We start from the raw sequence: 57671 nt of genomic DNA, 5'->3' as shown, positions 1-57671 counted from the left end.
GGTTATGGGCGTGCTTTAATAAATACGGGGATATTTCATTTATTAATTGACGAGAGAGTTAGTGTTTCATAGTTTCATATATCTGGTCCGTGTCTTACTTATGGATACGATAAAAGTTCAATAACATAGAAAAATAAACAGAACTAAGGATTCCGCCGCATCTGAAGAACCGGAAAATATCGCAGCGGCCGTTCTTCATTTATGATGCTTTTTCTGCTTTTAGTACATTAGTTACAATCTCTTGGCTGATAGAAGTTACTGCCTTTTTATCTTCTTGCTCTTCAAAGTTCCCATGTTTATCTTGCGTATAACAACCCATTATCAGGTAGCCCTGTTGACAATTAGGACAATGACCAAATTTAAATCCATATTTAACATTAGTATCGGAAGCTACATCCTCACAAAGCGCCTTTTGTTCAGTGATATACTTTGTTAATCCTTCACCGTTGTTATTTTGTATGTACTGATTGATTTCACTTACTACAGTCTCTATCATCTCATCATTTACTTCCAAAAGTTTATGTTCCTGTAAATACGCTTTATTACACGAAGAACAATGTGTCTTACCACTTGTCACCAGCAATCCAGCACTTAGACCACCTATTAATAAACCAACACATTGTATAAGAAATTTGCTGACGTTTACCCACTTATTTGGTTCAATATCTATTGCATTGCTTACATGTCCTCTTGAAAATATGCTTAAACTGCTATTATTTAATTTATAATCATAATAATTCAATAGAGTTATAGGTTGATCTGATTCTCCAAACATATAATTGCTTATGTGCTCCCCCTCAAACTTATAATTAATTTCATTCGATGAAGAGACATATGCCATTTGATATTCTCCATACATAAACCCGCTAAACGAAAGTACTATGAAAATAAGCGATATTAAGTAGTTGTTTTTATTCGGCTTTAATCCCTGTCTCACAATTTTATAAAAATACCCGAAGGTGGCTATACCACCGAGAATAATCCCTCCGATTGGAATAATGAATAACATAGAAAAGCTAAAAAAGTTAAAACCCAAGATACTCAAGATAAGCAATTGCACAATTACTGATACTACCGCTGTTATTACTCCCCAAACCCATTTCATAAATTTTCCCTCCTATTTCTGAACGAGTTATATTTTAACATCAGATGAAAATTAATCCAACGATAAAAATTACAGCATCTTTCGACAGTTTAATCTTATATTCCTGCCTTGCTGGGCCAAAATGCAATAACCTTGCATTGGCCCAAGTCTTTAATTGCAACACAAGTACCTCCATCAACGGAATTTTCGCCCATATTCAAAGAGTCAATACCGGCACCAATAATCTGTTGATTCACACGAACATCCCACCAATGACAGGTACGTGTGGGTCAACAACTAGCTATACCCAATAGATATACTCTACAATAAAAAGAAAAACCCATGTCCATTTGGACATGAGCTTCTCCAGACCATATTGCGGGCCCCACGTGACTTCAGAGTAAAAAATCGTTATGATGTATTCATCGTTTTTTTGTTTATTGATCACATATTTACTGGCTGTTTAACTCCCCTGCCTCCTCATGATGAATAAGACATGCTGCTAGCAACCCAATGCACAGAATACATGCCAATAGAAGAAACGTAGTTAAATAACTTGCATTATTCATCAGCTGAAGCGAGATAATCGGACCGAAGCTTGTGCCTGTAAATAATACAAAAGTGTATACGGATACAGCTATCCCGCGCATCTTGCCGCCTACTTGCCCAACAAGCGAAACAAGTGAAGGAACGGCTAGTGCGATCCCACCCACAAAAAGGATGCTCATTACAATAAGAAGTGGCAAATTAGAAATCATCCCCATAGACGCCAAACCAATGATCGCTAGCAACAATCCACCGCGAAGCGTTATACCTACCCCGACATGCTTGGATATTCTTCCCGCAAATGGAGAAACGAGCATGCCTAATATACCGATAAAACGGACAGATAGAATTTCTTGCTTGCTTAACTCATATGGAGCTGAGCTTAGATAGTTACCCAGCACTGTATACATACTTACAAAAGACATAAGCAGAACGAATGCCACCAGATAACATAACACCAATTGTTTTTGAACAAACACTTTGCCAATTTGCTTAATAGGCTCCCAGATATTAGCGTGTGCCTGCTGGATACCCCCTTTGGGAAGGAAGAAGAACACTAATGTGGCGGTCACCGCATAAACAACGGCAAGAATATAAAAAGCAGCGTTCCAGCCATAATGCTCACTGAGCATACTACTAACCACTTGACCAACAATACCTGCAATCAGAAATCCTGTACAAACGGGCAATCAAATAAGCAATCGTTGACTTTCCTGATCCTGACGAACCAACCAAAGCCGTAGTTTGGTTACATGGAAGCCTCAATTGGAAGTTTTGTAGAATGGGATGTCCTTCTTCATATGCAAACTCAACATCATCAAATACAATTTGTCCTTTTACTGGCGGTAGAACAATCGCTCCTTCCTTATCGTAAACCTCTGGAACGGTTGCTAAGACTTCTTGAATGCGCTCGAATGCTGCTGCCGATTGCTGTACTTTGGTAATCATTCTGCTAAAGGAGCGGATGGGCGCTTGCAACAAACGCAAGTAAGCTAAGTAAGCTACGATATCACCAACGGACATGTTCCCCTGCATAGCCTGCCACGCTCCGAACAGGAGCACCGACGTCATACCTACATAATTCAGCCAATCGATAATTGGCGAGAAAGTCGCCGTCAACAGTGAAGCAGAGACTGTGGCGATCCGATGCTGTTCGCTCAAAGCCTCGAACTGCTTACCTTCCGCATCTTCACTTGCAAAAGATTTGATCATTCGTATGCCTGACAACGTATCTTGAAGTGAGTTGTTTAACTGAGCTGATATGTGACGTACCGCTCTGTAGGCACTCTTAATGCGTTGACTGAAATATCGTGATGTTACAAATAAGAAAGGCAAGGTAGTAAGTGTAATTAATGCAAGTTGCCAGTCCGTATATAATAAGTACCCCACGATCGCAGCGAAGGTTATGACATCCGCTATGATGGACAGGCTATCGGCTGAAGCCAGTTCCTGTAGTTGATTCACATCACTCGTTAACCTTGCCATCAGATCCCCGGTCCGATTACGGTCAAAAAATTTCAAATCCAAACTTAATGTGTGTTTGTGCAATTTGTTTCGCAACTGGAGAATTGCTTTCTGACTAACAATTGTCATGACATAACTGCTACTGAATTTAAATATCCCCAGCAGTAATGAAGCTAGCAGGATAAGACCTCCCGTTTCTAGTAGCGCGTAATACCTTTTTTCAGGGATGATCTGGTCTATGATCTCTTTCGTTAACTGAGGGATCATAAATTCAAGAATGGAAATGGCTATCACTGTGACGGCACCAAGCATAAGCAAGACCCATTGTGTCCTTGTGTGCAAGAACATCTCCTTAAACATGATGCGCAGCGATATAAAATGCAGTTCACGACTCTGCTGCTGGTCCCCGGAATGCTGAGTTTGTTTCATTTTGCATCACATACCTTCATGTTGTAATATCCATCACGGTTATCAAATCAGATTATATCCATCTCTGATTTCATGTAATTAGATCATCTAACTATATGACCAAAAAAATTATCTACCCGATCCAAGTCGTTTTTCTAAGCTTGCATTTAGTTTAACCAACACTTTTTGGAACACCGCTTGCTCCTCTTTATTTAATTCATCAACAAGGGATGCGCATGTAGACCAGAACGTAGGCAATATTTGATTTACAAGCGTACTGCCTTCAGCGCTAATACGAACGTGAGTCATGCGGCCATCCTTCGCATACGGTTCACGAACAATCAGATTTTTTTTCTCCAGCCATATTAACAAGGCCGTTACGGACGATCGACGAATCCCCAATCGGTCTGCTATGGATGAAGGTGTAACCAACTCCTGATCTGCGTGAAGGGATAATAGGAGTAATAGATCCAGCTTGCTCTCCGTGATGTCAAAAGCAGCTAAATCAATATCCACCATATCTAAAATGTTATCTCCCGTCCAGAGCATAATCAGTCCCAGATGCGCAGAATTTAAATTGGTATCGGATGAGGCTGTACGCTCCATCAACTTTAAATAAGGCGATGTTCCAAGTCTCGGTAATTGTTGCTCGGTCGTATATTCCTTGGCAGGTTTTCTTTTCAATTTGTATACCTCCTTACTCCTATAGTTAGATTATCTAATTACATTGAATATAACTGATTTCTTTTATTTTTGCAAACCATATTAAGAAACAAAGGTAACCCTAGAGGCAGAGTTACCTAACATCATGTATTCGAGATATGCATAGAACTCCGAAAAACTAATTTATGAATAATCTGGATCGGATTCTTCAAGGTCGAAACAAGTCTTGGCATAATTACTAGCTCTTTCGTATAACCCGGGACATTCATACTCTTGTTTCTCCAGAATCCCTCCGATCCTCCACTTCACCTGCGCATATACTCAAGCACTGAGTTTACGATGGAGCTCTGATAATAAACTATTGAAGTCCTTCATATAAAGGAAATTGAGACGTAATTTCACGCACACTTCCTAATATCTGATCTTTAACCGCCCGACTCTTGGGATTTTTAAAGGCAAGTCCAATAAGCTGAGCAATTTCTTTCATTTCCTTATATCCAAATCCTCTTGATGTCATAGCAGGGGTTCCGAAACGAATGCCGCTCGTTACTAATGGGCTTGCCGTATCATGAGGAATAGCGTTTTTATTAGCAGTAATCCCCACTTCATCGAGTATTATTTCAGCTTCTTTGCCCGTAAGTCCAATCGTGCGCAAATCAACCAAAACAATATGATTATCTGTACCTCCCGATACAACGGTTAACCCTTCATTCATTAATGTTTCCGCCAATACGTTAGCATTTTCAAGAGTTTTTTCCATATACGTTTTGAAGTCCGGTTGCAATGCCTCGCCTAGTGCAACCGCTTTTGCTGCGATGACATGCATAAGCGGGCCGCCCTGTGACCCAGGGAATATCGCTTTATCAATGGCTTGCGCCCATGGTTTACGGCACATGATGACACCGCCTCTTGGTCCTCGCAATGTTTTATGCGTTGTCGTCGTAACAAAGTGCGCGTGTGGTACTGGGTTAGGGTGCAAGCCTGCCGCAACAATTCCTGCAATATGTGCCATATCCACAAAAAAGAGGGCCCCAACTTCGGCTGCAATTTGGGCGAACAACTCAAATTCGATCGTTCGTGGATAGGCGCTGGCGCCAGCAACGATCATACGTGGAAGATGCTTATGAGCGAGTTTTCGTACTTGGTCAAAGTCAATGCGCCCTGTTTGTTCATCGACTCCATAAGGAACAAAATTGTAAAGTCTTCCGGAAAAATTCACCGGACTCCCGTGTGTAAGATGACCACCATGGGATAAATTCATGCCCAAAATTGTGTCACCAGGCTTAACTGAAGCAAAATAAACCGCCATATTCGCCTGTGCGCCGGAGTGAGGCTGCACATTGGCATGTTCAGCACCAAAAAGCTCTTTGATACGGTGAATGGCAAGCTCCTCGATCATATCGACATACTCACATCCGCCATAATATCTTCTCCCCGAGTATCCTTCAGCGTATTTATTCGTTAGTACCGTCCCTGTAGCCTCCATGACCGCCCGACTTACAAAATTCTCCGATGCAATCAGTTCTATTTTATCCCGCTGCCGTGAAAGTTCTTGCCGAATAGCGTTGGCCACTGCTCTGTCTTGTTGTTCTAAATATTTCATGAACATCTTCCTTTCTGTCTGCATATTTCGTTTTGAATTATTCTCGATCCCATCATCCCTTGGTTAGGTACAAAATCCGTTTGTCTAATTCCGTCGTGTTGCAAGTACAACTATTGTCATGATAGTATATCAATCAATGGATTGTTATTAAATATCCATATATTAATATTTAAGGCAATCCATAATTCCAATAAAACACTGGAAGTGAATGAATGCTAAAAGTAAATCGAGATGACGAACGTCCCATCTGGCAGCAACTGCTGGACCAAGCGATCCATAATATCACAACCGGAAATTGGCCGCCAGGCGAATTGCTGCTCCCATCCCGCGAACTTGCTCTATTGATTGGTGTTTCCCGTTCAACCATACAGATTGTTTACGAGGAGTTATTCAGCCGCGGGTACACCGTAACCTCACGTCGCGGCGGAACAAGAGTTAGTGAATGGACATATGCGACTCGTCCTTCAGAAGATGCTGCGCCCCAAGGACCCATTCCACCCGAATTGCCTTTATTAAACGCTGCAGTCGGCCATTTGCACAGTTGGTTCGGAGACAAAGAAAATCGAAAAGTAGAGATCGATTTCAGCCCCCATGAGCCTTATTTGGACGAACATTTTCAAAAGAATTGGAGACAATCATTTTTACATGCTTCCACAGAAACAGACCTGGACAGTTGGGCTTACGGCGACGCCTATGGATTCCTGCCACTACGAGAACAGATTCAACGTTATTTGTCACTAGAGCGGGGCGTTCATGTGGATATCGATCAAATCATATTAACCTCAGGCGCACAACATAGCATCGATTTGATCGCCCAAGCTCTTTTACATGAAGGAGAAACGGTTTCGGTTGAAGATCCTGGCTTCCCTGCTGCTTGGATGGCGATGAAGTACCGGCGTATGCAAGTTGTCTCTGTTCCGGTCGACGAGTACGGGCTATGCGTAGACCGCATTCATCCCGGGTCCAAACTTGTGTTTGTTACGCCATCGCACCAGTGTGCGGTTGGGGTTATTATGTCAGAACCTCGCAGGCAACAATTGTTACACATGGCTGCTCGGCAGCGGTTTTGGATTGTTGAGGATGATTATGACAGCGAATTTCGATATCGCGGTGACCCACTTCCAACCTTGTTCAGTCAGCAACCTCAGAATACGTTGTATATGATGAGTTTTTCCAAAATGGTTGCTCCTGGTATTCGGATATCAGCAATCATTGGTCCCAAAGAAGCCATTCGTCAGCTTGCCCAAGTCCATGAATTAACCTATCGTCATCTTCCGATTATGGAGCAATTAACGCTTACTCATTTTATCGAACATGGTCATTTCATGCGCCATATGAGACGAGTTCGAAATGTATATCGGCGCAGACATGAAGCCATGACGAAGGCCATCATCACAACAGGTCTGAGTGAACACTTCACACTAAGCGGCGTAGAAACGGGGTTACATATGCTTCTTGAGGCTGATAGATCGTTTGACGAAGAAGCCGTGACGAACTTAGCGCTCGAAAAAGGAATCCGTGTTTATCCGCTTAGCACGTATTGTTTGGAAAGCGATAGAAAAGGATGGGTATTGGGTTTTGCTAAAGTAGATGAAGCAGCCATTGAAGAAGGCATTCAGCGTCTGGCGGAGATGCTTTTATAGTACAAGCATCCCCGCCAGAGTTTGCTCTTTATTGCAGCTCAATTCGTGCTCCCATCCAGTTACTGGCCGCGGTCCTGCATCCGTTCATGCTCCCGCAGACTAGATATTTCAATCCCTTTCATAGGGGTTCCTAGATTTTGGGATACTCCTGCAATTAACGCGTAATCTTCATAATGTGTTGTGGCCTCAACAATTGCACGTGCAAACTTCTCGGGGCTGTCCGACTTGAAAATGCCTGATCCTACAAAGACGCCTTCTGCGCCCAGATGCATCATCAGAGCTGCGTCGGCTGGCGTAGCCACTCCGCCTCCCTCCTATTGTTTTTGTTCGGCTTGTTGTACTCCACTCGGCTTGTATTGCTCTTTATGAAAGTTCCCATGAATCAATAGATGTGCTGCCAATCCCGCGACAAGTCCCCAAAATGCGCCGCCGACGCCAAGCAAGGTCACATTCGCGGCTGTTGCTAAAAACGTAATCAATGCGGTCTCACGTCCCTTGGGATCCGTTAAAGCGCCCGCAAGACTACCGCCAATTGTGCCAAGCAATGCCAATCCCGCTAACGTTGCGATGAAGGTAGCAGGAAGAATCAAAAACAGAGCTGCCAACGTCACGCCAAAAATGCCAACAACTATGTAGAAAATGCCACAGGCAATACCTGCAATATAACGTTTTGTCGAATCCTCATGCGCGTCTTTCCCTGTACAAATCGCTGCTGTAATGGCTGCTACATTAAAAGCGTGCGAGCCGAATGGTGCTGCAAGGAGCGAACCCAAACCCGTTATGGTCAAAATCGGATTCGCGCTCGTCTTGAACCCGTCATTCCGCAATACTAGTATTCCAGGCATGTATTGTCCCGTCAAAGTAATAATAAACAGCGGCAATGCAACGCCCAATAAAGCATGTAACGAAAACTCCGGAACGACAAATACCGGTGATGCGATTGACAATTGGATCGTACTGAAATCTGCTTTCCCCATATAAATCAAATAAATCAGTCCGATTGCCAGTATGCCAACAATCGCATAGCGTGATGTAAACCGTCTTAGCACGATATAAGCGGTAAACAGTACAACGACAAGCAATGGGTCAACTTTTGCTCCTTCAAAGGCTGAAATGCCAAACTGCAATAAAATGCCTGCTAACAACCCGGAAGCGATGCCTGGAGGAATAAGCCGGACGAAACGTTCAAACATGCCCGATAATCCTAAAACAATAAATCCTATTGCAGAGATCATGTAAGCACCAATTGCTTCGGGATAAGGGGTTACCGCTAATGCCGAAACGAGAAAAGCTACGCCTGGTGTTGACCAAGCCGTAATAATCGGTTCCCGATATCGATAACTTAACCATATCCCGGTTACACCCACTCCAATAGAGATTGACCAAATCCATGAAGCGGTTATTTCGGGACTTAAACCTGCAACTTTTGCTGCCTGAAACACGAGAATAAAGGTACCCCCGTAGTTGACAATGACAGATATTAAAGCTGCAATGGTCGGCGATATCAAATCGCGTCCACGCAGCGAATGGGATGTTGTGTTCATAAACGTTCTCCTGCCTCTCTCCTAATCATCCTGGCGTGCGTTCTCGTTCCAGTAATAGCTGTCCGGTAAGTAACGTTGGCCGAATACACTTGTCCCTACGCGGATGATGGTGGCTCCTTCTTCGATGGCCACCTTGAAATCACCAGACATGCCCATCGAAAGGATATCCATTTCTACACGTGGAAACTTCTTCTCCCTAATTTTTGTTTGAATAGATTTTAATAATCGGAAGCAGTGCCGAGTCTCTTCGTTTGTAGCATTCAGTTTTCCAATCGTCATTAAGCCTTTCACGTTTAACGTTTCGAACTGGGACAATTGTTCCACCAATTCCAGTGCCGTTTCCGGAGGAGCACCAAATTTACTTTCTTCGTAGGACGTGTTGATTTGTACCAGAATATCCATAGTCTTGTTCTCTTTGACGAGCTGATGGTGCAGGGTCTGCCCCAATTTCAAGCGGTCCACAGAATGAATGAGCGTAACATATTTGACAACGTCCTTCACTTTATTCGTTTGTAGATGTCCGATAAAATGCCATTCGACCTGACTATACTGCTGCATAAGTGGAAATTTATCCCGAAGTTCTTGCGCTTTGTTTTCCCCAAATAGAGTCTCACCCGCTTGTATAGCCATTTGCAATTTTTCCAGCGGTACGGTTTTGGTCGCCAACAACAATTGCACATCCTCTATCTTGCGCCCCGAGGCTTGGCAAGCCAATTCCATCTGCTGCTTCACGGTTTTGAGATTCTCTTTAACTAGATGGCCCATGACTTCTACCCTCTTTCTGTTCCACGTTTATAAATGAAGTACGCTGATCATAATTATCTCTTTCTCCGCTGCACGTCTGGCCACTTCGATCCCGATACGACCAAGCCCGAGCACAACGAGTATCTTGTTTCGTAATTCGACGCCAAGGAATAATTTACGATCCTATCGCCCAGTAACGGTTTTTGCATAGGCTAGCGGAATATGCCGGGCCAATGCATGCCATCATCATCGCAAGGGCATGCTCGCACATCGTGACCGTATTGCCTTCGGTTGCATTGCCATGATAATCCCCCGGCTCGTTGCAACATTCAAATCAAATCAATGGGATCCGATACCAAAACTTTAAACATCGACCTTCCTCCTTCTTTATGTGAAGTTAGTGATTGATTTAGCCTGTACAACATTGCATCGATGAAGAACACCATGCTAGTATATCAATTGATGGATTGGTTACATATATCCAAAAACGATGTATTTGAACAATCCAAAAAAAACGCTAATTTCATTCCAATATATAAAAGGGGGAACTAATTTGATGAAATTAAATCGCGCCGACAAAATGTCCATTTGGCAGCAATTGCTCGATCAAGCCATCGATCATATTACGAATGGCGTTTGAAAGCCAGGTGAACTCCTGACGCCTTCTTGGGAACTCGCTCAGCAGCTAGGAGTGTCACGTTCCACCGTACAAATTGTGTATGAAGAACTGCTAGCCCGTGGTTATACAGTAACATCACGCCGCGGTGGAACACGCGTCAATAATTGGAATCAGTTCACGGGTAAACGGAAAGAAGATACTACCCCACTTGTTCTACAGATCCCTGAACTACCATTACTGGTTGATCAGTCACAACAGTGGTTTAGAAGTAAGGATAACCGGGAATCGGCCATCGATTTTAGTCCCTATCAGCCTTATGTGGATACGCAGTTTCAAGAAACATGGCGCAAATCATATTTGAATGCCTCTTCAGAACTAAACGTATCCTCTTGGTCATACGGTGATGCGTATGGTTTCGAGCCTTTACGGAGGCAGATCCAACGTTATTTATCGCTAGAACGCGGAATTCACGTTCAAACGAATCAAATCTTGTTGACATCCGGAGCCCAGCATAGTATTGATCTCATCGCACAAACGCTTTTGACCAAAGGAGATATCGTGACGGTCGAAGATCCCGGCTATCCCGTCGCTTGGATGACGATGAAATACCGACAAATGAAGATTGCTCCTGTTCCTGTTGATGAGTACGGCCTTGTCGTAAAGAAAGTACCGTCAAAAGCAAAACTAATTCTCGTTACCCCCGCTCACCAATGCGCCGTAGGTGTGATGTTATCGGAACCACGCAGGCAACAGCTTTTGCATAAAGCCGCGCAGCAACGTGCATGGATTATCGAAGATGATTACGACAGTGAATTTCGATACCGCGGAGATCCAATGCCTACTTTATTTAGCCAACTTCCACAAAATTGTTTCTATTTAATGAGTTTCTCGAAATTGACTGCGCCAGGCATTTGAAAGGATGATATTTCCCCTAAGGATCAATGAAAAGGAGTGATCAAACAAAAGCTCCTATCTAACATTACGCCGTAGGAATATATTAATCATTGATTCACGCGAACATCCCATCAATGACAGGTACGTGTGGGTCAATAACGTTAATTCTTATAATCTATTTTACCAGCCTTTATTTTTTCAGTATTTTCCCCAGAATCTGTTCCGTACATAATTGTTATATCCATATCTTTAGTTGCATTATATATGTCTGGATATAGTTCTTTAGTTTTTAATAAGTTTTTTGGAGTTCTATGATATTTATCTTCTGGTAATTCTGGATTCTTAGCATGAATAACAACCCAGTTTTTAACACCTATAGGATAGATTCCATCACTCTCATTATCTAACTTATTATAATTTAGTATTGCTTTTCTCTTGTTATCGGATAGTCTGTATTCAGTGGGAATTTGCTTATCTAAATAATCAACAAAGTCTTTAATGCTGAATTGCCCTTTACCACTTCCAATTCCAAAATATTCAATGAGAGCGTTATATTCTGCATTCCCGGTAATAGAAAAACGGTATCCTTTTTGAATCGGAACACATAGAACATTGCCACTTGCTCTTTTGATGAATGTTAGCTTCCACCCGCCTGAATCTCTAGTATCAAATATTGCATCTGATATAACATTATTGTATTTATGTTCGAAAGTTCCTATCTCCACATTAAGCTGACGCATAGAACTATAAAATGTTTTTAATCCATCTACCATGCCGCTATAAGAGTACCCCATATTTTCTACCTCCAATCCGTAGTTTTACTATTTTCTGGCGATCTGGCTTTTCAAAAAGTTAATGTACCCTTCAAACACCACTCCGTAACCAGCAACACACAGCAAGTTCACCGGGTTATGTGCGTGTTGCATCATATATGGTGACTTTTCCTTGGCTAATCTATTGGGGACTTTTTGAGTTGTCATGAGGCATCATCTCTTTTCTCATGGATTTAGTGTTAGTTTATCCAAAATGGGTGGGTAATGTCGCAAGGAATGAAAAAAGGTAACTCCAAAAATCAGAGTTACCCTAACAAATGAGTCTTTAACTTTAGAGAAAGGTCTAGGAATTCCTCTCTCTATTTAAAGTTTTATATTATACAGGATTCATTTACATTGTTACAATTAGTGTTTTGGGCATAGATCAAGATAAATGACAATTTTATTTTTAGCTACTAACTAAACTCTAGGGGTAGCATTATTTATAAAACCAATTTCAAAGCCCTTTCTTTCGTCTACACTAAACTTCTTAACAATATATTTTTCTAATTGAGACTCCATTGACTCAGGAAGGTCATTATCTACTACAATCACTTGGAAATCATAGTTTTCAACCAACTCATCACTTAAAGAACTCAAATAACTATAAATATTTTTATACTTTTTAGGATCGTTAATACCTTCTAATGTATCTTCTGATTGATTAGTATTCTCCAAATACTTAGCTTTAGTTTTTCCAATATATTTACCTACAGTATCAATCATAAGTAGACTAGGAAAATTAGTATCTGTATCCAAACTGTTCCTCAACAAGCTAAACAAATAGCCTATAGATACTAAGGTTCTCAAACCACCAGAAGTTAGTTTTGAGTAGTCTCTATCTCTAACGACTGGCAAGAATGTTTTATCACTAATTTTTATTCCATACGGGTTGCGTATTGGTATAAAAGTTAGGAATTCATTTAACCAATCCGCAATACTTTCCAAAACACCATCGACAGATGGTGCCCCCTCAACAAGGGTTATCATTCTGCTGTTCGATTGTGAAATCTGTTCGGTTAATACATCCGTTCTTTTAGTTAATTCATTCAGCTGATTTCGAAGTTTAAGCAAATAATCAGTACGTTTAATTTCCTCGTTTATCTCACCTCTCCTTGTGTTAAGCAAATCTCGTTGAGACATAAATGGTGAAACAAATTCACGCGTTTTTAAATCTAACATATCCTTTGCTTTTTTAATTTCAGCACTAAGTGAAGTTGTTTCTTCAATTATATCCAAGATACTCCCCCTATCTCTATCGATCAATAGGGAAATTTCTTTGAAACGATTTTTCAAACTCTTTACTTCCAATTCTATGGAACTAGAATCATACTGACTAAATAGTTCATTGAATTTAGATGCCTGCAGTTCATTGTCACAAACAGGACAATTAACATGATGACCTTCATGATTTGGGAGCTTCTTTATCACCTCAACAGAAGCCAATAATTTATCTATGTCTTGTTGATAATCCCTCTTTAAACGTAAATTCTGATCAAGTTGTGTTTCTTTATACATTTTATTTAATGTTAGACTATCGAGATGACTCTGTTTAGTAACAATAATCTCTCTAAGTTCATTATCATGATCCGAATTTGATTTCATATTATTTGTTAGCTGTAGTATTTCATTATCGAGTACTTTCAATTCCTCGGTTAATTTCTGTGATTTCCCCTCTAAGGATTCAGTAGTTTCAAGACGAGCTTCTCTCAGGAAAGATGATACAATAGTGAATTGTTGGATAATTCCATTTTTAATTCTAGTCTTTTCTGCAATATCCTCTTGTAATTCAGTAATTTGACTATCCAATAGATTATGCAAAAATTTAAAAGTCTCTTTATTTTTCACGAAAACAACAGGGTTTTTTTGGTCTAATATATCTTTATTCCCCACATCATCTTGATCTAAAAAACAAAATTTAAAAATGTCACGAAAACTTAATGAAGACATTTTCGAATCTGCTTTGGAAGGAGCTTGTTTAAGTTTCACTAATGAGATGTTCAAAGCTTCTAACATAAAATCTGAAAAGTAACCCTCTGGACCTTCCTTTACAAAACTTGAGCCATATTCTTTTGGGAAAACACTTTCCATTTTATCAATAGTTGAATGGTAAACCTCTATATGAGACTTTGGATTGAAAATATCCCTTTTAATTGTAAATATATCATTATTTAATTCCAGTTCCAACAATCCATACTTCCCATGAATTTCTATTTCATCATATAAGAAAACCTCGCTTGAACCAAGAAGGTAATCTATCATATTAAGAATGCTAGATTTACCTGTATCTGAATCTCCATATATAATATTTAATCCTAAAGTAAATGGAACAATGTAATTTTTTTCTCTACCTACAAGTATAAGTTTTTTTAATATTAATCGAGGAGACCTATTTTTTTTCATTATATTACCACTCCATAATTAATTGATTTTAATGTTTTTTGTAATTGAGAGGCAGAGAATTTTTGTAATGGGATAAGCACCTTGCTGAGTTCTTTAATTCGGTTAAAATATATTGACTCCAATTGCTCAACAAACTCTCTACCAAGTTCAGTAGCAAAATAAAAGATATGTCCTTCTTTATTATGTTCAACAGAAATGTATTCATTATAGATTAAAGAGTATGTTATTTTTTTAATAGTACTATAGTCATATAAAGAAGCTCTATTGGGAAAGAGCGATTCAATTGAATCAGCTTCTTTCTCCTGTAAATCCATCAATTTCCCTTGATCTTCAGTCTCAAGAAGTTTTTGTAGTAAAACGGGATTTCTTACTAAATAATCATATGTGGATAATTTTTCTATGCTTAAAAGTAATTTTCCTTTTTTACTTACACCTAAAAATTGAATAAGGATCAACAATCTTGCTAACCTTACGTTCGACTCATTCTCCGGAACAATAAATGGTAGTGTCTTCATATCCCTCTAGCCTTTCTAAATTGTTCTATTGATTGAATGTTTTGCTGTTGAGCCCACCACAAATCTTTTTCCATCATATTCATTAGCTGATGAAGCATCCCCATTTTCTGAAAGCCTCCAAGTAAAGGAATCGTACTTTTTAAAAAATCTGTTTCTTTGCTAAGTTGTTCGTGGACATATGTAACCAAATGATTACTATCATTTAAATCACCACTCATTAACTTTCCAAATGCAATAGAATAGAAGGTTTCTATTCTTGAATATAAATCTGCTAGCGTAGCTATTGCATGTTCTCCTTGATTCACCAAAACTTTCCTCATATATTCTGCATTAAAGAAAGTTTGTTTTGCACTATTAATATGAATATTATGTACGTCTGCAATGAGAAGCCTTAAAACAAATATCTCATCGTCTAGTTGTCCTTGATCGACAAAAGGCCTAACTTGAAATGGTTCTCCTAATGAAATTTCTTCTGCAAATTTCCGGAGAATTGATTGAATGGCTACATAAACATGCCTGCTTTTATCTTTTGGACGAGTGATAGTGTTATGATTGTCATCACACGGCACCTTTTCTGGTTTCTCAGCTTGAAATAGTATCGCGCTACCCTCATCAACTATTTCATCATATTGTCCATAAAAACAAATTGTTCGAGGTAATGATTTACAATGCACCCAATTCTGATTAATTTGTGAAAGAACTGGACTTAGAGGTTTTAGATCAATTGCCTGCACATTACTAAATAACTTTTCACCTAGTTTTCCCCATTCAGTACCATTATGAGGTACAGCTAGTGAAAGAAACAATTTCACTTTATTCGAAGGTACATCTTTATTGAATTCATTTAAAATAAACGATTTAGTAACAAGTCCTCCCATACTATGTGCAATAATGATTATATTCTCATAACAATCGCAGTTGAATTTAATCACTGATTGAATAAATTCCCCTAATTGATTAATCCCTAAGTTCTTCCTGGCTATTTCAGTCTCATGGTTAAACATTCTCTTAAAAAAATTGGTTTTTACCTTAAAACCATACATATCAACTAGTGTTGTATAATAACTAATATAGGCAAAATCATAATTATCTGCTATTTGATTATCTTCAAGCAGCATTCTGGGGAATTCTTGTCCAAGATCATTAATCCACGTTTCATTACTTCCAGTAAACCCATGAATAAACAAAACAAGATTCCTATTTTGATTTTTCTGAATAAATTCTATTGCACTCATATTCGACCCTCACCTAGTATGTTACAGATATGGTAGAAAGAAATAAGTCTTATAGCCCACTTTAAATCTTTAGACCTATTGTTTAGTATAACTGAAGAGGGTTGTCGATTGCTGTCATTTCTTGTCACAGATATTATAATTATGGAAACAAAACAACAACAATCCTTAAATCAGATTCACTTAAGGGTTGTTGCTTTATAAAAAGCATACTATTTATAACAAACCGTCAACTCCACCCGATTCCCTTCCCGATCATAAACAATCCGCTCCACCAGCTTCTTCAACGCCCGATTCTTCTCTTCACTTGTCACCGCGACGCTCCACAATTCCCTAAACTGCCCCACCCGCTCGTATATCTGCTCAACAGTCGGATAATTCCCCTCATCTACTACAACCTTCCGCAAATCCTTCAACTCTTCCTCCAGCTTCTGTATCTGCCTTGATCGAACAGCCTTTCGCTCTAAAAACACTTGCTTCGTAATCATGTCCTCTTCATACGATTCGTACAGCTTGTCCAATGCCCGCTTCTGCTTCTTCAACTCCTGCTCTTTGACCTCGATAATGACCTGTGTATCATTGTACCTACTTCCATGCAATTCAATCTCCCGTAAAATGATCGGGTCTACATGGATAATCCGATCATACAGAGCATTGAAAAAATCAGCATCCATTACCTTTCCGCGCTGCTCACATTTGCTGCCATCTTCGTACTCGTGATAGCATAATGCGCTCCAATGCTGCCCCTGCTTCTTGTTCTCTCCCACCCGGAACCTCATCCGCGAACCGCATTTCTCACAATAAAGCAAGCCTGACAAAGGAAAAATATTACGTCTTGAATTGGGATTCAACATGCGATTCTTAAGCAGCCGCTCCTTAATGACTTCATGTTCTTCCGGCGTTTTCAGCTTTTCATGTGTTCCCATGACTTTAATCCGCTTTTCTTCGGGAACTAATTCCACCTGCCCACGTTTGGAACGTGTTTTGCCATAAGTGATGTAACCCATATGGATTTCACTTGCCAGCAACCGTTGAACCGTAATGTTCGACCAGCCCTTGTTCTTTCCATCAGGCTTAATGTTGTATGGCGTGGGTATCTTATTATCTGTCAACCAAATGGCGATATGGCCAAGGTTTGTTCCATTCAAGTACTTTTCTACAATAGCTCGATAAATCGGACGCTTCGTTTCATCCACCAGTACCGACCTTGTGTTCTTATCGTAGTAGTAAGGAAACGGTGGCTTTCCGTTTGTCCACATGCCTTTCTTCGCTCCAGCCTCTTTGCCCTGCTTCATTCTTCGCTTAATCGTTTTGTACTCTATTCGGGCAAAAATGGACATGAAGTCAAAGGATACATCGTCATTGTCTATTTCCAAATCGTATATCTTGTTCGGTGTAATGATTACCGTCTCTGAGTTCAAAAACGTATCTTTTATGAGTGCCCAATCCTTGTTTTCTCCCCGACCCAAACGGTCAATGTCCATGACCACTACTCCATCATAGAGCTGGTCTTCAACATGACGAAGTAACTTCTGCATTTCCTTACGAGACTCTATCTTTTCACCAGAGGCCACTTCTTCATATAGCCTATAGGTCCAATTTCGATTCTCGACCAAGGTCAGAAGGGTATCCCTATGCTTCGAGAGAACGTCTTCAAACTCACCATCGTCTCGTGATTTTCTTAAATAAACGGCTACGTGTTTAATTGTTTTGCTTTCCATAATAGCTTCTACTCCAAACTTGTTAAATTTTTGCCGCCATCCAAGTAGAATGTTGAGCATTTTTGATGACACATCATCGAATATGACAACTGTTAAATTTTGGAGGCGTAATTCATGAAGAAATGTGAATATGTAATCAAAGAAGTTAATCAGCCATCTGGCAAAGCGTTGCGGCAATTTCATGAGCATGTGGCCCAGATATTGAGCCAAACTGTCCAAGCCGAGGCCGACATAGACATACCTCTCTCCAAAGTGCATCATTCTACGCAAGACAGTCAGAAAAATTAACAAAATAAAAACAAGCCGGAGCACATGACCAATCCATGCTCCGGCTTGTTCTATTTCAGGTTATTTTGAATGAATTCTCGCTCCGACTTTTTCAGATACCTTAGTGAGTTCTCGAAGGAATACAAATACATGGAGCGAAGCATCCTCAATTTTTCGACTGAGCCATCCGCAATCACTTGCTTAATGGCCGGGATCATTTGGCTGTTCGTTACTCCGAATTTTCCCGGCTTTACAATATCTTCAATGGCAAGTGGCGGCTCTTCTTTGCCATCAATTAGTTCTTGCTGCAACTCTTGTGTATTTGCTTCATTTAATATAGCTTCCTGCTGTGATGAAGCCTCTTGCTGCTTTTCGCCATCTACTTGGTCAAGTACGATCTCCTGTTCTTCTTGAATAATCGGCTTTTCATTTGAATTTTCATTAGCTACCTCAGTCTGAGTTGATTCTTCCTGGACCGAGACTGACTCTTCTTGTTCGGCTTGTTCTTGCCCTGTCTCTTCATGAACTTGAATTTCTCCTGCCTCCATACTTGTCTGCTCATTTTCGCTTTGAAGCTGTTCTGACATCGTTTGTTCATCTTCTAGTCTAACCTGATTACTTCCACGGCTGTTTCTGCCTGAAACCCTATTCTTATTTGCCATAATAAAATCTCCTGTAAATTGGTATTTTTCTTGAGTCGATCTTATCAACATGCTTGACCCTCGTACACCGTTTCTTCCGCTTAATATAGTAACTATTTTGCTATGTATCTTCATTTAAAAGGCAAAACAAAGCCCATAGTGAATTTCTACACTACAGGCTCATAAAGCTTGATTAAAATGAAGCTATGCTGAATACTTACGACAGGTTTCCCCAATCCCTAACGATTGTCCAAGGGTTTTTCCTTGTCCAGGTTACAATCTGCTCCGGCATAAATGACTCGGCGGTTACCTCCAGTTGGATAACTTGTTCTGGATTCAAACTCAGTAAATGCGGTTTTGGCTCGCTATCCAAGTCCCACATATGATATTTGTAAAATTTGATCTTTGCTCGTTCACTAGGTGACAAATCCAGTGGTGCACATCGCCTGCTCCGTTCCTCTCCACTTCTGGTTATAAACGTAACTCGTATTAACCTTTTTCGCTGAATAGCATCTGCAAACAACAGCAGCATTTGTTTGTCCATAATTGACACTTCCTTACACCTTATTTCCACTTTTGTGGCTCAGTTTAAGCATATATCTTGTTGAGCAGAACATAACCTGATGGAATAGCTTCACATGAAAGTGTAAAGATTCATTGAACAAAGAATTAACACTTTGACCACTTCAAGGCAATTCTTAGAAAAAAGCTATTCATCAAAATCAGTTGCCGCCCATACCTGCTCCCGACTAATCATCTGATCTCCTTTAAAATAATGTTGTCCTTTCTTCTGTAAGCGTTCTCCACATTGTTTGCAGGAAAAACATTCTTTACCAACATACATGTTTAAACCAGTTACTTTCATTGCTCGTACAAGCTTATTCCCACAAGAACAAGATGCAACCCATACATACTTTACTTGTCCCGGATAAATGTTCGTTCCTTTGGCATTGATGATTTGCTTCATTAATATGCGCCTCCTTCATGTGCTATTGAGAATGAAAAAAACGTTAACCAGATGTATAACATCCGTTAACGTCTTCATAGGTTAAGATTGAAATAAACATTATCCAGCTCTTGTCGAGTGATTCCTATGTACGCTAAAGTGACACTCGGTGCTGAATGGTTGAGCAGCTTTTGAATACGAGTAATATCTACACCACTTTGGTAAGCATGAAAGGCAAACGACTTTCTCAAGGTATGTGTTCCAACGGCTTCTTTAATGCCAACACGGCTTGCCCCTTCATTAAGTATCCGGTAAGCATGTACTCGACTAATTGGATTCCCACCTTTACGGCTGGCAAACAGTGCTCCTGACTTATGACCTGTTACTTTTACATATTCCTGAATTGCTTTTTTACAGGTATCCGACAAGGGAAAATCTTTTCTCTTGCCCGTCTTCTGCTCTCGAATGCTGATCCGATCTTGATTGTACACCTCTTCCACCTGAAGCTTGAGCAAATCAGATATCCGTAACCCTGAATTGATGCCAAGCACAAACAATAGATAGTCACGGATATTCTGCCCTCGCAGATACTTCTTCAAAGCATCAATCTGTTTCCTACTACGGATAGGTTCTACAAATTCCATACCAAACACCTCTCTAACTATATGTAATTAACTATATAATAATTATATATTGTGTTACTTTCGACGTAAACGGCAAAGCTCCAGAGCGCCGAAAAGAACCCGGATGTCTTACCCCGCCTACCCTCGTGGACATTTAACCGATGTAACACTATTCTATTGTGTAACATTCATTATGCATTAAGGATTCACTTATAAGTCTAATCGTGACTTAACCTAACTTAACGAATGAATAATAATCTAAAATTGCATTCCACATAATCTCACATTGCACTTCACATAATCCAGAATTGCCTACTTTTCTATATATCTTTATCTATATATTAATTCTAGATAGTACTATTTCTCGCATAGCTTGAAATAGTGCAGCGAAGTAACTTCGCTGCATATTCCGTCACTTCTCTTTCTTTCATTTATTTGTTATTGATAACTAATTTTACTGGATTGGAATCAACAATCCTTACTCAAGTTATTTGTAACCGTTCATTAAACTTTTTCTTGCTGTTCATAAGCTAACAGAATCTTTTTGCTATTGTAATCGCAGATTATCAATCCTGCATTTTTCAATTCACCTTTCACCTTGTCCACTTGATTCAATGAACATGTTAAAAATTCCGCTAATTCTTTTTTGGACAAATAACAGGTGTAGTCCTGTTTCTTTATATTCGTATGCTGTTTCATTATGCAGTAGGCGATAAGCGAAGATGCCTTTAATTGCTTTTCGTAGGCTATGCACCAAGGTATCTCCGCAAATCTCTTTTCATCACACTGAATGGTGTACGTATTGCAGCCGTAAGCGGACACTCCAAAGTTTATTTGCTTGCGAGACAGCATGTTATGGCGACACAATTCTGTTATATGATGATTTATTCTTCTCTCTTTAAGCCCCGCAATATATGCTATCGAATTCATTGAAACTTTAATCGTTTTCTTATTCCCAATACGAAAGCTCATAATTGCGATATAGACAGCTTTAGACTCGTTGGGGATATTAAGTTCAAGTAATGAATATGGTACTCGTACATGACGTATTTTCATCTCTATTCAAACCTCTTTCTACTGCCCTCTTCTGAAAAATCAGTTTGAAAATTACTCGTGATGTGAGCGGTAACTTTCCAGTAGCTAGACAGTTCATACTTGTTTTTAATTTATTTTTAAGAACGTGATAGCCATGCATGGCTGTCCTTAAAGGACAGCCATATCAACTATAAAATTAATGACTAGTTTGGATAGGAAGTATGCCATTTTCAAATATAAATTTTCTAATTATATTTAATCCGTCTTTCAAATTGTAGTCCTCATCTTCAATAGAGCCATAAGTAACTCTCGTTATTCCCCACCATGCTCTCAAGTTTTGAGATTCACAATTCCAATTTCGAATATCCCAAATAAGTACAGCATGAATAAAACTATCACATTGTGTTGACCATATCTCCAAAGTATATGTCTTCATTTCAACATCAAGTGACTGTTCAGTTCTACATACACATTTATACTTTTCCCCCAAAGAATATAGACTCTTTATTAACGTTATTAGTAAATCATCTATCGTATTGCCTTCAACTATCTCTTTTGGATTTTTCGTATCATTTAACATTACTTATAATCTCCCTCATTAAGTTATACATTTTTCCCAACTGATGTCTTCATTCAATCGAATCAAATGGTACATCAAGGATGAACATACCTACCGTATCCAATTTAACTTTGTACTGGATTAAGTCTCTATAAGCCAGAGTTAAGTTTTGAAGCAATATAGAAATCAATCCCGCTTCAATATCCGTTAAATGAAAGTCATAGGTAATCCCAAACCATTCAATCATATTTTCGAGATTCACTTCTTCCACTACATTCTGCCCCTCACGAACCCATTTTTCGAAAGCGAATTTTAATTTATCCAATAACTCTGGTTCTTTTTCAAATTTCAAAATCATTGCTTCATGCGTAGGATAAAAGACAATTAAATATTGTCCATCGTCATATACCAATTCGTAATCCCATAATTCATTGCCATTAATTCGTATACCTTGATTCATTTTAAATTCGCTCCTTCATATTTTTCATAATAAATTACCTTCACAATTACTTATCAAGTTTTCAAAGGTCAGAGACGTTGCAATAAGTGACTACTTTAGCTCTATCAATCAATTAATTAATTAATCAATTAACCATCTAACCACCACCCGTTGAAGATAACTAACTTACACAAACATTAAACTCAATTCATTTTATTTTTTTAACAATTATTTCGAACTTTTTCTTCAGCTTTTAAAAACAAAAATCATTTGAAATTGAAATCCTCTTTTGTATATTTTTCCCAACCCAACGAGTAGTTACTTAGTCATAAAAACAACAACAATCGCAACATCGAAAATACAATCAAAATCAAGTCTTAATGATCCCCCTCCAAATACTCTTAGGTTAATTACAAACACATTAAATACAATCGTTCAGATTTTCTTAACAACAATTTTCAATCTGGTGTTTGATGTGTTTAATTTGTTCAGACGCAACAAAAAAACCGTCTCTTCCAAAGAGACGGTCAAAAATTTAAATATAGTTATTTTTAATTATTTGTTATATCCTTAGGCTTCCTGCGGGTTTGCACTTTTACTATCATTTCATACTTTGCTTCAAGCTGCTTGATGTCCTCCTCGCTTAAAGTAACATCATGTGGCGTAATAATTACAATTTCTCCTTTCCTTTCGTTATCATTTATAGTGTCATCCTCACTTTTAATTGATTTAACAATAGCATCAATGCTTCGTTTTTTTTCTTTAAATTCATTTAATACTTTAATACGCTCTTCAGGAGATAATTTTTTAGCCAATTGATAAGCTTTTGTAATGGTTAGTTCTTTCCTCAATACAGGCTCCATTAATTCCTGTGCATTTTCATAAATAAATGCCGCATTATTGACATACGTTCTATTCGTTTTCAACTCTTTTGCAACAGCTTCATCAGCTCGATGCTTTTGATTATTTTTTACTCGTCCGCGTTTCACTACGGGGTAAGCACTATTAATTACTTCTTCTAAAGATACTTTGAGATCGTTACGTTCACCTTGACGTAACTTAGCTAATCTTCTTGCTTCACTTAACAGTTTATATGAAGACATTGCCCGCTGTGAGCTCGTTAAATCCCTACGATTCACATTTTTTTCATAAATATAAAGCACTAGTTCTTCTTCGCTTCCTAACCATTCAGATACTAAAACTGGTATACCAGCAAGTTTGCAAGCTTTATAACGATTACGACCATCAGCAATTTGGTTATTGTAAAAGAGTATGGGCTCATATTGTCCATTGCTTCGAATGCCTTCTGTCAGCAATGCCAACTCATCATTAGTCATAAGAGGTAACATATCGGCGTAATCATGAAATTCGTACTCACTGGTTGTTTGAAAAGGTTTACCTATAAGTGAAGACAGATTGTTCTTCCGTTCATTACTTGTGACAATTTGTTTGTCACTAGTTTGCGGCTCAATAGTGCTGCTTTCCGAGTCACTTGTATGCTCTTTATTTTTCAGCACTTCAATCGCTTGAGATTCTTGTTCATGTTTCATGTCTCCAATCTCCTTCAAATCAATTTCATTTAATATTTCTAGTGGATATTTCTCTGTATCTTCACTATTATTAAATCCTTTCATGATAAATTGCTGATAAATCTGAATTCCAAAATTCATTGAAGCCAATAAAAGTGTACTCGATGAATTAGGGATGTTATAACGCCCACCTTCTGTTCTCTTTCCCCTTTTCATGTTCTCAGCAGCCTGGCGGTAATCTTCCTTACGAATACTTAAGCCTAGCTCTTTTACATAATCAACTAATTCTGTCACAGTATCATCACTCTTAAGAGCAAAGATTTTTTGCAGAACATTATCCAAATATTTTCCCGCTCCCATTCTGCGCAATTCTTCCTTTTCTCCTTTTAAACTATCCCAACTATTAAATAGCCCGGAGTAGACTGACAAAAGACCTAGCGCAGCATAATCCTTTCTAATTTGATTATATTCCGGCTTGCTTTTATGTATATATTGAAATATTTGTTCTATTAGCTGTACAGGACATTGCTGCAACTGCATTTTCATTTCCCCTTAATATTTTCTTTGTGGCATTATAGCAAATTAATACACTGTAATTATAATGTAAACACATTATAATTGTCACAAAACGAGCAATCTCCTACGAAAAAAAGATGTCGATAGAAAATCGACATCTTAAACAATTGTAGATATGGTTACGGTTTAGTTTTTATATTCAATAACCCCAAGATTATGAAGTGAAGCAAGATTTGTAATCCCAAACTCAAAATTGGGGTCCCACTTCAAATCTTGATGATTCAATAGCTCAGTTACAAATGCTTTTGAAGCATTGAGATAACTATCAGTTCTATTCAAACCTTCACTTTGGTTTTTGTAGAAATTGTATGTGAAGTAATACAAAGTTGGTTTCATGTCTTCTAGGGAAGCAATATTATTTAGTCCACCTGGTAAAATCTTATTGCTTCCTGCAATTATGCTAATTGCTTTACCATTTGCCATCATTTCATGAACCAAACTCTTGTTGCTAAGATTTTTAGCATCTTCCGACTGCATCATAATCATGGTGTAATAGTTCTTTGATAGAACTTTGTTCACAGTTTCAGATGTCATAATCTTTTCAGATGAGTCTGAACCAATAGAAGGCGCTTCGTCCCCTCTTTCAACTACCTTGAATTTTGTCTTAGTGAAATTACCTGCTCCATTAAAGAAAAAGTCAACAATTCCAGTTCCATTTTCTTTAGCAACATTATCCTTAGTGTAGTCTCCAGATACATTTGTTTTGACTTTAATGTCGCCTTGTTGGTTGCCATACAAACGATAATTCTTTAGGATGTTAAATTCTTTATCCAGACGTTGAAGGACATAGCTGTAATCATCTTTTTGGTAAAGAAGTCTACGTTCATCGTTTGGATCTCGGAAATCTTCTCCATCCTCAGGAGTTCCAGGGATAATTCCATAAGTTGGACTTGAGAAGTTTACAACTGGAATAGATTTTTGAGCATTACGTTTTGTGGTGTATTCATCAAATCGTTTTAAGTAACCTTCAATTTCACCCTTAGAAAGGGGAAGTCTAACTACTTTCCATTGAGGTTCAAAATCAATTTTAACTGTCTTTTCATCAAATACTGCGTAAGGGCTTATTTCTTTTTTGAGTTGAGCGGTATCATTTTTAAAGCTTGAATAGAAATAGTCTGTAAGGAAACGCTCTCCATTTAAAACTAAATCAAATCTGCTCATACTCCGATCTGGAAAAATGGTGGCTGTTTTACTCAAATAATTGAATGCCGGAACATCTTCAGAAGCTCCAAAGATTTGAATACCCAATAGCTTACCTGATTGCTTTGTAGAATCAGATTGTAGCCTCTGGTAGATATTAACCGCATCCTTTTCCTCTGTCACATCCAGCATTATGTTGTTTGTGCTGCGAAACTTTCCAATGTAGCTTTTAATCGCCATTATATCACCAGCAGAAACACTTTTGCTATTATATAGGAAATAATAGTAATCGCTTGCCGTAACTTCCCCTTGCAAAATAATCACCGTGCTAGTCAAAGCATCCCATTTCACATCAGCTCCAAGACTTTCTGCAATAAAACGAACTGGAACCAATGTGCTACCTTTGGCGATTGTAGCTGGTGCATCCAGAGTAACCGTTTTGCCGTTTATGTAAGCTTGCTTTTGATTAATGGTTAACTTAACCGTAGTTTCCCCTTTTAAGCCAGTAACAGTCTGTGTCTCCCCATCCCATTTAATCTCTGCACCAAGAGCTTCAAAGATTCCTCTCATAGGAACAAATATCCTACCATCAATAGATTGCGGGTTTACATCGAAATATAGCTGTTTGCCGTTGATTGTAGCTTTAATATCTTTGTTGGCTGCAAATGAAGCTGTTGGAAAAAGGGCAATTAACACCATTGCCAACCCAACCACCCATAGCAACCTAGGCGTTTTTAACATACAACATTCTCTCCTTCAAATATAGTAATTACAATATCCTCTAAGACTTGTTTTTCACAATGATAAAGTTATACGCATAATCTGTTTGCATTCCCAAACCTTCAAAGTTTGACATCATAAGCGTATAGGTATATCCGTCCTTGCTATATGTAGCCGTCTTCACATTTTCGGTTTCATTGAAATGTTGAGAAAGATAAGTTGAGATCTCTTCCACGCTAGCTGACGAATTTGTACCCAATATTGTGGAAGACATAAACTCAAAGAAATCCTCTGAAATTTGCTCATTTGAAGCTTCCAGTACGTTCACCGTATCAATTCCTTTATCCCCGATATGTACACCCAAGGTAATTTGATTATGCTTGATCTCATAGCTTTGCGGTGCATACTCCAGTTCTCTCCAGCCACCAATATTAATGAGTTGAGGCAATGTGCTAAAAACCCGGTTCATCCGCTCTGTAAACTGATCTAGTTGCACTGATACATCTTGTAGAGCATTTTCACTCTTCATCTCCGAACCATTAGCCTCATTAGTATTCAGTACAGTCGTTTTGATATCACTTTCGCTAAAACTATGCAGCCATTTTAATTCATCCATATAAACATAGTATAAATCATATTGGGCATTCTGATTTTGTTCTATATTATACTGTGCATAGATATACGTAGAATCACCATTTAATACATTCTTCCAATCCTTTAGTTCCTCTTGCCCCATGGATGAATCACCCACAATTCCTAGCACGGGAAGAATGGCATTACCGTTCCCTTGCTTGATAACTAAATTGGCACTGTCTAGCATATCTTCGTACTTCCCCGTATTCTTTATGTGAAGTGTCACTATCAGCTGATTGCCACTTCTACTAATCTCAAACTGGGAAAAAGTCAACGCAAAATTCAAATGAGTAAGTTCTACACTTTCTGGATTCTTAGCTGGAACTGAAGTAACAGCAGGCTCTTCTTGAATTGTCTCTATTTCGCTTCCATTGTTCTGGAACTCTGATGAGAAAGAGGTAGCTTCATCATTAGCAGAATTCCCACAAGCTGTAAGAGCAATTGCAAAAATTATGATTCCTGTTATAGTTCTTGCTTTCTTTTTCATCAATCGTTAACTCTCCATTCTAAATACAGATTAATTAATCCGTCACAATTTCTAAGGTAACTCCACCGCTACCACATTGTGGGCAGCTATTGTTGCCACAACGAGAACAATATACCTTAAAACAATTCGTACATTTGTACAAAGAATCCAGATGTTGCTTTTGATCTCCACAATTAGGACAATTTTTCATTTCACTCATGCTCCTCTTTGATTGGTATATGTTACTACTTCCAGTCAGATCATATCACAAAAAAATAGAGATTTACATCATTTTGTAGAGTATACTCCGTGGAAATATAGTTATAAACACAAGGATAATGAGTTCAAAAAGAGGTATCCCTTTGAACTCAGAAGCTATTTTTGGACAGATATTAAAAAGTATTCGCAAGAAGCAGAAGGTCAGCCAAGAAGAATTGGCATTCAGTAGTAATCTTGATAGAACATACATATCCATGCTAGAAAGAGGAATCCACCAGCCTACATTAAATTCATTACTTGCTATTGCTGCGGCGCTAGATATGAAAGCTGCTGAATTAGTCGGATTGGTTGAAGATGAATTAAATAAACAAAACGGAGAGACCTAATATTAGGTCTCTCCGTTTTGTTAAACAGTAATTCCATATAACGCTTGGGTATTTCAAAATATACTGCCACCTAAGGCTTGAAGGTAGCCACTATTAGGGTTACTTGAAGGATACGACTGATTCCGCTTCCTGCTTCTAAACTACTACAGGACCAAGGGGCGTAAGTCCCGCAGCGTGAATATTATGTTATGTGATGTTAGGGCCTTCTATGAAATTACCTTCTAGGTCAACCAAATAATAAACCCCATGCTTAATCTATCTTTAGATTATTATTTTTTTGTAAAGTAATTCGACTCCAATAATTGTTCGTAAATTTTTGCCATGTCAGCACTACGAACAGCTCTTAAAGCATTAATGAACGGTATACCAGTATTAAGTGTCATAATTCTTGCAGAATGCAAAAAATTTTCATAGCCTTCAAGAACAGGATTACTGGACAATTCCCTCAAAGAAAATCGAGCAGTAAAAGGAGAAGGTTCGGTTGATGTTAATAAATTTATTATTTCATAACTCTCTTTTTTTGCTCTTAACTGTCCGGCAATGCTACCAGAAACAGCATTCCAAGGAGGAAGAGACCCTCTGTTCAATCTGAAAGTTTCAATCAAAATTCCTTCAAGAATTTTAAGTTGTTCTCTAAAACTGTCTCTACCAAAGTCCCGAACTTTAACTTCAGCAGGATCGTATCCAAACCATTCGTAAATATTCCTCCTTGTAACCGCTTGACTTAACGGCGATTGAACAAAAATTGAAAATCCTATTTTATCATAATTATTAAAATACTCATTTATTTTTTCATATTTACAGCTAGAAGGATCTACAGGAATTAATCCATTATGTTGTTTAAAACGTTCAGTTAAATCTACAGCTAAACCAATATAGTATAATTCTTGTGTATAGTAGTTCCAGAAGCAATATATACCAGAAGATGCCCAACCATAACTATCATTTGGTGAGCATAAATCATCAAGAGCCTCTGCTATTTGACGCACTTCGTTACGATGATATGCGTCCATTATTATAGTTCCAAACATATTTCTTCTCCTTGTTCTCTACTAAAATTGTTAGCTTTAAGATATTAGCTCTAAAGAAAAATCAACTATGAACTATCATTTCATTTTAAGCCCTAATTTCACATAACGTTCGTGTATTCGCGACGTCCATTCCCCTTAGTTAGCTCTTATCTTAGGGGAATGGATGTATCTGCCTGATTACTCTTCTTCGAAAATACTTCTGGCAGATCAAGGGCCGAACGGCCCGCAGCACGAATATTGTGTTATAGGATGTCAGTCCCTTCTTCGAGTTAACCGGATAGATTCTATAGTTTAAACTCGTATCCCTTAAAAGTGAATTCCCTTTTAAATCCTACTATTCGAGCAACTGCATTTGATGGATAATTCACTTCCATACAGTCCCAATATGGTGTAAACCCATTAGAAAAACAATATTGCACAAAAGAATGAACAACGCTTTGTGCAAGTTTTTTTCCTTGAAAAGATTCAATTGTTTCAATATCAATTCCATGTATTTCATTGTAGCGAAATCCTGTAATGCATAGACTGACAATTTCATCTTTGTATAAAACACAAAATCCAATACCTTTTTCAAAAAAGTCATCTGCACTTTCCCAGAATTCCAATATTTTTGATTCTAATAACTCTTTATTCAGAATTTTATTTGTCTTTAGCATATCACTCGTTATTTTAGTAATAGCAAAATTGCGATCAACGTTATGATTCACCTGTTTTTTATATTCTCGTGGGGATAAAATATATACATTTTGATCCCATGACTTCAACTCTCTATCACTGAAGATTTCTTCGAAAGTTATATACCAACTTGAATGGTTACCAATACATTCAAACCATTTCAAGCCTAGTTCCCTCGCTTGTAAAGAGATTACCTCATCTATATAACTTCTAATTCCCTGATTAAATAGATCATTCTTTGAATCTCCAATAAAAATAAATCCATCCAAATTACCTTTCCAGATCATGGCGGAACGTGGTCTTTCAATATTATCAACAAATATTCTACCTGGATTTGAACCAACTACTATCGCCTTCTCTTCAATATTAACACCACGATTAACAATATCATTACACCTATAAAATTGACTTCTATCTAGTTCATAAATCATCTTGTCCCACCTTTTAGAATTGATATCATCATATATTGCTTTGTTGAATTTGCGCTGATTTCCTATAACGTAATATTCACGAAGTTCGCCAATCTACAGAATACAATTAAATAAACGAACAAACCGGGAATCTAATTGTCCTATAGACTATAATCTTATTATACTATGAAATGGAAAAATATGACGAATGGTATTCTTTCACCTCCAAACAAAAAGCCTCCGCCAATTCCAATGGCGAAATTATCTAAAAATTGATTCACGCGAACATCCCATCAGTGACATGCACGTTTGTGTCAACAACTAGCTAAACCCAATAGACAGGAAGACAGGTTTATTCTCTTGCTTAGCTTTGTCAAAAGCTTCTTCCGACCAAGGAAACCAGTTCATTGGGTTAGGAGCAGTTGCAGCAAGTACGGCGATTTCCCTTGGCTAATCTATTGAGTTGTTGTTCATTGTATGGGGCATCACCTCCTTGTCTTTTAGAACTTTTTGTTATGTATCGAGTTTTGCATACCCTTAAAAAAAAGAAAAACCCTTACATGACAGCTAAGGGTTTAAATAACTTCTTCACTTAATTTACATAAGCGCAGGCTCTTATAATAAGAGACATTAAATCAGAGAGCTTGTGGTTACTCTTTCTCCCATAACAATTCTTGCCACACCGCTCTTGAGCGCCGCACGAATAACCGCTTCCCGGATACGCTCCACTACCCGTGGATCAAACGCATTCGGCATAATATAAGTTTCATGAAGATCACTGGCGTTAATCACCGAAGATATCGCCTCTGCAGCAGCCAGTTTCATATCTTCATTGATTTCAGTGGCGCCACAGTCAAGGGCTCCACGAAAAATACCGGGAAAACAGAGAACATTATTGATCTGGTTAGGAAAATCGGAGCGCCCTGTCGCCATAACTTTGACGTAAGGCCCGGCAATTTCAGGATCAATCTCCGGAGTAGGATTGGCCATGGCAAATACAATCGGATCAGCAGCCATTCTTTTTACATCACCTAGCTTTAAGGCACCGGGGGCGGATAGTCCGATAAATACATCGGCACCCTGAATAACTTCAGATAAGGAGCCTATCTCCAGATGAGGATTCGTAATTAGTGCAAACTCGCTCCAATGCGGTTTATCGTAATGGACAGCACGGTTAATTGCACCCTGGCGGTCCACACCGATCAAATTTACGGCACCGGCATGGAGGAGCATCTTGGATACGGCGATACCGGCGGCTCCAATACCGTTCACCACTATCTTCACATTCTTAATGTCCTTGTTACATACTCTTAACGCATTCAAAATTCCAGCCAGTACCACAATCGCCGTCCCATGCTGATCGTCGTGGAAGACTGGAATATCCAGCTCCTGCTTAAGTCTCGCTTCAATTTCAAAGCAACGAGGCGAAGAAATATCTTCGAGATTAATGCCTCCGAAGGTAGGGGCGATTGCTTTGACAATCGCGATAATCTCCTCGGTATCTTTTGTATCCAGGCAGATTGGGAAAGCGTCCACATCTGCAAACTGTTTGAACAACGCTGCTTTGCCTTCCATGACCGGCATAGCTGCTTTGGGACCGATATCGCCAAGTCCGAGCACAGCTGTTCCGTCACTAACGACCGCCACCGAATTTTTCTTAATCGTATATTCGTATGCTTTATCTTGGTCTGCGGCGATAGCCTGACACACTTTAGCTACTCCGGGTGTATATACCTTGGATAAATCCTCCATGCTTCGAATAGGGTTCTTCAAGCCGGTCTCCAGCTTGCCGCCAACATGCATCTTCATTACTTCATCCATTATTTTCATTACTGTTCCTCCTGTTAATTGCAATATATTTTTCTCTATAAGCTTTCTGGCCGTATGCTTGACATCTTAATCAGCTCCAAAACCGCAATAGAATAGTTGCCACAATAACGGTGCTAACGCCGCCGATCCGGGTTGAGATCTGGGCAAAAGGCATGAGCTGCATACGATTGGAGGCAGAGAGAATGGCTACATCTCCGGTTCCACCCAAGCCGCTATGGCAGACGGTTACAATTGCCGCATCGACAGGGTACATATTGATTTTTCTTCCCACAAAATAGCCGGAAACCACCATGCTGAAGACTATGGCGAGGCAGGTCAGCACATAAGGTACAGAGATAATGGCAGCTACATCCTTCAGAGGAACGTACAGCATGCCCAAACCTACCATTAGCGGCCATGTCAGGTTACCAGCAACGAACTTATACAACTGGTAAGCTCCATTTTCGAATCTTTCGGGAAGCGCCTTGACACATTTGATCAGAACAGCCATCAGAATCATGACAATCGGTCCGGGTATCCCCACATAATCTGCAAGCAATGCCCCAACAATAAAGAAACTGCATGCGATCAGAAGTCCCGCACCCATCATCATGAAATCTTTGGGTTTGTTATCCGGATTGTCATGCTGTAAATCATCACCGGATTTGACTAGTGTACCGTTACCGCTTAGATGAGGCTTTTTCTCGCCCAGACGTTTCAGGAAGCCCGCCACAATGATGGCGAATACGTTGCCGATAATTGCCGACGGGATCATCTGCGATACGTAATAACCGGCTTCGTGTCCACCCAGAATGCTTGAGTATGCAATGGAGAGAGGAAGAATGCCTTCGCCGATTCCACCGCCAAGGATCGGTACGATAATAAAGAAGAAAGTATGATACATGCTATAACCTGTGAGCGTTCCTACCAGTAGACCGCCCAGAACCGCTGCAATCGTCCCGACGATCAGCGGGATGAAGATCCGCGTAATACCCGCTACCAGTGTTTTGCGGTGCATGCCGAGCATACTGCCACTCACCAGGATGGAGATGTACAAGTACAGGAAGTTGGCCTCTTTCATCAATGTGGTGACAGCGTCTGTCACGGAAGAGTTGAACAAATTTAAGTAAATCAGCAGGGATGGGATCATAAGAGCCATGATAGCGGGGCCGCCTATATTTTTCAACAAGGGAAGCTTCATACCGATATCACTCAGCAGAATACCCAGAACCATAATGACAGCGAACCCTCCAATCATGTCATTCGGTAGCTTCCCCGCCACACTTGCAAGAAGAATGACCACTGCCAGAGCTAGATACACAGGAAGCGGAAAGGCACCCACCTTAAATTGCTTACATTTTTGAATGAAGGCAGCCTTTTCTGGCAGGGGACCTTCCTTTCCTTTGGAAACAGGTGTTGGAATCGCTTTTTGCATTTTTCATTTCCTCCTAAACTCTTTTCTAGCCTTATAGTAGCGGAAATGAAAGCGCTTTTGTTTTTACGTAATTATTGATTGAATTATGAAAATTATTAAAGTAAGCGCTATCAAAAAATAAGTAATTAAAAACCGCCGATTCCTTATAAAACACGGAACCGGCGGGCCACTCCAAAAAGTTATATAAATTTAGAAATCACAGAACTGCCGCGGGAAGACATACGATATCGCTGTACAGGCCTTCCTATGGTGCCATAGGTCAATTCACTGTTCAGCGCTCCCATATCCGCGAGGACGGCAAGATATTTCCCGACCGAAACCCGCGAGATTCCGGAACTAACTGCAATCTCTTCAGTGCTAAAGGAATTTGCATTATGGGTCTCCACCGCTTTCCAGACCGTCCGCAGTGTGTGCCGGGTAAAGCCCTTGGATAAATCCTGAACGGTCGAGGGCTCTTTCCTATACCCGGTTAGCTTATCCAATTCAGACTGATCCAGCGAATCCTGATTGCGGAACAGAAAATGCTGTTCCTTGTAGGCGGAAAGGGCTGCGAGAAAGCGTTCAAACTCAAACGGTTTAATAAGATAATCGACTGCACCGTTCTGAAGCGCGTCTCGGATACTGTCCTTATCGCTCGCAGCTGAAATAATAATCACATCTATTCGTTTGCTGCCTCGACGGAGTGCGGACAGCAGTTCCAATCCATTGCTCTCTTTCATGTAAATATCCAGCAGAATCAGCTCGAAAGACTCATCTGCCAATTTGATCAGTGCTTCACCCACTGATTTAGCCCAGCCTTTACACTGAAAACCTTCTACTTGCTCCAGATAAAATTTATTCATCTCGGCTACCATCGGATCATCTTCTACAATCAGTACACTAATCATTGACCATCACTCTTTGCTCGATAGGGTAAACTAACCGTAAATCGGGTCCCTTCTCCCTTTCCCGTTTCACAAACAATCGCACCTCCCATAGCTTTAAGGCTCCGCTCAACCAGATACAAGCCAACGCCTCGATCATTTCCTTTTGTCGAATAACCCTGTTGAAAAATATACGGCAATTTCTCATCTGGGATACCGCTTCCATTATCACTAACCGTAACTATCAGCGTCTTATCCTGAAATTGAAAGCTGAAATGAATACATTTGCTGCCCGTACCTTCCGGTGCTTCCATTGCGTTATCCAAAAGATTACCGACTATCGTAATGAGTTGGCAGGATCGCTCCGGATCGCTAGGCTCCGGCAGAACCCCATCCTCCAGAAGCACCAGCCGAATTCCGGCTTCTCTGGCCCGACTCAGCTTACCCAACAGAAATCCGGCCATCACAGGATCCTTCACTTGTCTCACCACCGTACCCATCTCTGCCTGTGTTGTTGTGACAGTACTTGTTATATACTCCTCCAACCGATCATACCTTTTCATATGCGTTAATCCTAATATTACATGCAGCTTGTTCATAAACTCATGCGCCTGGGCACGCAATGCCTCGGCATATAAGGAGATGCCAGATAATCTTTCCATAAGTATGCTGATCTCCGTCTTATCACGGAATGTGGCAATTGCACCTTCTACAGCTCCCTTTACATGAATGGGAACCACATTTGCCAGTAACGTAACGCCGCTATGCTCCACCTCCAAGTCCTGGCTGGCTTCACCGGTTTTGAGCACAGTATTCATCCGCAGTGATGGCCAAAAGCTCTCCACCGACTGGTTCAAGGGATCATCCTGCATGCCAATGGCTGCAAGCAAACGCCTGGCTTCTGTATTAATCAAAGTAATACGTGACTCTTTATCAACGGCAATGACTCCCTCCCTAACTGACTGTAGCATGGAGTTGCGCTCTTCCAAAAGCTTAGCAATAGCGGCCGGTTCCATGCCAAACATCATTTTTTTGATGACACGTGCTAGCAGAAATGCTCCCGCAGCCCCTATTAGACTACCTATAAGCAATCCCCAATATAGGATTTCCACGTTCTCTCTTATGGCAAGTCTGATGTTTCCCAGTGATATCCCAACCGCCACCGCTCCTAATTGTTTCCCGCTTGCAGAGAAGACAGGTGAAAACGCTCTTACAGATGGGCCCAAAGAACCCTCGGCTTCCGAGATGCTTTCCCGCCCCTGCAAGACTGCGGCTTCATCGCCACCGATAAAATGCTTACCAATTTTGTCCTTGTCCGGATGGGAATATCGGATCGCATTCATATCCATGACCACAACAAATTCCACATTGTTCAACAATCGGATTTCCTCAGTGTAGCTTTGCAATTCAGACGAGCTGCGTGATTTGTTTAACGCTTCAATAATTAGAGGGTTACGAGATAAAGTACGGGAAATGATCACAGCCTTTTGTTCCAACGAGGATTTTGTTTGTGAGGAAACCTTTATACTAAATAGCATATAGACCACTAGCAACATTATGATAAGAACTGCACCAATCATCAAAGTAATTGTAGTTTGCAGCCGAAGTGTGTGTTTGCCAATTTTCATCAGCTGTCCCTCCGGAAATTTTTCTTCATTCTAACGTATACGTGTAAGGATGGCTATGACCTTATACGCTACACCGTTATAATAAAACAACAAACGCATGGCTAAGATGAGCCCAAGCGTTTGTTTGCCTAGCCGAAAAGAGGCAGGGGGAATACTTATTGAGCTTTTACGAATTCAGCGGATTTCATACCCGTTTGGCGGCCGAAAATAATAATTTCCGCAACAGAGTTACCGCCGATCCGGTTTTGACCATGCAAGCCTCCGGTAACTTCGCCTGCTGCAAAAAGCCCTGGAATTGGTTGTCCGTCTTTATTTAAAACTTCTGTGTTGGTGTTAATTTTCACGCCTCCCATCGTGTAGTGAATTCCAGGGCCGATTTTAATTGCATAATATGGCGCGCCGGACAAGTCATTGTCCATTCCGGTTGTTCTGCCGAAGTCGGCATCCTGTTTATTCGTCACCGCGCTGTTCCAGGTGTCAAGTGTAGTTTTCAACTGATCTGCCGGTACGTCCATTTCTGTTGCCAAAGCCTCGATCGAATCTCCTTGGATAACGAAGCCCATTTTTTCATATTGTTCAATCGCTTTAGCGCGAGATTTTACGCCGGAATCAAATACAAGAAACGCAGATTTCTCAGGAAGCTTATTGATTGCAGCGGTGACATTATCTCGTGTATCCAGTTCGTTTGTGAAACGTTTGCCTACACTTGAAACCAGGATCGCTCCTTCCCCACGAACAGCCTCCCCAATGAGATAGGACTTTTCCTGCTGCACAGTCGGGTGAACTTGGATTTGATCCATATCGACTGTGATACCGCCGAGCTTCTCAATCATCTTGATACCGTCACCGGTGCTGCCCGGCTGGTTGGTGGTAACGTACCCCTCCAAATCAGATCTGACTCCTGAAATCATGTCTAGATTGGCGCCGAAACCACCGGTTGTCACCACGACAGCAGACGCTGTAATCGTTTTCTCATCAGTTTGGTCAAAGATGACTTTGACGCCATTGACCTTACCGTCTTTTTCGGTTATTTCCTTGACATTTGCGTTAACAAATAGGGGAATGCCTTGTTCTTGTACGTTTTTCACCAAACCTTTGACAAGGTATTGTCCTACTGCAGAGCCATCTTCAGGACGGTGTGTGCGTTTTTCGTTCATTCCGCCTGTAATCGTGATATTATTCAATCTAATCCCGATAGAATCCAGCCAATCAATCGCACTTGCGGAATTGTCTACGAAGAAACGAAGCATCTCTTTATCGTTCGTATCATGGCCACCTTTTAAGGTCTCTTCATAAAACAGATCATTGCTGTCTTCAATGCCTTGCTCTTTTTGAAATTTCGTTTCAGAAGCATTCATTCCCGAAGATGATTTTGTTGTATTCCCGCCGGCAACCGGCATTTTTTCAAAAATAACCGGGTTCATCCCTTTTGCTCTCGCCTCAAGTGCAGCAGACATACCGGCACCGCCTGCACCGATAATGATGATGTCATATTTTTCTTTTAGTTGATCGTACGGTGTATAGCTAGCTTTGGATGCTCCCGAAACGGCTTCAGTTTCCTTTGTCTCGTTGATCTTGCTGGTGTTCTTGCTGGTGTTCTTGTTCCCGTTTCCGTTGCTGCTGTTGCTGTTGCCACATCCTGTGATAACAAGCATGACTGAGAGAACGAGAATAAGAGCAGTGGTTACTTTTTTATTCATGTTATAGCTTTACCCCCTTGTGAATATTTTTACAATCAGCTTAACGGCAAAGGCCCTGCCCTTGAAAGTTTATGTAACTAAAAAAAACGTTTTGTAACTAAAGTAATCACTGCAATGGGTATGAAAGACCACAGGTTAGGGGCATAGCTCAAAAAGAAGAGCCTTTAGGCTCTCCTTCGAACAACGTCTGGCGCTTATATTTAACAGGAAGAAAAAGGTTCTATACGTCTTCATATTGAAGAAGGACAAAATTTAGTAAGTTCTAATCATATTATTAATAATTCCAAACTACTCAACTCCACCACATCTCTGCTAGTGGCCTTCACAGCATAATTACAATCTAACTTCCCGCACAGCACATACTTCTTCTGCCCAGGATCATACACATAGACGGGTGTTAATTCGAACCATCCCTTGAGCTTGTCATAAGCTTCGTCATGGCTCACAGCAATTTCCCCTTCGCTCTTGAACTCATCAAACGTATCGAGCATTGGCTTGTTATCCATATAATTTATAATCTTATAATTCTGCACATCGATGAACAGGAGGATCTTACGCTGGAATATACGATTACTTGGCGCCTTCATCCTCAGTGTTGCCTGAATATGTCCTCTTTCCCGTTGTAAAGTCTTCAATATCCATTCTCCGGATTCATCCGGATAGAGCTGGCTTAAACCAGCTTCGACTGCGGCTATACATTCGGCTTGTTCTGCATCTGTGATAGGAAATGAGTCCGGATGCGGCTCACTAGCTATTGCCTGCTCAATGGGAACTACCTCAAGTAGACTTATCTCCTTCCTTTCGAACGGCTCCAGTTCCGTATTCTGTTGCTCCCAATGCATTACTTGATCAATATTTAGTCGTTCTCTCGTACCTGATATAAACTCAAATGGGATCGTGGTTGTTCCGTCATTTGTAATGTAGATTTCTTCTATCCCATAGATCGGCAGGAGTTGCTTCGTCTCGTACACCGGATATTCTAAAAGCTGTAGTTGTTTCCTCGCCTGTGGCTCTATCGTTTGAAGTGTGAGAGTATAGTTCTCTTTGTGCACAAGGGAGCTGGAAGGAAACTGGCCATATACACTGTAAAAAACAAGCCTACCTTCCGCATCGAAGCGAAGCTCGATCCGTCCACCAGGAGTGACTGGTATGCTACCTATTTTTTCAATAAAATGATATTCTCCAATCTGTTCCTTCTCTAAGTGGAATTGTTTACCGTATACCACCCTTGCCTCAGCTTCAATCCACCGGATAACTCCGTTAAAATCCATATTTTGGAATGGTGTCCCATTCGCATAAGTTTTCCCGCCAACAAAAATCACACTTTTATAGTTGCGGGATTGTAGGTCAATCGTGATGACGGCAGTTCCTTCCGGATTGTAATCGCCCTTCCATTCCTTCATATGAGCAGGAAACCATTCCATACTAAGAAAATAGTTGGTCTCTCCCAGCATCGTAACGTCGTGATAAATTTCATGAGAATGTAAGTAGTAGTTGTCCAATCCATATTTTTGCTGTGTAGTATCAAGCAGTTCTTTGATTCGAATATCCATAATAGTGCACCCCATAAAATTAATGCCTACATCATACCATTACTTAGCTTTGATTATGAAGCGCAGCAGCGAATATTGGAGGGGATTGTTATCCAAGCTCATGCAATGGGCTTTGCTGATGTTCAGAAAATGATCAGTAACTTGAGTTTTAATAATACAGAGTTAATAAAATTTTGCACAACCTTCACCAGAATTCTATACGTGAATAATGACCAAATATTTTAATGGAGGTAAATCATCATGAATGACATCATCGATGGAAATACGGAATTAATACAATTTTTCCCACTTCCAGCGCATCTTAATAGTAAAGATATTGCTTGTATTGTAACTGTTGCTTATGCAGAAGAGCAGGGACCAAATTTAACGGGCCTCATAAATGCTCTATACTCCAAGGGATATACGAACCTTGATCATCTACTAAATTCCACATGGAAAAAATTATACCAAGTTCCGAGGTTGGGACACAAAAGACTGATGCTTCTACTTCGTTTACTAGAACGAATTTCTGCAGATCCCAAGACCATAGAAAACCATTCAATTGTCCCTCGTGTTACAATGCAGAGTAAAAAGGAAATGAAAGAATTTACTTTAAAGAGGATTATAAAGAAGTATAACGAAACATCTGTGGTGGTAATAAGTGAAGCTACCGAAAAAGAAGCTCGTATAAAGAAAATTAAAGATAGACTCCGTGAAATGGGGTTGATCATATAACAAAACCCCGCCAGTATAATGTAGTGTACTCTTTGAATTGGGAGGGCTAAATAAGAGAAGGAGCAATAGAGGTACATTCTTTTACTTACCTTCTATTGCTCCTAATTACATATTTTTTTCAATGTTTTCTTAAAAGATTGTAGCTGTTCAAGGCTTGTAATGACTTTCAATTCATTCAGTAATCGCGCGATGCATCGAACCAGCGTTGAGCCATCTCCTCTGTTAAAGGTTGGTCAATCAGATGATCAGACTGGCTGAGTTGCCATACCGCTTCGGAAAGGTCTTCTCGTTCGGTGGTTTCGATGCCTTTGAGGTTGTTAAAGCGCGCGGTGAAAGCAGAAATGGCTGCCTCGGCTTCGGCAAAGGTACGGGCCTCGGACAAAGTTACCTGCGCAACGTTATAAGCTTCATTAGCCAGCTTGGCCAGACGTTTAGGCCAGGACGAGAACGGGCGGCCGAACTCAGTCGTCCACCACTCAGGCTTTCGTAATTGGCTCACTGAAGCATGGTCGGTCCAAGGGCGTGCTTCAGCTCGTTTTTTCATTTGCTGTTTCAGACGCTTACCAGCGATCTCTTCCACATTGTAGGCGATAAATCTGTCAAGCAACGGCCAGGCATTCAAGGTAGGAAGCTCCCCCAGATCAGGCATGAAACGAAGCTCCAGATTCGTTAATCCGGCATGATGCACCAATAAGTCCAGGTCGCAGAAGTTTCCCCACAAACTCAATGAGTTAAGGTTTGGGTACCGGTTTAGACACTCCAGCGAGATAGGCTGTCCCAGCGGTGTGTTCTGTAGCGTCAAGCTCGTTACCTGGTGCAGCTCACCCAGGTCGGGCAGCAAGAAAGGAGTATCAGTCTTGCGTCGGCCGGTACGCGGCGCTAGTGTCAGGGAAGATGGCATATCGCCTGTGGCCGAGAAGCTTGATAGATCGCCGGACACACTCAGGCGGAAAGACCGCTTCGGAAGCTTTAGGCTAAGGGACCTCCCGGATGGGTCCAACTCGATATGCAAGCCATGCAAATTGGACTGACTGGTGTCCACCACCGTGTCTGCAGACAGGATCGGTGTCCACGTCATCTCTTCAATGGGACGTTTCTTTGCCCAGTCAAAGAAGCCTAAGTCACTGCCTGTATAATGTAGAAATCGTGGCCAGGGAGAGCCAGCCGGCGTGGCAAAGGCATCGAATACGGTCCAATCGATATGCGCATCAGACGCGACATGAAGGTCTGCCTTCTTCCCCAATTGCGACGGACCAATAGATAGACTACCCACACCAGGCTTAATGACAAGAGTATGACTGCATGGACCTGTCAAGTCGATAGGATAACTACCAACTTCTCTAACAGAACCAGCTGAAGGACGAGCTTGGTTATCATTTGGCATTTCTATCATCCTTTCCACTAAAACATATCAAGATCAATTCGACGTGAATTTACTGCTAAATGAACTAATATTCGCGGTTAAAGAACTATCGTCTGATCAATAAATTGAGAAACTTCCATATATTCACTAAATCCTCTAACGGCAGCAGTTCATCTCTCAACTGACCCACACACGTTCCATATGTATCCGCCACTGCTTCATAACTTCAAATGCCTGCCCCGCATGCCCAGGTATCAGATAAACTTTAACGCAAACATGATTCCGGTATTCCTTCATGCTTTTTCAAAATTCATATGTCCCAAAACGTTCTCTGAGAGTTTCTTCATGCGGGATCCACTCCGAATCACTCCATAAAGACATTCTTACGATTTCTGACAGCTTATCTACGGCTTGCTCTGGTCTCGTAATGCTAATGAGGTCCTCAAAATCCTCAATACGTATATCCAACGCTTTCCGCAAGTAGTCATCATTAAGACGCTCTTCTTTGAGTTGTTCATATTCATCCCTCGTCCACTGTTCACAAAAGATTCTTTCGGCTTGAAGGTCTCCATTCTCGAAAAACGACAACTCGAATATCTCCTCATTCATATATCCGGCGGTCATCACTGGCTCCTCGATAAGCGAGGACAATGTTTTGCCGATCTCCTTCACCGTACCCCATACAAAATAATCGTGGAGCACGCTGATCCAGTTCTCGTTGCTTTTGCTTACGTACATGACAACTTTGATCTCTTGAGCCTCTTTATTTGACTTGCCTAATACTTCGCCATGCCTTTCGCTTAGCTCTCTTAATGCTTCGAGAGTCTTCTCAAGGTTGTTCGACTTGATATGCAAATTTGCGAATGATCTTCCCACGAGATGGTCTCCTCTTATGGCTTATTTACTTATCCTAATTCTTGTTTCTATGCTATAAATTGGTTCTATGAATATCTCTTATTTCCATTATAGTGATCGCTTGTTTTGAGTCTACCTACTTTTCACCTGAATTTTGGAAATGACCTTTGCAAGAGTATAGATATAGCCTTGTCCGTTCACTACAATCGCCAAGCTCCTTCCCTGCGCGCTTCGCTCCCTCATTAAAAAAAGAAGGTGTCCCTCTGTCATTTTATGACTTTTGGGACACCCTCTGTCGAACTATTTTACACCGTCACATGGTACGATTCACCGCGTTATCTGTAACGACATGTTATCAAAATATAGTTTTATTTGTGTTAGTGTTGGTGTTGTATCACTTATCTTGATTGCAAGCGTCTGCGGCCAATGTCTCTAACATTATTAACCTACGATAACGCCAACATCGCATTCATATCTTCCTCGGCAGTGGTAATCAGCTTTAATCCAAAAAGCTCAACTAATACATCCAACACCCCATCCGAGATGAACTCAGGCGGTTTCGGTCCGATACGAATATCCTGAATGCCAAGACTGAACAAGCCTAGCAGAATGGCTACCGCTTTTTGCTCAAACCAAGACAGCACGATGCTGACAGGTAGCTCGTTCACCGTACAATCAAATGCCTCAGCCAGAGCTAAAGCAATCTTCACCGTAGAACCAGAATTATTACATTGCCCAAGGTCAATATAACGCGGAATGCCTGTGTCTCCAACAGTTCCATAATCTACGTCATTAAAGCGGAATTTTCCGCAAGAAGTGGTTAAAATGACGGTATCGTTCGGTAAGGAAGTCGCTAACTCGCGGTAGTAATTCCCACCTTTACCTGGAGCGTCACAACCTGCAATGACGAAAAACCGGCGGATATGCCCGTCTTTGACAGCCTGAATGATCTCTGGTGCCAGCCCGATTACTGTTTCATGATGATATCCTGTCGTAAGTACCAGATCTGACTCTACATCAGCCGCAGGTAAAGACAACGCCCGATTAATCAGTGGGGAAAAATCGTCATTCGTGATTTTCGCTACACCTTCCAGCCCTGCTACTTCATATGAGAAAAAGCGGTCTGCATACGTACCCTTAATCGGCATCACACAGTTTGTAGTTGCAAGAATTGCACCTGGAAACTGCTCGAACAGTCTGCGTTGATCGTACCAAGCTTTGCCGATGTTGCCTTTCAGATGCTTATACTTCTTGAGCGCAGGATAGCCATGGGCAGGTAGCATTTCCGAGTGGGTATAGATGTTGATACCCTTTCCTTCCGTCTGCTGCAGCAATTCCTCGAGTGCATACAAGTTATGCCCTGTCACCACAATACATTGACCTTCTATTTTATTCTGGCTGACTGTGATGGGTTGTGGAATCCCGAAGCGATCCGTATGCGCACGATCCAGCAGATCCATGACGCGAACCGCCGCATCTCCAACCTTCATCGCCATCTCCAAATGCTCCTGCGTATTAAAGTTGGAATTGGTCAAGGTCATGTACAAAGCTTCGTGGGTAATACGATCCACCTCAGGATCGCTATATCCTAGCTGCCGAGCATGTGTCGCATAAGCTGCAATTCCTTTTAAGGCAAAAATCATCGTGTCCTGTAAACTCGCAATGGTTTCATTTTTGCCACATACTCCAACAACGGTGCAACCGCCAGTCGGTGTCTGTTCACACTGGTAACAAAACATATCGTTATCCTCCATATTTAGATAATCTTTCGTTACTCTCAACGTAACAGAACACTAACCCTTGAGTTGTGATTACACACACATTTTTTAGATCAAGGAGATTTTAATGTCCGTCTATTTATGCTGAACATCAATATAATAACGCCTATAGCCCGAAACGTAACTATCCAGTGAGATTTACGAACCTAAGTGCATCCCTTAGAATAGACATTGTATAAACCCCCTGGTTTGGCCGATGAAATTCTAGGAGGTACATTTTTTAAATATTATATCTGCTTCAGCTTGCCTTCTTCGCAATTCGGAAAGTAGCTATAAAGCTTAAAATTATGAAAAGAAGCTGGATCGATAAGGCCAGGAGGATTCCTGTCATTACACCCCATCCAAAGGTTTCACTAATGGTAATTAGGGCACCGCCTAATCCGATGCTAAGTGCAGGACTAAACGCATCAATAAATTGAATATTCGCTGAAATTGAGCCTGCATCGCCATGTTCGGCATGCTGTAGCGCAATGGCTCCAGTGGTTGGATGTGCCAGCCCTATTCCAAAACCGGTAAGTACTTGTGAGAACACTGCGAGTACGATTCCATTACCTGAAATTCCTATCACGGTTATGACCAGCGCAACTCCGACAATCATAAATGCAACGCCAATCATCACCCGTTGTTTACGGCCCCTCCCATGGTCTTGTTCATCAAGCTTGGATTGCAACCACGCTGCTACTGACCAACTTATAGCCCCGGCAGCAACGATTAAGCCAGAAACATCTGCCGATAACCCTTTAACATTTGTTAGTGCTAGAACAACATAGCTTTCAACAGCATAGTAGCATGCAACAAACAGTGCTCTAGTAACAATGGTTGCCGGCAAACCTTTTCTAACTTCTAAAGCACCTTCTGGCAGCAGTTTCCGTAAAGGCTGAATCATAATCAAGCCCCCTGCAATTGAAATCCCAATCCCCTTCCAATAAGGTAAAAATCCTAATCCTGCTAATAGCAGCCCCGTTCCTAATGTTAATATAATTGCGTATATTTCTTTATACGTCCTCCTTTTAGTCGATGAAGCATTAGTATTTTCAGTTTGTAACTTACGAAATAATGGGAGCGTTAAGCATACTGATAGAACAATGAACGGCAGAACGAGCCAGAACACGAACCTCCAAGAAAGATTTTCGGCTAAAAGCCCTGCGATATAAGGACCAATTAATGCTGGAAGAATATAAGCACTAGAGAAAGCTGCAAGTATTTTTGTTCTTAGACTGTCAGGGTAACTTAAAGTAATGCTGGAGTATACACAAGTTAAAAGCGCACCTGCTCCGAAACCTTGAAACGCTCTTCCGCCGATCAACATGTAAATATTGAAGGAAGTTGCTGCAATAATGATACCCGTAACAAAGATTAGAATAGAAACTATAAATGATTTATATACACCATTCTTATCAATCTGCTGTCCAATGACCATTGTGCCAATGATTTGGGATAAAAGAAATGCACTAAAAATCCAACCATAATAATGGATCGCATTCATACTATGCGCCACTTTTGGTGCAATCGTCGTAACCCCCAATCCCTCGAATGCCACTGTTGTAACTGCCAGAATAATACCGATTGTCAACGCTCTGTACGGGGCATCGAAAATCCCGATTTTATTATTGTTTGTTCTCATCTTTGTGTCCTCCTTATAATTGTCGAAGCATTAGTTGCTATAGCAAGTATTAAATAAAAATAAAACAGCTCAAAACAAATGGTCTTAACGATAGTCGTCATAGCAACTAATTAAGTTGAGTCAACCTGTTCTTTTTGCAAACAAAATCTGCTATAAATCCTTTACATTATTATGAATTACAGAAAGTAGCCTTCTAAAGGTTTCAACCTCTTCCTCAGTTAACCCTTCAATGGTCTTTCTATACGCTTCAATAGAGGGAGCAAGAATCTCATCTTTTATTTCACGGCCTTTAGAAGTTAGATATACACGTAAAGATCTTCTGTCCGTCTCATGGGTTACGCGATGAACAAAGCCTTTCTTTTCAAGCTTGAAGAGCATACGCGCAATGTTCGTTTGATCTTTATACAATCTTTCAGCAATATCCTTTTGAGTAATCCCTTCACTCTCCCAAAGAATAACGAGGATCTCCCACTGGTCCACCGTAATATCAAAGGGATTAACCACTTTTTGATAATAGTTATTAAGCTTTAAATCTGCCCGGTGTACAATTACGCCTATGTATTTTTCTAATTCCAATGGTATAGCCTCCAAATAATAGACATGATTATAGTTGCTATGACCAGTATAATTGTAACGGTTTATAAATACAACTCTATAATGCAAGCTACTAAATAAATTCTACATAATTGCCTGCGATCGAAATATTTGTCGTTAAGTTTCAACAAACCCTTCACGAGATCCTCGAATAGATACGTCAGAACTCATCATCTTTAATTTCTTGATAAAACCCATGTCTGTGGACATGGGCTTTTAAAATTAACTTTATAACATTTGTTGTTTATATTGCTGATTAACACTAACCAATAAATTCTTGAACCCACTCGCTGTTGTAGTAACCTATTCCAATTTCAGTAAAGGAACTATTCAGGATATTGGCACGGTGACCAGGACTATTCATCCATTGATTCATTACTTCTTCCGGACTCGACTGGCCTTTGGCGATATTCTCCCCTGCTGTATTATAAGAGATACCAAATGCCTTCATCATATCGAACGGAGATCCGTAAGTTGGTGACTGATGGTCAAAATAATTGTTGTCGGACATATCCTGCGCTTTGGCCAAAGCCATTCTCGACAGCTCGCTATTCAGACTAAGGGGTTTCAAGCCTGCGTTTGTTCTTTCTTTGTTCACCAATTCCAGCACTTTCTGCACAGATGCCGATGAATTGGTGGATGTTTGCGGATTAGCAGAATATTGTGGGTTAGCTGATTGTTGCGGATTAGCAGAATACTGTGGCTTAGCGGAAGTTTGCGGATAAGTAGTTTGATCCGCTGTTGTACCAGCTGTAGGTGGAGTAGTGCGGATAAACCCATCCAGCCATTTCGATACATCGCCGGGTACTTGTTTAGTCTTAATCGTTGATTTCCCTGCATTTTCTGTTGAAATAGAAGACGCTTGCGTTAAGGTTGACGTTGTTGCTGTTTTGCCAGCATGATGCCCAACCTTCGTTTGTTGAGTAGTCATTTGGTTGTTGGCCGATTGATTACCCGAACAAGCTGTAACGAGCAATAGTGCTACTATTACGATAAATGGTTTAATAACGACCCCTCCTGATTTGGCAAAGTAGTGACTTAATCGAATAAAGTTTTTGTAAAGCACGATTGAATTATTCATCTTTAATTCAAAAAAGAAAAAGCAAAAAAATCCACCAGCAACATTGGTTGCTGTGGATTTTTGTAAACTTATTATGTATTGAAATCCGTATTCTTGTTCACATAGAGCTCACTAGGCTGAACTTGATATCGACCGGTTTGCAGCAGCTCTGGTAAACGCCCCATTCGCTCCGTCAAACAAGAAAGACTTTGCTCATGAAAATTAGAAAGCCCCGTATGAATCCGATCTTGAAAAGGCTTAAGCCATCTTGATTCCAAATGATCAGGACCGAAATAAACCCCAAGCAGAGAGCCAGCCGTTGCTCCGAAGCTATCCGTATCGTTGCCCTGCATCACCTGCTTGCATATTCCATCGCCAACATTGTCTGCAAATCGCAGGGTATTAATTAAGGTTCCTATTTCCTGATAAACCTCACAGTGGCAATAATTCGCATACTTATGGTTAATGCTCTGATACGCTTCCAGCCAGTCATCTGCATTCGCTACCATCTCAAGGCAATCATTAGTAATCTCATAAAATCGACTTCTTTTAGGGACGAATTGCAGAGCCGTATTGATTATTTCAATTGGATCGCGCAGCACGTGAGCAACAGCAATCGCAGCAGCAATGAACATTGTGGCGTAAATTCCGGTCCGGCGATGAGTAAAACTTGCATCCCGCCAAGCTAGCTCAGCAGCCAGAGCAGGTTGACCAGGACAGGCATAGCCGTAAGCATCTGCACGAATCGCCGCACCGCATAGTTCCGTACCCTGTACCATAAAGTCAGGCCAAGCCTCTATTTCAGAATGATTGAATAGTTCCCTATCATGCTCCAAATAGCTAATGCCTGATCGCATCAAAATAGCCCTTTCCGGACCCCAAGTTGTACTTATCGGAAGATGATTTAACCATAAATCTCTTAAATTTCTTTTCGTAAAACCATTACCGAATTGTTCTAGTACCATCATTCCCATTAATGTGTAATTGATATCATCATCAGGTGCCACATAACGAATTCGCCCCCGTGTCGTCTCAAACCAAGACCAATGACGACGATCCAGCGCATGGAGAATTTCTTCAGAAATGTAATCATTCAGTGGCCATTCCCCTACTGAAGTTAACGCTTGACGTAATTCCGACAAGCTGGGATTTACCTCTATCGGTTTGCCCAGCATTGAACCACAGACTGAAGCGAGGAATCCTGCCTTTACACGCTTGGAGCTATCCTTCAGATTCAAGACTCCGATCTGGCCTAGAGGTCGAGCAGGATCACATTCCCGCCATATCTCATCTAAATCGTTCGGCTCATAGTAAGGCCAGTTGTCTCTCATTGGAATAATAGCCAAGCTATTGGCGAATTCTAGATAGGCATCATAGCTTGCAGGAAGCTTTTCCAATTTGGCTAAATAACCGGAGGTTTGATGCCCCTGTTCGAATTTATTACGCAGAATTCCCTCCAATTGAAGTTTTAGAAATGTGAGTGACGGCAGCATGCTGTATCTCCCTTGTCTGATTATTAATCTACATAGAAATGAAACCAATAACAAATAGAAAAGCAACCATATCTATCCACAATACATCACTATCATAAGCTTAAGAAGTAAAAGATGCTGTATAAAAAAGTATTGCTCGAAGATTGATTTTCCCTTAACAATCCTTCATCCCAACACTATCGAAACTGCACAATACACTAACAACAGTCCCATCAGTACATTAAATTGACTCTTATATTTAGATATCATTTTTTTGAAAAGAGAACCACACAAACACCAACAAAAAGTGCCCATATAACCGATGAAAGCCAGAACTAAAGAATAACTCAATAATCTAAAAGATGAAGAATGATATGTAAGGATAAATGTTGATGTAACTGTGATCCCATATAATATCCCTTTTGGATTGATAAATTGTAAAAGCATTCCCGCAATAAAGCTATTGTGTTTATCTCCAGCTGCATCACTTTCTGGTTGTTTACTTGTAATCATTTTAACTGCTAAATACAGCATGTAGACTCCGCCTATTACAGCCATAATAGATTTAATTTGTGGAAGAAGATTATTCAAAAGTAGATTAAAGTAGGAACATAACAATATGATTATAAAAAATCCTGTACCCACTCCTAAACAAAATTTCATTGTTTTTTTCAGCCCAAATTGATTTGCAAAAGTCATTGCCATAATGTTATTGGGTCCCGGAGTAAAACTTGCAACAAATGCATATAAAAACAAAGAAACAAACACTAAATTATATCTCCCCTTCCAACTTGTATGCTATAATGTATCAATTAGACGTTATAACGTACATTCGTGCGTTTTATTGTATATCACGATCGTTATAAAGTAAATGGAGACAGGAGTCATTACAGTGGAAGAAATAAATCTAATTATTGCGGAAAATATAAAAAAGATAAGAAAAAGTAAAGATTTAAGCCTGGAAAAGGTTGCAGAATTAACTGGAGTTAGCAAAACAATGATTGGTCAAATCGAAAGAGGTGAATCAACACCAACCATTACAACCCTTTGGAAGATAGCCAATGGATTAAAAATTTCATTTTCTGAGCTGATAGATTACCCCAAGCCTGACACAAGAGTGATCTTTAGAAGTGAGATTCAACCACTGCTTGAAGACAACGGAAAATATCGAGTGTATCCATCTTTTTCATTTGATGAAAGTAAACGGTTTGAAGGTTATACAGTGGAGATAGACAATGGAGGATATCTTGATGCCAATTCTCATATGGAAGGAACCGAAGAATTAATCACTGTGTTTGATGGTGAATTGTCTTTACGTGTCAATGATAGCGAATACCTCTTAAAATGTGGTGATTCTATTACATTCAAGGCAGACAAGCCACATGTGTATTTTAATCCAGGACAAACCTTAACCCGTTTAAGCATGATTTTATACTACCCTAGTTAGCATAAAAATCCCAAGGTACTTAAACCTTGGGATCACGTCTTTCTATGATAACCTGTTGAGATGCCGCGCAGTCTCACCATTATGAGCCGTCCAACATAAACTTGTAAACCTTACCGTCTTGTACATATTCATTCTTAAAAAGCAGGGCCTCACCTTCTCTTTTCAGGAACTTCAGGTTGTCTCCATAAAAAGGGAGATCGTTTGTTTCAGCATATTTTTGCTGTTCTACGTCAAGGAGTACCTTGTACAACAATGTTTTGGTCCCTATTTTACGATCTATCATCATGAGGAAACCTTGTTGATTGGACCGTATCAACAGAAAATCCTCGTCCATTCCCTCCACTAAATAATTATCCGAATTACCACCAAGGGTGGTCAGTTCAATCGACTCCGTTACGTTCCCCGTTCCATCTTCAATTAATCGTAATAATTTCCCATCGGTAAGCAGGAGCTGATTGCCAGCTATTTTTACATTATCACCGTAACGAAGATAGTATCCTACACTTGCTTGGCGAATAACCATTCCATCCTTAATAATCAATGTATACCATTTATTATTGATATGTGGTTCTCCGTAAACATCTGTTAGGGTTAGATAGATTAAACCTTTTGGCGTTTTCTGAAAATCGAAATGAACAGCATCGAACAGCTGCGATCCGAGTTTCGTTAGCAAGCGAGTATGTCCTACGGAATCCGTTATATATAAACTCCCAGTTTTTTTATCCACTGTATAAGTAGATCCACCGAATTCTGCGCTGTCACTAGCAAAGCTCAATAGTCCAGTAGCTGTATATATCCTCTTCGTCGCATCCCAGCTGACTGTTGTTCCTCCTAATGAATTCACAAGAAAGCGAGCAGGTACATAGAGTTGACCATTAATTTCAAAAGGAACACCCTCCACATTTACTAACTTACCGTCGAGGACCCCCTGTTTACTTCCAATACGAACTGCTATCTTTTTTCCCCATCCAGTAAACTCCGCTCTCTGATGTGACTTATCCCATACTACCTTCAGTCCTGCCGTTTCCCAGTGATTAGCTGAAACATAAGTAATTCCTTGCTTTACTAGCGCTGAACTCGTTCCTTTCCCGCCTCCATCCATAATAAAAGTGAAAAAAGCAGGCAATGCCGCATTCGCTACTGGAGCAGCAAGCAATGATGCAACAAGTATTGGAGCTAGCAACCATCTTTTATTCATAAATTGACCAACCTCCATGTTAGAGAACCATAAATTCTTCATATGGTACAGACGCAAACAATTCCCAAAAGTTCCTAGAAGATTGAAATATTAGAAGAAGTTAATAACAATTTCTCTCCAAACTAATTGCCCATCTCCTTCTGACATGACTACACTCAAAAATAATAACTTCACATTTGTTGGCCGATATTTGAATCGTATAGAAGGTTATCAAGAATGCTTCACCTCAGCCGAGGTTACACAAATCTTAGTCGGAGGATTATATATCTTATCCCTTTACCAAATCAGTAAATCGCTCGCTCATTTCACGATTGCCAATGGTGTTGCAGATGCTGAAATTGCTGTAGGATTAGAAAAAACAAGCCATCCTTTAGATTTCCTAAGGGATGGCTTGTTCGTAATCACTTTATTCTTCTGTCCTTCACGCGTACATGCAGCTGCTTAAAGCACCGCAATCCGCTGCTGGATGCGTGGGAATAAGGCGAAGGCATTCTCGTAAAATACTTTTTCGTGGTGCTGCTCAGGGACAAGTCGGCGGACAAATTCCGCATACAGGTCAATAGGAGCGAGTGGCCAATCCGTGCCGAACAACATTTTCTCGTAGTGGTCGGAGTACACCAGCGCCCGGCGAAAATGATCCATGAACAGAGGTTCATTCATAAACCGTTCAAAATGAGGCCGATCACCGACCACAAGGCCGGACAAATCGGCATAGACGTTTGGATTTTTAGCCACCACTTCGGCGGCATCCATCACCCACGGATCGCCAAGATGGCAGATCATAAAATTCACATCACGTCGTTGAAACGCTAATTCGTCTACGGTAAGTGGATGTGCATACTTTAGCAATCCATTCATCGAGTACGTATCACCGGTATGAATGACCACAGGCGTGCCATACTTTGCTGCCAGCTCATAGATTGGCGAATAGATTTTGTCATAAACGTAATGATGATAGTACCCGGCATAGAGCTTAATACCAGCTACCTCGGGCGCTTGCAGCCGTGCCTCAATTCGGTCCAGTTCCTCAAGTGCATCTTTTCCTCCGAGCATGTTCGGATTGATCCCCACGCATTCCATTAAGAAAGACGGCACAGTATCCTCCAAGTCAAGGCTCATCGGATTAGGGGAAGTAGAGTCAGGGAAAGCTCCCTTCGTCTGCTCCGTGACCCCCATTCCAATGCCGAGAACAACGTCGTTCTTATCAAACTCCGCTTTGAGCCCGGCAGCAGTGTAATCGACTTTGGAGAGATCCAGTGCTGTTTGATGAAAACTGTCGATGTCCGACAGATGAATGTGAATATCAATGATCGGCATTTAAGATCTCCTTTTCGTCAGTAGGTCTAGCAAAGGTCAGCTTCAAAAGACTGCCGACATCCTCTGAATTCAGAGCGAGTTCTCCCATGATCAGGAAGGACGGCTGTGTCCAAACGGTTTCTCCATTTAGAAGCGGAAGATGATGATGCACCCCGTGATTAAAAACCTTATTGTTCACATACGCCGAGGCACTCTGATTCGGATGACTGCTCACCATATGCAGCATATCCTTACGCGAAGATGCACCAATTCGCAATAGTCCCTTGGCCTCAAGATAGGTTTCAACCGTTCCTAATAAGAACTTGCCCTCCTTGGAGAATTCCATCCATCCTTCGGCATAGACTGGCGAAGGTTTGATATAATTCTCCTCCGATACCGAATAATTCGGCAGGGTCATTCCGCTGTCATTGGTCACCGAATGCAACACACAAAGCACTGGGACACCTGGGAGCATAAGGTAATGCTGATTAACAACAATTCCTTGGTTCTTTTCCTGCTTCTCGATCGAAGTAGTGATACGTAATCCTTTCCATACATTACCCTGAACATCCATTTTCTCGGTCCAAGCTGCGCTTCTTGGCTCCTCCAACCGACTAAATCCACCTATGCCTGAAATACCCACACCGAGCCCACCATGCCAAGGATTCCACCAGGAACGCGGTGCTGCTTCCGGATAGGAGCTATCCAGCCATTCTTCTCCATGGTGCTTCAGGGAATGCACAACACTGCCGAAATCAGGAGCAGCTGCAATAGAAAGAACTCCGTTACTCACAGTGTAAATAGGACCCGCTGGTCCCTCTTCTGTGCCACAGACAACGGCTGCTGTTTCCGTTTGAGGGAACCAGAGACCCGTTCGCTCTTGAATACGATCCTCTCCATGATAGACGACTCGAATCTTCTGACCTGATTGGCTGTGTTCTGAAGAAGATTCCGCTTCCTCAGGCGAGAGCTCAAAGCCCGCGGAGTGCAGATTCTGCTCTCTTTGCAGCTCCATCTCAGCGACTTTCTGTTCCTCTCCTCTATCCGTTTGTACATACAGCTCGAGGTTTCCATTAAGCGAAGTCATCTTTCGTTCGATTAACTCCGCATGAAGCGCCCCCGCCGCAAACGGATTTCCACCGCCGAGCGTTAATTCAAGATGATCATCCAACACTGGTGTGACCGGATCCTGCTGCTTCCGTGCAAAGGCGCGGAAATCCGACCACTTCAGGAAGGTGTTTAAAGCGAACACCAGCGTCTTTGTTCGTACGACATCTCCAGCAGAAATTTGACCAAGATTATGCTCCAGTCCAAGTGGATATTCCGGACGAAGCAGCTTCAGGGAAGGGTCCCAGCAAACGCCGCATGTGACATTCTCTTCCTTGCTAAACAACCAATTTTCTGTAATTTGAGCACTGTCCCAATAACTCGGATCACCCGAATAAGCATCGCCCATATCTACGTAATGATCCTGATAAGGCAGGATGAGCCGTTTGCCAAAAAATCCGAAATTCGTTAGCAGACACATATCCTCTTCCAACGTTTGGTTACTAGTATTGCGCACCTCACTATAAAACTCAGCGATTCCATTTGCAAAGAGCTTAGCCACTCTTTTTATCTCCAGACCCGGGAATTCATCCGATTCATAAAGAGTCTCTAGAACCTGGCCCTCTCCTTCGGAATAGATCTTTACTTCTTTAGCCTGTTTCTTCGAGAATTCTTCGGCAAATGGTTTACCTAACTTCGGATGGGTCAACCAGAAATTATGGCTCGAGCCGGGATATTCAATCCACATCCCATTGTCGTTATTATTAAGATGTACAGAGTAAGCGCCGTTTACAGCCACCCACTGATCCCCGTTTTCCCCACCAAAGCGGCCATGTGTTCCTTTCATTAGCACAGATAATTTGCTGATGAAGGAGACTGCCTTCTCTCCAGCCGGAATGGCCGTCACCTCAATATCCCGTGAATAAAGACCATATGAATTTAGGGTAAAGGGCACTAGGATGGAAGCCTTACTCTTTGCTGGAACCGAGAAGCTTACCGCCCGATCTGCCCACATCAAAAATTCTACCTCTGGCAAATCAAAAGAAAATTCCGCTTCCGCTGTAAAATTATTTTCAACATTCAAATAAAGCTCAGCGGGAAGACCCGGATACAGCTCACGCGTTGGCAACTCCATCCTCATTTTCAGTGGGAATTTAGGAACAACACCTATACGAAACTCAGCGCGCTTGCCACCGATGATCCATTTGCTCATAACCACGGGGTGAGTCTTCTTGTCGTTTTGCTCTTCACGAATCGGATCAAGCTCGAACTCACCTTCTACGATAACTGTTTCTCCTGGCGAGATTGTTGGTGCAGCAGACAAGGCAAAACGAATATTTTTGTCATTTTGGCCTTTGATCTCAATGGCCAGATCAGATGCCGAACGATTCTTGATGTGATAGCGAATCTTGTAGGTGGAACCGAATACAAGATCGTGATCGTCAATCTCCGTGGAGATTTCATAGTCAGGTGTATCAAGAGCCGTCAGGCCACGACCAGTCTTCTCGAATTCTGCGCGTAAGGAGAGTTCTCCCTTTTGCCAAGTGTAATCGAAGAAATCAAAACCACGCTCCCGTCGACCATCCGGCTGAATAGGCAGTTCACGGGTACTATCTGCATACCAATCAAGCTGCTCAAAATAAGGAGCGAGTGCTTCCGTTTGCAGAACCGTCGGAATAAAGTTCATCAGATGAACGTAATCCTCATTTTTTTCCCAAAAGAATCCACATTTCTTATACATCGGTACGGCCTTCGTATTGCCTGCCCAAGTAAACAGATCAAGACGTGGCCAGCCCGCTTCAATTGTTTTGCGGACAGCGTTCAAAATCAGATTACGACCTACCTTGTATCCGTGATAATCAGGTCGTACATTCAACAGCGGAACATACAAAGCCCCTTCGTCTTGACGGTAATGAGCAAAACTGCAGAAGCCAACCACTTCCTCACCATCAACGGCGAGAAACACATTCAGATTGGATGAGATCTCCATCTCGCGGCGCACTGTATCCTCTGTTCTCTGATTGGTGCCTCCACCCCAGCTTTCGTTGCTACGGTTCCACATATCTGCGACCGCCTTAGCGTAAGAAGGATCATATTCGATAATGCGGATTTGTTCCGCTGTAGTCTTTACAGTCATGCTCTCATCTCCTTATTCCTCAAATATGAGTATGTATTCGCATAAAGTTATTCTAGATAACATCTCTACAACTTTATTCAAATAACTCCTACGAATTCTTATTATACTATTAATTGGAAAACTGTTACGAGGTAAAAAACTTGATAAAAAATTCTTTCTGCTCCATCAAAATTTCGTTGGTCTGATTATTTATTTCATGCATACAAAAAGACGAAACGCATAGTTGTTGTTGTAATACGTTTCGTCTTTTCATAAGGTTTCTAATAGTTTAAATCACTTGTGAGAATCGCCCGTTACGTAATCTATTAGTTTTCGCGCAAATGCACTAGCAATCCACCAGCTCCAGTCACCAACATATCAGTTCCTGTCCAAAGCATTTCATTAAAATTATAGAATTCATTATGCTCATAAAAGTTCCAGCTCTTTAAATCCTTCGAGACTCCAATTCTATTGCTGCTTATGAAACGGTAATCTTTTCCGGTCCAAACCAATCTACTAGCGTTACTGCTGGCGGCATGGGTTTCTATATATTGATCATATTGTCCCTTTACTGCTGTCCATTGCAGACCATTAGCTGAGCTATAAATATGATCCGATACAATGATGAATTTATCCTTCGCCCATTGTACATTCAAGAAAGTGTAAGCTTCTTCATAGTCGTTCTGCTGTTGCTTCCAATTAGGGAGATCATTCCCTAGCGTAAAGGTCTGCAGTTTCCATTTGGTTAAATTATTACTCTGTAAAACGATGGCTTTACTGCCATTAGTTCCAACTACAACAGTGGTTCCGTTATGAGTAGCAATGTCCGTCAGCTTACCAGACCAGTCGTAGATTTTTTTCCAGGTCGTTCCGTTCTCTGAAGAGTAAATCATCGACTTCTTATCATTGCCTTTAGCATGCCCGATAGCTACGTACTGTTTGCCAGTCCAAATCACATGTTTCATTTCGGCATCCAGAGGCTTATTGTTTCTGTTCCAAGCAATACCATCTTTGGATGTCCAGGCATATTGCAATCCTACCGCTACAAAAATGTTACCGTTCCAAGCCACGGAGGTCAGACCGTTTACTGTAGTATCCTCCCTGTTACCCAGCAGAATCTGCTGCCAATTCCTGCCGTCCTTACTCGTTGCAACAGTTGGAACTGCATACGTATAGAGTGAGCCAACGGCGACATATATTCCATTCCCTTTTACAACCTGACTGAAGGAAGCATCTGGCTTCGCACTCTGCTTTAAATCCCACTTTAAACCGTCTTTGGATACGGCCAGACGGGTACCCGAATGACCAACAAAACATTTCCCGGTATAGGTCACCATCATCCCCAAAGGCATATTAGGAATTTTCTGCTGCTGCCAATTCACTTTATCAGTGGATACAAACACTATACCCTCTTCGCGAAATCGAGTAGCGTAGATTAGGTATTGCTTGCCATTCCAGAATATTTCGCTGCGGCTGTACAGACCGGAGAACATATCTGAAGTTCTCACAAGCTTGAAATTAATCCCATCCTTAGTACTGAGGTTATTGCCTTCGGTATCATAAAATACAAGCGTGCCATCAGACTGAAGCTCATCAAAAGTCAACCAATAGTTACGAATTGGTTTTCCATTTATTGTTGCTTTATATTTCAGATTGTTATTTACTTTACCAGACTGTTGGGTCCACTGGCTTAAATTATCGGATGTATACACAATCAGCTCAACATTTCGTTTATCACTCGGGATATAAAGGAATTGATTTCGAGTACTCGCGGAGCCATAGTACGCATATCCCCCGTAAGTCATCAAATAACGCTTACCGTTCCAGTAAATCTGATCCAGACGTTCACCAATCGTTCCTTGCAAGTTCCACATGCTTCCGTCCGTGGAAGTGTAAACTTCCGTCTTCATGGTCTGATCCGGATAAGAC

The 57671-nt window shown here is 40.8% G+C and carries 49 protein-coding genes and 5 pseudogenes (2 of these 54 cut by a window edge); 7 read left to right on the top strand and 47 right to left on the bottom strand.

Features of this window, described 5'->3' with window-relative positions:
• From L1028_RS14975 to L1028_RS14945, 7 genes and pseudogenes are all read right to left on the bottom strand, one after another.
• Positions 1 to 43: pseudogene (locus tag L1028_RS14975) on the bottom strand (DUF255 domain-containing protein) (its annotated part extends 95 nt beyond the left edge of the window); the annotation flags it as partial.
• 156 nt (positions 44 to 199) lie between these two features.
• Entirely contained in the window at positions 200 to 1105 is a 906-nt protein-coding gene (locus tag L1028_RS14970; protein WP_234535117.1) for a hypothetical protein, read from the bottom strand.
• A 95-nt stretch (positions 1106 to 1200) separates the two neighbouring features.
• The gene (locus L1028_RS14965) at positions 1201 to 1341 is read right to left on the bottom strand and encodes a hypothetical protein (protein WP_234535115.1); all 141 of its coding nucleotides are present in this window, start codon (positions 1339 to 1341) and stop codon (positions 1201 to 1203) included.
• A gap of 195 nt (positions 1342 to 1536) precedes the next feature.
• A complete protein-coding gene (locus L1028_RS14960) occupies positions 1537 to 2319 on the bottom strand; it encodes an MFS transporter (RefSeq protein ID WP_234535113.1) in 783 nt (260 codons plus the stop codon).
• Positions 2267 to 3523: an ABC transporter ATP-binding protein gene (locus L1028_RS14955; protein WP_234535110.1), complete on the bottom strand. Its 1257-nt coding sequence runs from the start codon at positions 3521 to 3523 to the stop codon at positions 2267 to 2269. The genes L1028_RS14960 and L1028_RS14955 overlap by 53 nt, the downstream gene beginning before the upstream one ends.
• A 108-nt stretch (positions 3524 to 3631) precedes the next feature.
• Positions 3632 to 4186, bottom strand: a complete 555-nt coding sequence (locus L1028_RS14950; protein WP_234535108.1) for a MarR family winged helix-turn-helix transcriptional regulator — start codon at positions 4184 to 4186, stop codon at positions 3632 to 3634.
• Positions 4187 to 4523: 337 nt separating this feature from the next.
• Positions 4524 to 5768, bottom strand: a complete 1245-nt coding sequence (locus tag L1028_RS14945) for a serine hydroxymethyltransferase (protein WP_234535106.1) — start codon at positions 5766 to 5768, stop codon at positions 4524 to 4526.
• Positions 5769 to 5980: 212 nt separating this feature from the next.
• Here L1028_RS14945 and pdxR point away from each other — a divergent pair, with 212 nt between their 5' ends.
• Positions 5981 to 7411 (top strand): MocR-like pyridoxine biosynthesis transcription factor PdxR, encoded by a 1431-nt coding sequence (pdxR, locus tag L1028_RS14940; RefSeq protein ID WP_234535105.1) that lies wholly within the window; start codon positions 5981 to 5983, stop codon positions 7409 to 7411.
• Between the two features lie 59 nt (positions 7412 to 7470).
• On the opposite strand, the pseudogene L1028_RS14935 reads toward pdxR, so the two are convergent.
• The 4 genes and pseudogenes from L1028_RS14935 to L1028_RS14920 all read right to left on the bottom strand — a co-directional run.
• Positions 7471 to 7719 (bottom strand): annotated as a pseudogene (locus tag L1028_RS14935) (pyridoxal 5'-phosphate synthase lyase subunit PdxS); the annotation flags it as partial.
• A 6-nt stretch (positions 7720 to 7725) separates the two neighbouring features.
• Positions 7726 to 8955 carry a benzoate/H(+) symporter BenE family transporter gene (locus L1028_RS14930; RefSeq protein ID WP_234535103.1) on the bottom strand — a complete coding sequence of 410 codons (1230 nt, stop codon included), beginning with the start codon at positions 8953 to 8955 and terminating at the stop codon, positions 7726 to 7728.
• Positions 8956 to 8976: 21 nt separating this feature from the next.
• Positions 8977 to 9720 carry a YggS family pyridoxal phosphate-dependent enzyme gene (locus L1028_RS14925; RefSeq protein ID WP_234535101.1) on the bottom strand — a complete coding sequence of 248 codons (744 nt, stop codon included), beginning with the start codon at positions 9718 to 9720 and terminating at the stop codon, positions 8977 to 8979.
• Between the two features lie 69 nt (positions 9721 to 9789).
• Positions 9790 to 10035, bottom strand: a pseudogene (locus L1028_RS14920) (NAD(P)-dependent oxidoreductase); the annotation flags it as partial.
• 217 nt (positions 10036 to 10252) lie between these two features.
• Between L1028_RS14920 and L1028_RS14915 the strand changes: the two are divergent.
• Positions 10253 to 11230, top strand: a pseudogene (locus L1028_RS14915) (aminotransferase-like domain-containing protein); the annotation flags it as partial.
• A gap of 143 nt (positions 11231 to 11373) precedes the next feature.
• On the opposite strand, the gene L1028_RS14910 reads toward L1028_RS14915, so the two are convergent.
• The 5 genes from L1028_RS14910 to L1028_RS14890 all read right to left on the bottom strand — a co-directional run bounded on the left by L1028_RS14910 (position 11374) and on the right by L1028_RS14890 (position 17895).
• Entirely contained in the window at positions 11374 to 12006 is a 633-nt protein-coding gene (locus L1028_RS14910; RefSeq protein ID WP_234535099.1) for a DUF6037 family protein, read from the bottom strand.
• A gap of 438 nt (positions 12007 to 12444) precedes the next feature.
• Positions 12445 to 14427 (bottom strand): hypothetical protein, encoded by a 1983-nt coding sequence (locus tag L1028_RS14905; protein WP_234535097.1) that lies wholly within the window; start codon positions 14425 to 14427, stop codon positions 12445 to 12447.
• Positions 14427 to 14942, bottom strand: coding sequence for an ABC-three component system middle component 4 (locus L1028_RS14900; protein ID WP_234535095.1), 516 nt, complete (start codon positions 14940 to 14942; stop codon positions 14427 to 14429). The genes L1028_RS14905 and L1028_RS14900 overlap by 1 nt, the downstream gene beginning before the upstream one ends.
• Positions 14939 to 16177, bottom strand: a complete 1239-nt coding sequence (locus L1028_RS14895) for an ABC-three component system protein (protein WP_234535093.1) — start codon at positions 16175 to 16177, stop codon at positions 14939 to 14941. The genes L1028_RS14900 and L1028_RS14895 overlap by 4 nt, the downstream gene beginning before the upstream one ends.
• A 209-nt stretch (positions 16178 to 16386) precedes the next feature.
• Complete coding sequence (locus L1028_RS14890; RefSeq protein ID WP_234535090.1) at positions 16387 to 17895, bottom strand: recombinase family protein; 1509 nt, start codon at positions 17893 to 17895, stop codon at positions 16387 to 16389.
• A gap of 114 nt (positions 17896 to 18009) precedes the next feature.
• Here L1028_RS14890 and L1028_RS14885 point away from each other — a divergent pair, with 114 nt between their 5' ends.
• On the top strand, positions 18010 to 18183 hold the full coding sequence (locus L1028_RS14885) for a hypothetical protein (protein WP_234535088.1): 174 nt from the start codon (positions 18010 to 18012) through the stop codon (positions 18181 to 18183).
• 50 nt (positions 18184 to 18233) lie between these two features.
• Here L1028_RS14885 and L1028_RS14880 read toward each other — a convergent pair whose 3' ends face one another.
• From L1028_RS14880 to L1028_RS14835, 10 genes are all read right to left on the bottom strand, one after another.
• Positions 18234 to 18824 (bottom strand): hypothetical protein, encoded by a 591-nt coding sequence (locus L1028_RS14880; protein ID WP_234535086.1) that lies wholly within the window; start codon positions 18822 to 18824, stop codon positions 18234 to 18236.
• A 196-nt stretch (positions 18825 to 19020) separates the two neighbouring features.
• The gene (locus L1028_RS14875) at positions 19021 to 19347 is read right to left on the bottom strand and encodes a hypothetical protein (protein WP_234535084.1); all 327 of its coding nucleotides are present in this window, start codon (positions 19345 to 19347) and stop codon (positions 19021 to 19023) included.
• A gap of 165 nt (positions 19348 to 19512) precedes the next feature.
• Positions 19513 to 19770 (bottom strand): LIM domain-containing protein, encoded by a 258-nt coding sequence (locus L1028_RS14870; protein WP_234535082.1) that lies wholly within the window; start codon positions 19768 to 19770, stop codon positions 19513 to 19515.
• Between the two features lie 74 nt (positions 19771 to 19844).
• Positions 19845 to 20393, bottom strand: coding sequence for a site-specific integrase (locus L1028_RS14865; RefSeq protein ID WP_234535080.1), 549 nt, complete (start codon positions 20391 to 20393; stop codon positions 19845 to 19847).
• Between the two features lie 483 nt (positions 20394 to 20876).
• Positions 20877 to 21428 (bottom strand): hypothetical protein, encoded by a 552-nt coding sequence (locus tag L1028_RS14860; RefSeq protein ID WP_234535078.1) that lies wholly within the window; start codon positions 21426 to 21428, stop codon positions 20877 to 20879.
• A 175-nt stretch (positions 21429 to 21603) separates the two neighbouring features.
• Positions 21604 to 21987 carry a hypothetical protein gene (locus L1028_RS14855; protein WP_234535076.1) on the bottom strand — a complete coding sequence of 128 codons (384 nt, stop codon included), beginning with the start codon at positions 21985 to 21987 and terminating at the stop codon, positions 21604 to 21606.
• A gap of 49 nt (positions 21988 to 22036) precedes the next feature.
• Positions 22037 to 22426, bottom strand: coding sequence for a hypothetical protein (locus tag L1028_RS14850; protein WP_234535074.1), 390 nt, complete (start codon positions 22424 to 22426; stop codon positions 22037 to 22039).
• A gap of 530 nt (positions 22427 to 22956) precedes the next feature.
• Positions 22957 to 24474, bottom strand: a complete 1518-nt coding sequence (locus tag L1028_RS14845; RefSeq protein ID WP_234535072.1) for a ParB/RepB/Spo0J family partition protein — start codon at positions 24472 to 24474, stop codon at positions 22957 to 22959.
• A 162-nt stretch (positions 24475 to 24636) separates the two neighbouring features.
• Positions 24637 to 26391, bottom strand: coding sequence for a copper amine oxidase N-terminal domain-containing protein (locus L1028_RS14840; RefSeq protein WP_234535070.1), 1755 nt, complete (start codon positions 26389 to 26391; stop codon positions 24637 to 24639).
• Positions 26392 to 26431: 40 nt separating this feature from the next.
• On the bottom strand, positions 26432 to 27493 hold the full coding sequence (locus L1028_RS14835; protein ID WP_234535068.1) for a hypothetical protein: 1062 nt from the start codon (positions 27491 to 27493) through the stop codon (positions 26432 to 26434).
• Between the two features lie 338 nt (positions 27494 to 27831).
• Between L1028_RS14835 and L1028_RS14830 the strand changes: the two genes are divergently transcribed.
• Positions 27832 to 28074, top strand: a complete 243-nt coding sequence (locus L1028_RS14830; protein WP_234535066.1) for a helix-turn-helix domain-containing protein — start codon at positions 27832 to 27834, stop codon at positions 28072 to 28074.
• 269 nt (positions 28075 to 28343) lie between these two features.
• Here the strand turns inward: L1028_RS14830 and L1028_RS14825 are convergent, their stop codons facing one another.
• The 9 genes and pseudogenes from L1028_RS14825 to L1028_RS14785 form a co-directional block, all read right to left on the bottom strand.
• The gene (locus tag L1028_RS14825; protein WP_234535064.1) at positions 28344 to 29105 is read right to left on the bottom strand and encodes a GIY-YIG nuclease family protein; all 762 of its coding nucleotides are present in this window, start codon (positions 29103 to 29105) and stop codon (positions 28344 to 28346) included.
• Positions 29106 to 29389: 284 nt separating this feature from the next.
• Positions 29390 to 30211: a GNAT family N-acetyltransferase gene (locus tag L1028_RS14820; RefSeq protein ID WP_234535062.1), complete on the bottom strand. Its 822-nt coding sequence runs from the start codon at positions 30209 to 30211 to the stop codon at positions 29390 to 29392.
• A gap of 303 nt (positions 30212 to 30514) precedes the next feature.
• Positions 30515 to 30645: pseudogene (locus L1028_RS31685) on the bottom strand (DUF255 domain-containing protein); the annotation flags it as partial.
• A gap of 175 nt (positions 30646 to 30820) precedes the next feature.
• Positions 30821 to 32020: an NAD(P)-dependent malic enzyme gene (locus L1028_RS14810; protein WP_234535059.1), complete on the bottom strand. Its 1200-nt coding sequence runs from the start codon at positions 32018 to 32020 to the stop codon at positions 30821 to 30823.
• Positions 32021 to 32090: 70 nt separating this feature from the next.
• Entirely contained in the window at positions 32091 to 33434 is a 1344-nt protein-coding gene (locus L1028_RS14805) for a 2-hydroxycarboxylate transporter family protein (protein WP_423803045.1), read from the bottom strand.
• A gap of 179 nt (positions 33435 to 33613) precedes the next feature.
• Positions 33614 to 34321: a response regulator gene (locus L1028_RS14800; protein WP_234535057.1), complete on the bottom strand. Its 708-nt coding sequence runs from the start codon at positions 34319 to 34321 to the stop codon at positions 33614 to 33616.
• Positions 34318 to 35925, bottom strand: a complete 1608-nt coding sequence (gene dcuS, locus L1028_RS14795) for a DcuS/MalK family sensor histidine kinase (protein WP_234535055.1) — start codon at positions 35923 to 35925, stop codon at positions 34318 to 34320. Before dcuS ends, L1028_RS14800 begins: the two co-directional genes overlap by 4 nt.
• A 155-nt stretch (positions 35926 to 36080) precedes the next feature.
• Positions 36081 to 37625: a flavocytochrome c gene (locus tag L1028_RS14790; protein ID WP_234535053.1), complete on the bottom strand. Its 1545-nt coding sequence runs from the start codon at positions 37623 to 37625 to the stop codon at positions 36081 to 36083.
• Between the two features lie 266 nt (positions 37626 to 37891).
• Positions 37892 to 39178, bottom strand: a complete 1287-nt coding sequence (locus tag L1028_RS14785; protein WP_234535050.1) for a hypothetical protein — start codon at positions 39176 to 39178, stop codon at positions 37892 to 37894.
• Between the two features lie 240 nt (positions 39179 to 39418).
• Here L1028_RS14785 and L1028_RS14780 point away from each other — a divergent pair, with 240 nt between their 5' ends.
• On the top strand, positions 39419 to 39892 hold the full coding sequence (locus L1028_RS14780) for a hypothetical protein (protein ID WP_234535047.1): 474 nt from the start codon (positions 39419 to 39421) through the stop codon (positions 39890 to 39892).
• A gap of 175 nt (positions 39893 to 40067) precedes the next feature.
• On the opposite strand, the gene L1028_RS14775 is transcribed toward L1028_RS14780, so the two are convergent.
• The 8 genes from L1028_RS14775 to L1028_RS14740 all read right to left on the bottom strand — a co-directional run bounded on the left by L1028_RS14775 (position 40068) and on the right by L1028_RS14740 (position 49406).
• Positions 40068 to 41276 carry a hypothetical protein gene (locus tag L1028_RS14775; RefSeq protein WP_234535045.1) on the bottom strand — a complete coding sequence of 403 codons (1209 nt, stop codon included), beginning with the start codon at positions 41274 to 41276 and terminating at the stop codon, positions 40068 to 40070.
• A 282-nt stretch (positions 41277 to 41558) separates the two neighbouring features.
• Positions 41559 to 42131 (bottom strand): hypothetical protein, encoded by a 573-nt coding sequence (locus L1028_RS14770; protein ID WP_234535043.1) that lies wholly within the window; start codon positions 42129 to 42131, stop codon positions 41559 to 41561.
• A 425-nt stretch (positions 42132 to 42556) separates the two neighbouring features.
• The gene (hcp, locus tag L1028_RS14765) at positions 42557 to 43849 is read right to left on the bottom strand and encodes a hydroxylamine reductase (protein ID WP_042189677.1); all 1293 of its coding nucleotides are present in this window, start codon (positions 43847 to 43849) and stop codon (positions 42557 to 42559) included.
• Between the two features lie 277 nt (positions 43850 to 44126).
• Positions 44127 to 45512: an MFS transporter gene (locus L1028_RS14760; RefSeq protein ID WP_234535041.1), complete on the bottom strand. Its 1386-nt coding sequence runs from the start codon at positions 45510 to 45512 to the stop codon at positions 44127 to 44129.
• A gap of 150 nt (positions 45513 to 45662) precedes the next feature.
• On the bottom strand, positions 45663 to 46088 hold the full coding sequence (locus L1028_RS14755; protein WP_234535039.1) for a MarR family winged helix-turn-helix transcriptional regulator: 426 nt from the start codon (positions 46086 to 46088) through the stop codon (positions 45663 to 45665).
• 280 nt (positions 46089 to 46368) lie between these two features.
• Positions 46369 to 47187, bottom strand: a complete 819-nt coding sequence (locus tag L1028_RS14750) for a CAP domain-containing protein (RefSeq protein ID WP_234535038.1) — start codon at positions 47185 to 47187, stop codon at positions 46369 to 46371.
• A gap of 71 nt (positions 47188 to 47258) precedes the next feature.
• Positions 47259 to 48659 (bottom strand): ADP-ribosylglycohydrolase family protein, encoded by a 1401-nt coding sequence (locus L1028_RS14745; RefSeq protein WP_234535036.1) that lies wholly within the window; start codon positions 48657 to 48659, stop codon positions 47259 to 47261.
• Positions 48660 to 48824: 165 nt separating this feature from the next.
• Complete coding sequence (locus L1028_RS14740; RefSeq protein ID WP_234535033.1) at positions 48825 to 49406, bottom strand: LysE family transporter; 582 nt, start codon at positions 49404 to 49406, stop codon at positions 48825 to 48827.
• Positions 49407 to 49530: 124 nt separating this feature from the next.
• Here L1028_RS14740 and L1028_RS14735 point away from each other — a divergent pair, with 124 nt between their 5' ends.
• A complete protein-coding gene (locus L1028_RS14735) occupies positions 49531 to 50085 on the top strand; it encodes a helix-turn-helix domain-containing protein (protein WP_234535031.1) in 555 nt (184 codons plus the stop codon).
• A 79-nt stretch (positions 50086 to 50164) separates the two neighbouring features.
• Here L1028_RS14735 and L1028_RS14730 read toward each other — a convergent pair whose 3' ends face one another.
• On the bottom strand, positions 50165 to 51283 hold the full coding sequence (locus L1028_RS14730) for a copper amine oxidase N-terminal domain-containing protein (RefSeq protein WP_234535027.1): 1119 nt from the start codon (positions 51281 to 51283) through the stop codon (positions 50165 to 50167).
• Between the two features lie 145 nt (positions 51284 to 51428).
• Here L1028_RS14730 and L1028_RS14725 point away from each other — a divergent pair, with 145 nt between their 5' ends.
• The gene (locus L1028_RS14725; RefSeq protein WP_234535026.1) at positions 51429 to 51728 is read left to right on the top strand and encodes a glycoside hydrolase domain-containing protein; all 300 of its coding nucleotides are present in this window, start codon (positions 51429 to 51431) and stop codon (positions 51726 to 51728) included.
• On the opposite strand, the gene L1028_RS14720 is transcribed toward L1028_RS14725, so the two are convergent.
• The 3 genes from L1028_RS14720 to L1028_RS14710 all read right to left on the bottom strand — a co-directional run.
• Positions 51725 to 52600, bottom strand: a complete 876-nt coding sequence (locus tag L1028_RS14720; protein ID WP_234535023.1) for an amidohydrolase family protein — start codon at positions 52598 to 52600, stop codon at positions 51725 to 51727. The genes L1028_RS14725 and L1028_RS14720 overlap by 4 nt on opposite strands.
• Positions 52587 to 55763 carry a GNAT family N-acetyltransferase gene (locus L1028_RS14715; RefSeq protein ID WP_234535021.1) on the bottom strand — a complete coding sequence of 1059 codons (3177 nt, stop codon included), beginning with the start codon at positions 55761 to 55763 and terminating at the stop codon, positions 52587 to 52589. Before L1028_RS14715 ends, L1028_RS14720 begins: the two co-directional genes overlap by 14 nt.
• A 305-nt stretch (positions 55764 to 56068) precedes the next feature.
• On the bottom strand, positions 56069 to 57671 hold the 3' portion of the coding sequence (locus L1028_RS14710) for an RCC1 domain-containing protein (protein ID WP_234535020.1). Its footprint extends 1439 nt past the window's final position; 1603 of the gene's 3042 nt are visible here — the last part of the coding sequence; its start codon lies beyond the right edge, outside the window; the stop codon is at positions 56069 to 56071.

Origin of the sequence: Paenibacillus pseudetheri, assembly GCF_924513355.1 — a bacterium.
Lineage (GTDB): Bacteria > Bacillota > Bacilli > Paenibacillales > Paenibacillaceae > Paenibacillus_AQ > Paenibacillus_AQ pseudetheri.
This window is presented reverse-complemented; position numbering and strand designations above follow the sequence as displayed.

Bases quoted from the DNA above. Each gene is read 5' to 3' on its own strand.
- L1028_RS14970 (WP_234535117.1), bottom strand. From the start codon at position 1,105: ATGAAATGGGTTTGGGGAGTAATAACAGCGGTAGTATCAGTAATTGTG.
- L1028_RS14955 (WP_234535110.1), bottom strand. From the start codon at position 3,523: ATGAAACAAACTCAGCATTCCGGGGACCAGCAGCAGAGTCGTGAACTG.
- L1028_RS14945 (WP_234535106.1), bottom strand. From the start codon at position 5,768: ATGAAATATTTAGAACAACAAGACAGAGCAGTGGCCAACGCTATTCGG.
- pdxR (WP_234535105.1), top strand. From the start codon at position 5,981: ATGCTAAAAGTAAATCGAGATGACGAACGTCCCATCTGGCAGCAACTG.
- L1028_RS14930 (WP_234535103.1), bottom strand. From the start codon at position 8,955: ATGAACACAACATCCCATTCGCTGCGTGGACGCGATTTGATATCGCCG.
- L1028_RS14925 (WP_234535101.1), bottom strand. From the start codon at position 9,720: ATGGGCCATCTAGTTAAAGAGAATCTCAAAACCGTGAAGCAGCAGATG.
- L1028_RS14910 (WP_234535099.1), bottom strand. From the start codon at position 12,006: ATGGGGTACTCTTATAGCGGCATGGTAGATGGATTAAAAACATTTTAT.
- L1028_RS14905 (WP_234535097.1), bottom strand. From the start codon at position 14,427: ATGAAAAAAAATAGGTCTCCTCGATTAATATTAAAAAAACTTATACTT.
- L1028_RS14900 (WP_234535095.1), bottom strand. From the start codon at position 14,942: ATGAAGACACTACCATTTATTGTTCCGGAGAATGAGTCGAACGTAAGG.
- L1028_RS14895 (WP_234535093.1), bottom strand. From the start codon at position 16,177: ATGAGTGCAATAGAATTTATTCAGAAAAATCAAAATAGGAATCTTGTT.
- L1028_RS14890 (WP_234535090.1), bottom strand. From the start codon at position 17,895: ATGGAAAGCAAAACAATTAAACACGTAGCCGTTTATTTAAGAAAATCA.
- L1028_RS14885 (WP_234535088.1), top strand. From the start codon at position 18,010: ATGAAGAAATGTGAATATGTAATCAAAGAAGTTAATCAGCCATCTGGC.
- L1028_RS14880 (WP_234535086.1), bottom strand. From the start codon at position 18,824: ATGGCAAATAAGAATAGGGTTTCAGGCAGAAACAGCCGTGGAAGTAAT.
- L1028_RS14875 (WP_234535084.1), bottom strand. From the start codon at position 19,347: ATGGACAAACAAATGCTGCTGTTGTTTGCAGATGCTATTCAGCGAAAA.
- L1028_RS14870 (WP_234535082.1), bottom strand. From the start codon at position 19,770: ATGAAGCAAATCATCAATGCCAAAGGAACGAACATTTATCCGGGACAA.
- L1028_RS14865 (WP_234535080.1), bottom strand. From the start codon at position 20,393: ATGGAATTTGTAGAACCTATCCGTAGTAGGAAACAGATTGATGCTTTG.
- L1028_RS14860 (WP_234535078.1), bottom strand. From the start codon at position 21,428: ATGAAAATACGTCATGTACGAGTACCATATTCATTACTTGAACTTAAT.
- L1028_RS14855 (WP_234535076.1), bottom strand. From the start codon at position 21,987: ATGTTAAATGATACGAAAAATCCAAAAGAGATAGTTGAAGGCAATACG.
- L1028_RS14850 (WP_234535074.1), bottom strand. From the start codon at position 22,426: ATGAATCAAGGTATACGAATTAATGGCAATGAATTATGGGATTACGAA.
- L1028_RS14845 (WP_234535072.1), bottom strand. From the start codon at position 24,474: ATGCAGTTGCAGCAATGTCCTGTACAGCTAATAGAACAAATATTTCAA.
- L1028_RS14840 (WP_234535070.1), bottom strand. From the start codon at position 26,391: ATGTTAAAAACGCCTAGGTTGCTATGGGTGGTTGGGTTGGCAATGGTG.
- L1028_RS14825 (WP_234535064.1), bottom strand. From the start codon at position 29,105: ATGTTTGGAACTATAATAATGGACGCATATCATCGTAACGAAGTGCGT.
- L1028_RS14820 (WP_234535062.1), bottom strand. From the start codon at position 30,211: ATGATTTATGAACTAGATAGAAGTCAATTTTATAGGTGTAATGATATT.
- L1028_RS14810 (WP_234535059.1), bottom strand. From the start codon at position 32,020: ATGAAAATAATGGATGAAGTAATGAAGATGCATGTTGGCGGCAAGCTG.
- L1028_RS14805 (WP_423803045.1), bottom strand. From the start codon at position 33,434: ATGCAAAAAGCGATTCCAACACCTGTTTCCAAAGGAAAGGAAGGTCCC.
- L1028_RS14800 (WP_234535057.1), bottom strand. From the start codon at position 34,321: ATGATTAGTGTACTGATTGTAGAAGATGATCCGATGGTAGCCGAGATG.
- dcuS (WP_234535055.1), bottom strand. From the start codon at position 35,925: ATGAAAATTGGCAAACACACACTTCGGCTGCAAACTACAATTACTTTG.
- L1028_RS14790 (WP_234535053.1), bottom strand. From the start codon at position 37,625: ATGAATAAAAAAGTAACCACTGCTCTTATTCTCGTTCTCTCAGTCATG.
- L1028_RS14785 (WP_234535050.1), bottom strand. From the start codon at position 39,178: ATGGATATTCGAATCAAAGAACTGCTTGATACTACACAGCAAAAATAT.
- L1028_RS14780 (WP_234535047.1), top strand. From the start codon at position 39,419: ATGAATGACATCATCGATGGAAATACGGAATTAATACAATTTTTCCCA.
- L1028_RS14775 (WP_234535045.1), bottom strand. From the start codon at position 41,276: ATGCCAAATGATAACCAAGCTCGTCCTTCAGCTGGTTCTGTTAGAGAA.
- hcp (WP_042189677.1), bottom strand. From the start codon at position 43,849: ATGTTTTGTTACCAGTGTGAACAGACACCGACTGGCGGTTGCACCGTT.
- L1028_RS14760 (WP_234535041.1), bottom strand. From the start codon at position 45,512: ATGAGAACAAACAATAATAAAATCGGGATTTTCGATGCCCCGTACAGA.
- L1028_RS14750 (WP_234535038.1), bottom strand. From the start codon at position 47,187: ATGAATAATTCAATCGTGCTTTACAAAAACTTTATTCGATTAAGTCAC.
- L1028_RS14745 (WP_234535036.1), bottom strand. From the start codon at position 48,659: ATGCTGCCGTCACTCACATTTCTAAAACTTCAATTGGAGGGAATTCTG.
- L1028_RS14730 (WP_234535027.1), bottom strand. From the start codon at position 51,283: ATGAATAAAAGATGGTTGCTAGCTCCAATACTTGTTGCATCATTGCTT.
- L1028_RS14725 (WP_234535026.1), top strand. From the start codon at position 51,429: ATGACTACACTCAAAAATAATAACTTCACATTTGTTGGCCGATATTTG.
- L1028_RS14720 (WP_234535023.1), bottom strand. From the start codon at position 52,600: ATGCCGATCATTGATATTCACATTCATCTGTCGGACATCGACAGTTTT.
- L1028_RS14715 (WP_234535021.1), bottom strand. From the start codon at position 55,763: ATGACTGTAAAGACTACAGCGGAACAAATCCGCATTATCGAATATGAT.